Source organism: Parvibaculum indicum (assembly GCF_011762095.1).
Classification (GTDB): Bacteria; Pseudomonadota; Alphaproteobacteria; order Parvibaculales; family Parvibaculaceae; genus Parvibaculum; species Parvibaculum indicum.
In genome coordinates, this window is the sequence record NZ_JAASQO010000011.1 from 54,634 (window position 1) to 112,304 (window position 57,671).

The 57,671-nt window shown below is 62.8% G+C and carries 47 protein-coding genes (2 of these 47 only partly in view); 23 read left to right on the forward strand and 24 right to left on the reverse strand.

The window, feature by feature from the left end; all coding sequences use genetic code 11:
* Positions 1 to 557 carry the 3' portion of an MFS transporter gene (locus tag FHS78_RS13960; RefSeq protein ID WP_167094988.1) on the forward strand. 691 nt of this gene lie to the left of the window's left edge, so only the last 557 of its 1,248 coding nucleotides appear in the window; the start codon falls outside the window, past its left edge; its stop codon occupies positions 555 to 557.
* A 57-nt stretch (positions 558 to 614) separates the two neighbouring features.
* Here FHS78_RS13960 and FHS78_RS13965 read toward each other — a convergent pair whose 3' ends face one another.
* Positions 615 to 1,520 (reverse strand): crotonase/enoyl-CoA hydratase family protein, encoded by a 906-nt coding sequence (locus FHS78_RS13965; RefSeq protein ID WP_167094989.1) that lies wholly within the window; start codon positions 1,518 to 1,520, stop codon positions 615 to 617.
* A 260-nt stretch (positions 1,521 to 1,780) separates the two neighbouring features.
* Between FHS78_RS13965 and FHS78_RS13970 the strand changes: the two genes are divergently transcribed.
* The 5 genes from FHS78_RS13970 to FHS78_RS13990 all read left to right on the forward strand — a co-directional run bounded on the left by FHS78_RS13970 (position 1,781) and on the right by FHS78_RS13990 (position 7,173).
* Positions 1,781 to 3,343, forward strand: coding sequence for an AMP-binding protein (locus FHS78_RS13970; RefSeq protein WP_167094990.1), 1,563 nt, complete (start codon positions 1,781 to 1,783; stop codon positions 3,341 to 3,343).
* An 81-nt stretch (positions 3,344 to 3,424) separates the two neighbouring features.
* On the forward strand, positions 3,425 to 3,922 hold the full coding sequence (locus tag FHS78_RS13975; RefSeq protein ID WP_167094991.1) for an OmpA family protein: 498 nt from the start codon (positions 3,425 to 3,427) through the stop codon (positions 3,920 to 3,922).
* 123 nt (positions 3,923 to 4,045) lie between these two features.
* Positions 4,046 to 4,498 (forward strand): MaoC family dehydratase, encoded by a 453-nt coding sequence (locus tag FHS78_RS13980; protein WP_167094992.1) that lies wholly within the window; start codon positions 4,046 to 4,048, stop codon positions 4,496 to 4,498.
* Positions 4,499 to 4,628: 130 nt separating this feature from the next.
* Positions 4,629 to 5,030: a peptide-methionine (R)-S-oxide reductase MsrB gene (gene msrB / locus FHS78_RS13985; RefSeq protein WP_167094993.1), complete on the forward strand. Its 402-nt coding sequence runs from the start codon at positions 4,629 to 4,631 to the stop codon at positions 5,028 to 5,030.
* Between the two features lie 28 nt (positions 5,031 to 5,058).
* Positions 5,059 to 7,173 (forward strand): S9 family peptidase, encoded by a 2,115-nt coding sequence (locus FHS78_RS13990; protein ID WP_425500302.1) that lies wholly within the window; start codon positions 5,059 to 5,061, stop codon positions 7,171 to 7,173.
* A gap of 104 nt (positions 7,174 to 7,277) precedes the next feature.
* Here the strand turns inward: FHS78_RS13990 and FHS78_RS13995 are convergent, their stop codons facing one another.
* Complete coding sequence (locus tag FHS78_RS13995; protein WP_205305322.1) at positions 7,278 to 8,144, reverse strand: TauD/TfdA dioxygenase family protein; 867 nt, start codon at positions 8,142 to 8,144, stop codon at positions 7,278 to 7,280.
* A gap of 147 nt (positions 8,145 to 8,291) precedes the next feature.
* Here FHS78_RS13995 and FHS78_RS14000 point away from each other — a divergent pair, with 147 nt between their 5' ends.
* Positions 8,292 to 9,107, forward strand: coding sequence for a DNA-binding transcriptional regulator (locus FHS78_RS14000; protein WP_167095093.1), 816 nt, complete (start codon positions 8,292 to 8,294; stop codon positions 9,105 to 9,107).
* Here the strand turns inward: FHS78_RS14000 and FHS78_RS14005 are convergent.
* Positions 9,082 to 11,058: a glycoside hydrolase family 5 protein gene (locus FHS78_RS14005; protein ID WP_167094995.1), complete on the reverse strand. Its 1,977-nt coding sequence runs from the start codon at positions 11,056 to 11,058 to the stop codon at positions 9,082 to 9,084. The two genes, FHS78_RS14000 and FHS78_RS14005, sit on opposite strands and share 26 nt — an antisense overlap.
* Positions 11,059 to 11,206: 148 nt before the next feature.
* On the opposite strand from FHS78_RS14005, the gene FHS78_RS14010 reads away from it, so the two are divergent.
* The 4 genes from FHS78_RS14010 to FHS78_RS14025 are packed head-to-tail and all read left to right on the forward strand — an operon-like array spanning position 11,207 to position 14,783.
* Positions 11,207 to 12,256 carry a serine hydrolase domain-containing protein gene (locus FHS78_RS14010; RefSeq protein ID WP_246220513.1) on the forward strand — a complete coding sequence of 350 codons (1,050 nt, stop codon included), beginning with the start codon at positions 11,207 to 11,209 and terminating at the stop codon, positions 12,254 to 12,256.
* A 4-nt stretch (positions 12,257 to 12,260) separates the two neighbouring features.
* Entirely contained in the window at positions 12,261 to 12,539 is a 279-nt protein-coding gene (locus tag FHS78_RS14015; RefSeq protein WP_167094997.1) for a hypothetical protein, read from the forward strand.
* Between the two features lie 54 nt (positions 12,540 to 12,593).
* Positions 12,594 to 13,829, forward strand: coding sequence for a serine hydrolase domain-containing protein (locus tag FHS78_RS14020; RefSeq protein ID WP_167095094.1), 1,236 nt, complete (start codon positions 12,594 to 12,596; stop codon positions 13,827 to 13,829).
* A 48-nt stretch (positions 13,830 to 13,877) separates the two neighbouring features.
* Positions 13,878 to 14,783: an EamA family transporter gene (locus tag FHS78_RS14025; protein ID WP_167094998.1), complete on the forward strand. Its 906-nt coding sequence runs from the start codon at positions 13,878 to 13,880 to the stop codon at positions 14,781 to 14,783.
* A gap of 13 nt (positions 14,784 to 14,796) precedes the next feature.
* Here FHS78_RS14025 and FHS78_RS14030 read toward each other — a convergent pair whose 3' ends face one another.
* Positions 14,797 to 15,666 carry a TauD/TfdA dioxygenase family protein gene (locus FHS78_RS14030; RefSeq protein WP_167094999.1) on the reverse strand — a complete coding sequence of 290 codons (870 nt, stop codon included), beginning with the start codon at positions 15,664 to 15,666 and terminating at the stop codon, positions 14,797 to 14,799.
* 75 nt (positions 15,667 to 15,741) lie between these two features.
* Positions 15,742 to 16,584, reverse strand: coding sequence for a TauD/TfdA dioxygenase family protein (locus FHS78_RS14035; RefSeq protein ID WP_167095000.1), 843 nt, complete (start codon positions 16,582 to 16,584; stop codon positions 15,742 to 15,744).
* A 122-nt stretch (positions 16,585 to 16,706) separates the two neighbouring features.
* Between FHS78_RS14035 and FHS78_RS14040 the strand changes: the two genes are divergently transcribed.
* Positions 16,707 to 17,399 carry a Crp/Fnr family transcriptional regulator gene (locus FHS78_RS14040; RefSeq protein ID WP_167095001.1) on the forward strand — a complete coding sequence of 231 codons (693 nt, stop codon included), beginning with the start codon at positions 16,707 to 16,709 and terminating at the stop codon, positions 17,397 to 17,399.
* Positions 17,400 to 17,455: 56 nt separating this feature from the next.
* Here the strand turns inward: FHS78_RS14040 and FHS78_RS14045 are convergent, their stop codons facing one another.
* Positions 17,456 to 18,454, reverse strand: a complete 999-nt coding sequence (locus FHS78_RS14045) for a nitronate monooxygenase (protein WP_167095002.1) — start codon at positions 18,452 to 18,454, stop codon at positions 17,456 to 17,458.
* A 204-nt stretch (positions 18,455 to 18,658) separates the two neighbouring features.
* Here FHS78_RS14045 and FHS78_RS14050 point away from each other — a divergent pair, with 204 nt between their 5' ends.
* Together FHS78_RS14050 and FHS78_RS14055 are read left to right on the forward strand one after the other, a co-directional pair.
* The gene (locus tag FHS78_RS14050; RefSeq protein WP_167095003.1) at positions 18,659 to 19,564 is read left to right on the forward strand and encodes a LysR family transcriptional regulator; all 906 of its coding nucleotides are present in this window, start codon (positions 18,659 to 18,661) and stop codon (positions 19,562 to 19,564) included.
* 116 nt (positions 19,565 to 19,680) lie between these two features.
* The gene (locus FHS78_RS14055; protein ID WP_167095004.1) at positions 19,681 to 20,688 is read left to right on the forward strand and encodes an NAD(P)H-dependent flavin oxidoreductase; all 1,008 of its coding nucleotides are present in this window, start codon (positions 19,681 to 19,683) and stop codon (positions 20,686 to 20,688) included.
* 200 nt (positions 20,689 to 20,888) lie between these two features.
* Here the strand turns inward: FHS78_RS14055 and FHS78_RS14060 are convergent, their stop codons facing one another.
* Positions 20,889 to 21,914, reverse strand: a complete 1,026-nt coding sequence (locus FHS78_RS14060; protein WP_167095005.1) for an SDR family NAD(P)-dependent oxidoreductase — start codon at positions 21,912 to 21,914, stop codon at positions 20,889 to 20,891.
* Between the two features lie 92 nt (positions 21,915 to 22,006).
* Between FHS78_RS14060 and FHS78_RS14065 the strand changes: the two genes are divergently transcribed.
* The gene (locus FHS78_RS14065; RefSeq protein ID WP_167095006.1) at positions 22,007 to 22,912 is read left to right on the forward strand and encodes a LysR family transcriptional regulator; all 906 of its coding nucleotides are present in this window, start codon (positions 22,007 to 22,009) and stop codon (positions 22,910 to 22,912) included.
* Between the two features lie 99 nt (positions 22,913 to 23,011).
* Positions 23,012 to 24,247 (forward strand): acyl-CoA dehydrogenase, encoded by a 1,236-nt coding sequence (locus FHS78_RS14070; RefSeq protein ID WP_167095007.1) that lies wholly within the window; start codon positions 23,012 to 23,014, stop codon positions 24,245 to 24,247.
* A gap of 57 nt (positions 24,248 to 24,304) precedes the next feature.
* On the opposite strand, the gene FHS78_RS14075 is transcribed toward FHS78_RS14070, so the two are convergent.
* The 5 genes from FHS78_RS14075 to FHS78_RS14095 form a co-directional block, all read right to left on the reverse strand.
* Complete coding sequence (locus tag FHS78_RS14075) at positions 24,305 to 24,721, reverse strand: hypothetical protein (protein WP_167095008.1); 417 nt, start codon at positions 24,719 to 24,721, stop codon at positions 24,305 to 24,307.
* Positions 24,722 to 24,924: 203 nt separating this feature from the next.
* Positions 24,925 to 25,560 (reverse strand): peptidoglycan L,D-endopeptidase MepK, encoded by a 636-nt coding sequence (gene mepK, locus FHS78_RS14080; protein ID WP_205305323.1) that lies wholly within the window; start codon positions 25,558 to 25,560, stop codon positions 24,925 to 24,927.
* 101 nt (positions 25,561 to 25,661) lie between these two features.
* Positions 25,662 to 27,203 (reverse strand): L,D-transpeptidase family protein, encoded by a 1,542-nt coding sequence (locus tag FHS78_RS14085; RefSeq protein WP_167095009.1) that lies wholly within the window; start codon positions 27,201 to 27,203, stop codon positions 25,662 to 25,664.
* Positions 27,204 to 27,298: 95 nt separating this feature from the next.
* On the reverse strand, positions 27,299 to 27,976 hold the full coding sequence (locus FHS78_RS14090; RefSeq protein WP_167095010.1) for a class I SAM-dependent methyltransferase: 678 nt from the start codon (positions 27,974 to 27,976) through the stop codon (positions 27,299 to 27,301).
* Positions 27,977 to 27,979: 3 nt separating this feature from the next.
* Positions 27,980 to 29,221, reverse strand: coding sequence for a DUF3419 family protein (locus FHS78_RS14095; RefSeq protein WP_167095011.1), 1,242 nt, complete (start codon positions 29,219 to 29,221; stop codon positions 27,980 to 27,982).
* Between the two features lie 201 nt (positions 29,222 to 29,422).
* On the opposite strand from FHS78_RS14095, the gene FHS78_RS14100 reads away from it, so the two are divergent.
* Entirely contained in the window at positions 29,423 to 29,947 is a 525-nt protein-coding gene (locus FHS78_RS14100; RefSeq protein WP_167095012.1) for a DUF2147 domain-containing protein, read from the forward strand.
* 131 nt (positions 29,948 to 30,078) lie between these two features.
* Here FHS78_RS14100 and FHS78_RS14105 read toward each other — a convergent pair whose 3' ends face one another.
* The gene (locus tag FHS78_RS14105) at positions 30,079 to 31,440 is read right to left on the reverse strand and encodes a DUF1329 domain-containing protein (protein ID WP_167095013.1); all 1,362 of its coding nucleotides are present in this window, start codon (positions 31,438 to 31,440) and stop codon (positions 30,079 to 30,081) included.
* Between the two features lie 776 nt (positions 31,441 to 32,216).
* Here FHS78_RS14105 and FHS78_RS14110 point away from each other — a divergent pair.
* Genes FHS78_RS14110 through FHS78_RS14115 form a run of 3 tightly spaced genes read left to right on the forward strand, consistent with a single transcriptional unit; the run spans position 32,217 to position 35,825 of the window.
* Positions 32,217 to 33,824, forward strand: coding sequence for an ABC transporter ATP-binding protein (locus FHS78_RS14110; RefSeq protein ID WP_167095014.1), 1,608 nt, complete (start codon positions 32,217 to 32,219; stop codon positions 33,822 to 33,824).
* Complete coding sequence (locus tag FHS78_RS19610; protein WP_281356674.1) at positions 33,799 to 33,933, forward strand: hypothetical protein; 135 nt, start codon at positions 33,799 to 33,801, stop codon at positions 33,931 to 33,933. Before FHS78_RS14110 ends, FHS78_RS19610 begins: the two co-directional genes overlap by 26 nt.
* Positions 33,930 to 35,825 carry an ABC transporter ATP-binding protein gene (locus FHS78_RS14115; RefSeq protein WP_246220515.1) on the forward strand — a complete coding sequence of 632 codons (1,896 nt, stop codon included), beginning with the start codon at positions 33,930 to 33,932 and terminating at the stop codon, positions 35,823 to 35,825. Before FHS78_RS19610 ends, FHS78_RS14115 begins: the two co-directional genes overlap by 4 nt.
* Before the next feature lie 22 nt (positions 35,826 to 35,847).
* On the opposite strand, the gene FHS78_RS14120 is transcribed toward FHS78_RS14115, so the two are convergent.
* Positions 35,848 to 36,717: a hypothetical protein gene (locus tag FHS78_RS14120; RefSeq protein ID WP_167095015.1), complete on the reverse strand. Its 870-nt coding sequence runs from the start codon at positions 36,715 to 36,717 to the stop codon at positions 35,848 to 35,850.
* Between the two features lie 123 nt (positions 36,718 to 36,840).
* Positions 36,841 to 37,353 carry a MarR family transcriptional regulator gene (locus FHS78_RS19445; protein WP_167095016.1) on the reverse strand — a complete coding sequence of 171 codons (513 nt, stop codon included), beginning with the start codon at positions 37,351 to 37,353 and terminating at the stop codon, positions 36,841 to 36,843.
* A gap of 226 nt (positions 37,354 to 37,579) precedes the next feature.
* Here FHS78_RS19445 and FHS78_RS14130 point away from each other — a divergent pair, with 226 nt between their 5' ends.
* The 3 genes from FHS78_RS14130 (at position 37,580) to FHS78_RS14140 (ending at position 42,434) form a co-directional block, all read left to right on the forward strand.
* The gene (locus tag FHS78_RS14130) at positions 37,580 to 38,698 is read left to right on the forward strand and encodes an efflux RND transporter periplasmic adaptor subunit (RefSeq protein WP_167095017.1); all 1,119 of its coding nucleotides are present in this window, start codon (positions 37,580 to 37,582) and stop codon (positions 38,696 to 38,698) included.
* Complete coding sequence (locus tag FHS78_RS14135) at positions 38,695 to 41,844, forward strand: efflux RND transporter permease subunit (RefSeq protein ID WP_167095018.1); 3,150 nt, start codon at positions 38,695 to 38,697, stop codon at positions 41,842 to 41,844. The genes FHS78_RS14130 and FHS78_RS14135 overlap by 4 nt, the downstream gene beginning before the upstream one ends.
* A gap of 131 nt (positions 41,845 to 41,975) precedes the next feature.
* Positions 41,976 to 42,434, forward strand: coding sequence for a hypothetical protein (locus FHS78_RS14140; RefSeq protein ID WP_167095019.1), 459 nt, complete (start codon positions 41,976 to 41,978; stop codon positions 42,432 to 42,434).
* Positions 42,435 to 42,438: 4 nt separating this feature from the next.
* Here the strand turns inward: FHS78_RS14140 and FHS78_RS14145 are convergent, their stop codons facing one another.
* The 9 genes from FHS78_RS14145 to FHS78_RS14185 form a co-directional block, all read right to left on the reverse strand.
* Entirely contained in the window at positions 42,439 to 43,221 is a 783-nt protein-coding gene (locus FHS78_RS14145; protein WP_167095020.1) for a heme ABC transporter ATP-binding protein, read from the reverse strand.
* The gene (locus tag FHS78_RS14150) at positions 43,221 to 44,312 is read right to left on the reverse strand and encodes a FecCD family ABC transporter permease (RefSeq protein ID WP_167095021.1); all 1,092 of its coding nucleotides are present in this window, start codon (positions 44,310 to 44,312) and stop codon (positions 43,221 to 43,223) included. The genes FHS78_RS14145 and FHS78_RS14150 overlap by 1 nt, the downstream gene beginning before the upstream one ends.
* A 3-nt stretch (positions 44,313 to 44,315) precedes the next feature.
* Complete coding sequence (locus FHS78_RS14155) at positions 44,316 to 45,227, reverse strand: heme/hemin ABC transporter substrate-binding protein (protein WP_167095022.1); 912 nt, start codon at positions 45,225 to 45,227, stop codon at positions 44,316 to 44,318.
* Positions 45,224 to 46,306, reverse strand: coding sequence for a hemin-degrading factor (locus tag FHS78_RS14160; protein WP_246220516.1), 1,083 nt, complete (start codon positions 46,304 to 46,306; stop codon positions 45,224 to 45,226). Before FHS78_RS14160 ends, FHS78_RS14155 begins: the two co-directional genes overlap by 4 nt.
* 11 nt (positions 46,307 to 46,317) lie before the next feature.
* Positions 46,318 to 48,438 carry a TonB-dependent receptor domain-containing protein gene (locus tag FHS78_RS14165; RefSeq protein WP_167095023.1) on the reverse strand — a complete coding sequence of 707 codons (2,121 nt, stop codon included), beginning with the start codon at positions 48,436 to 48,438 and terminating at the stop codon, positions 46,318 to 46,320.
* Between the two features lie 137 nt (positions 48,439 to 48,575).
* The gene (gene hemP, locus FHS78_RS14170) at positions 48,576 to 48,746 is read right to left on the reverse strand and encodes a hemin uptake protein HemP (RefSeq protein ID WP_167095024.1); all 171 of its coding nucleotides are present in this window, start codon (positions 48,744 to 48,746) and stop codon (positions 48,576 to 48,578) included.
* A 292-nt stretch (positions 48,747 to 49,038) separates the two neighbouring features.
* Entirely contained in the window at positions 49,039 to 50,358 is a 1,320-nt protein-coding gene (locus FHS78_RS14175) for an HlyD family type I secretion periplasmic adaptor subunit (protein WP_167095025.1), read from the reverse strand.
* Positions 50,355 to 52,514 (reverse strand): type I secretion system permease/ATPase, encoded by a 2,160-nt coding sequence (locus tag FHS78_RS14180; RefSeq protein WP_167095026.1) that lies wholly within the window; start codon positions 52,512 to 52,514, stop codon positions 50,355 to 50,357. The genes FHS78_RS14175 and FHS78_RS14180 overlap by 4 nt, the downstream gene beginning before the upstream one ends.
* An 11-nt stretch (positions 52,515 to 52,525) precedes the next feature.
* On the reverse strand, positions 52,526 to 57,671 hold the 3' portion of the coding sequence (locus FHS78_RS14185) for an Ig-like domain-containing protein (RefSeq protein WP_167095027.1). It continues 3,974 nt past the right edge of the window; 5,146 of the gene's 9,120 nt are visible here — the last part of the coding sequence; its start codon lies beyond the right edge, outside the window; the stop codon is at positions 52,526 to 52,528.

Consider the following 57,671-nt stretch of genomic DNA (forward strand, 5'->3'; position numbering starts at 1 on the left):
TCGTCTTCATGTTCTTTTCGGGCATCCTGTTCATGGGCGTGTTTCTGGTGGTCTTTCCGATCCTCATTCGCGACGTCTATCAGGGCAGTTCGCGCGAGGTCGGTTTCGTGATGATGAGCTTCTTCGGCGGGATCGGGATTTCCTCGCTCTCGTTGAGCCAGATGCGTCCCATCCGGCGGCAGGGCCGCGCCATCATGATCGCCATGTGCACGGGCTCCACCGTGATGATCCTGATCCATTTTCACCCGCCTGTCTGGGGGGTCTATCTGCTGGCATTGGCCTGGGGTCTGGCGGCGGGCATCTCGATGAGCCAGTCGCGCGCCGTGGTGCAGGAGGCAGCATCTGACGCCATGCGCGCGCGCATGCTGGCCGGCTTCTCGCTGGGCACGATGGGCGGCGGGCCGCTCGGTTCGTTTCTGATGGGATATGTGATCGCCGCGATAGGACCGCTCGATGCCGTACTCGTGCCCGTCTCGCTGATGGTGCTGCTCTGGCTCTCGATCTTCTTCTTCACGCCGCTCTGGCAGATGGAGGCAGCCAGACCCGGGGATTACTGACGGGCGCGGCACATAAAAAAGGAGCGGGCAAAACCGCCCGCTCCCCTCGATCTTCGGTCAGCTGTATTTGCGCTCGTCCCACCAGGGGAAGAAGGACGGCATGTCCTCCGACACCTTGTTGGGATATTTCGCCGGGCGCTTTTCGAGGAAGGACATCACGCCTTCCTTCGCATCCTCCTGCGCCCCGCGCGCATAGATGGCGCGGCTGTCGACCTTGTGGGCTTCCATCGGATGATCGGCGCCGAGCATGCGCCACATCATCTGGCGCGTCAGCGCAATCGACACCGGGGCGGTGTTTTCCACGATCTCACGGGCCATCTCGTAAGCCGCCGGCAGCAGGTCGTCGGCCTTGTAGAGCTTTTTCACCAGACCGCCTTCGAGGGCTTCCTGCGCCGGGAAGACGCGGCCGGAATAGGTCCATTCCAGCGCCTGGCTGATGCCCACGAGACGCGGCAGGAACCAGCTCGAGCAGGCTTCCGGCACGATACCGCGGCGGGCGAAGACGAAGCCGAAACGGGCGTCTTCGGAGGCCAGGCGGACGTCCATGGCGAGCTGCATGGTGACGCCAATCCCGACCGCCGGGCCGTTGACCGCCGCGATCACGGGTTTCAGGCATTCGAAAATACGCAGCGTTACCCGACCGCCGCCATCGCGAACCGCGGGATTGCTCCAGTCGATGCTGCCGTCGGGACGGCGCGGGTCGCCCGCCTTGTCGGGACGGTCGTCGCGTTCGGCATAGTCGAAGGTCTTGGCACCCGCGGAAAGATCGGCACCGGCGCAGAAGGCGCGGCCCTCGCCCGTCACCACGATGGCGCGTACATCGTCATCGGCGTCCGCCCGGTCGAAGGCGTCGATGAGTTCCTGCATCATTTCGCCGGTAAACGCGTTCAGCTTATCGGGCCGGTTGAGAGTAATGGTGAGGATATTGTCCTTCACATCGTATTTGATCGTCTCGTAGGCCATTCATGGTCCTCCCTGTGTGTGGCTTTTGCCGAATTCTTTTTCTGGCGCGGGACCGGCGAGCAGGTAACCACCGTGCCGCAACGTCAACAGCGCGAAATACCGCGCCGGAAGTTGACGCAGGCTTCATCTTGCTGTGTCTTTCCCTGCAGCAATTGAAGCCATGTGAAAAACATGGCCACTTATAACAACGCATGGTCGCAAAAGCGACGGCAAGGCGGCTCGATTTATGACCGTCCGGCGCCCTTGGGAGACGATACCGAATGCACCCCTATATCCACGCCCAAAACAATCCCGACAAGCCCGCCTATATCATGGCCGGATCGGGGGAGACCGTTACCTACAAGCAGCTCGACGAGCGCTCCAACCAACTCGCCCATCTGATGCGCCGCGCCGGCCTGAAAACCGGCGACGCCATCGCGGTCTTCATGGAGAACAATGCGCGCTATTTCGAGATCTGCTGGGCGGCGCAGCGGGCCGGCCTCTACTTCACCTGCATCTCCTCTCGCCTGACGGCCAGTGAGGTCGCCTATATCATCAACGATTGCGGCGCCAAGCTCCTCTTCACCTCGAAGGAGAAGGAAACCGTCGCCAAGGAAGTGCTCGATGGCCAGATGGCGCCGAATGTCACGGGCTACTACATGGTGAACGGCACCGCGCCCGGTTTCGACAGCTGCGAAACCGCGGCCAAACAGATGCCGACGGACCCCATTCCGGACCAGACCTCCGGGACCGACATGCTCTATTCCTCGGGCACGACGGGGCGCCCGAAGGGCATTCGCGTACCGCTGCCCGGCACACCGATCGACGAGGCGAATTCGCTCATCGCACTGGTGCAGTTTCTCTACGGCTTCGACGAGAACATGATCTATCTCTCGCCGGCCCCGCTCTATCACGCCGCGCCGCTGCGCTATTGCATGGCGGTGAACCGTGTCGGCGGCACCATCATCGTGATGGAGCATTTCGATCCGGAAGAGGCGCTAAAGCTCATCGAGAAGCACAAGGCGACGCACAGCCAGTGGGTACCCACCATGTTCGTGCGGATGCTGAAAATGCCGGAAGAGGTGCGCAAGAAATACGATGTGTCGTCGTTGAAGGTCGCCATTCACGCAGCGGCGCCCTGCCCGATCCCGGTCAAGGAAGAGATGATCAACTGGTGGGGTCCGGTGATCTATGAATATTACGCGGGCTCGGAAGGCAACGGCTTCTGCGCGCTCAACTCCGAGGAATGGATGGCGCATAAGGGCTCCGTCGGCAAACCCCTGATGGGCAAGCTGCATATCTGCGACGAGAATGGCGAGGAAGTGCCGCCAGGCGAGCCCGGCACGATCTACTTCGCGCCCGAGGACGAGAACGGTCCGGTTTTCGAATATTATAACGATCCGGAGAAGACGAAGGACAGCCGTCATCCGACAAGGAACTGGACGACGCTGGGCGATGTCGGCCGGGTGGACGAGGACGGCTATCTCTACCTCACCGACCGCAAGGCCTTCATGATCATTTCGGGTGGCGTGAACATCTATCCGCAGGAAGCCGAGAACCTGCTCATCACCCATCCCAAGGTCGCCGATGTCGCGGTGATCGGCGTCCCGAACGAGGATTTCGGCGAAGAAGTGAAAGCTGTCGTCCAGCCCATGGAATGGAGCGACGCGGGGCCGGCGCTGGAAGCCGAACTCATCGATTTCTGCAAGGAGCATCTCTCGGCGATCAAATGCCCGCGTTCGGTCGATTTCGAGGAAGAACTCCCCCGCCATCCGACCGGCAAGCTCTACAAGCGCCTCATCCGCGACCGGTACTGGGGCAATCGCGATTCCAAGATCGTCTGACCCTGCCGCCCAACCAGCCCGGCCGGTGTGCTACGCTCCGGCCGGGAATCATGGTGGATACTCCGCGAGAAAGGTTGGGCAATGTCCGGGACGAAAACGGAACGAAAACATTTCGGTTTTTTGGCGGCCACGGCCCTCGGGGCCGCCCTTTTTGCCTTTGGCGGCGCGGTCTCGTCGGCGCATGCCAACGAGGTCACCTATTCCGGCACCAAATGCCGGAATCTCAACGGCGCCGGCGGCAAATTCAAGAAAGACTACTACGTCTATTTCGAGACCAATTCGAGCCGGGTGGACCCGAAATATCATGACGACCTCAAGCATATCTACGAGTTCGCCAAGGGCCAGCATGCGGGGCAGATCTGCCTTTTCGGCAAGTCCAGCAAGACGGGCGACGCCAAGGACAACGCCGCGCTGGGACGCAAACGCGCCCGCAACGTCGCCGTCATTTTCGAGAAATTCGGCTGGCCGCGGAAGGACATCACGGTCGAGACCGAAGGCGAGGCCTGGGGCTGGCTTCAGGAGACACTGACCTGGGATGCGCCGGAGGACCGCCGGGTCCGTATCCGCCTCTCCCGTTAGGTTCGCCGATAAGGATTTGGCACGCGCGGACCGCGCGGCTAAATTGCGCCCCGACATCCATTCAGGCCCGGACCCCAGCGTCGAGGCCCCAATCCAGATATTCACATCGCGGGAGAAATTCAGATGCGCGTTTTCGATACCGTCGCCGACTATGTGGCTGAAAAAGGCAATGAAATCGGCGTCAGCGACTGGGTGACGATCGACCAGGACCGGATCAACCTGTTCGCCGACGCCACGGGCGACCACCAGTGGATCCATATCGATCCGGAGCGGACCCAGAAAGAGCTGGGCATGCCGACCATTGCCCATGGCTACCTCACGCTTTCGCTGCTGCCCATGCTGATGGGCCAGATTTCCGGCGTGAAGAGCGCGACCCGCGGCGTCAACTACGGCTCCAACTCGGTGCGTTTCACCAACATGGTGCCGGTGAACTCGCGTGTGCGCGCCCGCGTGACGCTGAAGGACGCCACGCCGAAGGCCGGCGGTACGCAGATCATCAATGAAGTGACGATGGAGATCGAAGGCCAGGAGCGCCCGGCCATGATCGCCGAGACGATCTCGCTGATCTTCGAATAAGGCCCAAGGGCCCGGACGCCGCATTATTTGCCGGCGCGTTCTGCCTTCTCCCCTGCAAGGGGTGGAAGCCGCGGGGCGCGCCGCTTATCTTTTGAGCAGCCGATCCGTTTCACCAGGAAGGAACTGGCCCATGTCCGACAAGACTGAAAAAAGCGACGCCGACTGGAAGGCCGAGCTGACGCCCGAGCAGTATCATGTGACCCGCGAACAGGGTACGGAGCGCCCCTTCACCGGCCCCTGGTGGGACGAGAAACGGGCGGGCGCCTATTCCTGTATCTGCTGCGGCGCGCCTTTGTTCCGGTCCGAAACCAAATATGAAAGCGGCTCGGGCTGGCCCAGCTTCTACGCCCCTGCCGACGCGGACGCCGTCGGGATCACCGAGGACCGTTCGCATGGCATGGTCCGGACCGAGGCCCATTGCGCCAAATGCAAAGCGCATCTCGGGCATATCTTTCCCGACGGTCCCGCTCCCACGGGCTTGCGTTTCTGCATGAACGGCACCTCACTCGACTTCAAGCCCGACGACGAGTAATCCCTTCTCCCGCCAAGTGAGTTCCCAAGTGAATTCGATCAAACTGACGCCCCCCGCCGATGCACCCCGCGCGCGCAAGATTCCTGCGACCGACACCCATCACGGCATCACGCGCACGGATGACTACGCCTGGCTGCGCGATGAAAACTGGCGCGAGGTCATGCGCGACCCCGACGTGCTCGATGCGGAGATCCGTTCCTATCTGGAAGCCGAGAACGCCTATACGGACGAGGCGCTGGAACCGGTGGCGGATTTGCGTGAAACGCTCTTCAAGGAAATGAAGGGGCGCATCAAGGAGGATGACAGCTCCGTTCCCTCTCCCGACGGGCCTTACGCCTATTACACGCGCTATGAGGAAGGAGCCCAGCATCCGATCTTCTGCCGCCGTCCGCGCGATGCGGAGAACGACGAGGCGGAAGAAATCATTCTGAACGGCAATACGGAAGCGGAGGGCGAGGCCTATTTCAAGCTGGGCGATGTTGCCCATTCGCCGGTGCATCGACTGGTCGCATGGTCGGCGGACCGCAAGGGTTCGGAATATTTCACCATCCGCCTGCGGGACCTGGAAACCGGCAAGGACATTGCCGACGAGGTGCCGGATACATCGGGCGGCATCGTCTGGGATGCCGTCGGCACGAGCTTTTTCTATACCCAGGTCGATGACGAGCACCGCCCGCTGAAGGTGTTCCGGCATGTGGTGGGCACGCTCGCGGATGCCGACACGCTCGTTTATGAAGAAGAGGATCCGAGCTTTTTTGCTGGCGTCGGCGAGACGCAGAGCCGCAAATACATCGTCATCGACACACACGATCATCAGACGAGCGAACTCTATCTTATCCCCGCCGACCGGCCCGATCTTGCACCGCGCCTTGTCGCACCTCGCAAGGAAGGCGTCGAATACGATCTCGAACACGATGCGGAACGGCAGCGCTTTCTGATACTGACCAATGCCGAAGGCGCGGAAGACTTCAAGGTGATGGAAGCACCGGAAGCGACGCCTGAGCGAGAACACTGGACGGACTTTATCCCCCACAAGCCGGGCACGCTGCTGCTCGGTCATGTCGCGTTCCGCAACCATTATGCCCGCATGGAACGCCAGGGCGGCCTGCCGCGCATCGCCATCCGGCATCTGCGCGACGAAACGGAGCATGAAATCGCTTTCGCCGAAGAGGCTTACGACCTTTCGCTCGGCGCGGGCCATGAATACGACACGACGCGGATGCGTTTTTCCTATTCCTCCATGACAACGCCGGCGGAAGTCTTCGACTACGACATGGAAACGCGCGACCGCACGCTGAGGAAGCGCCAGCAAGTCCCTTCAGGCCACGATCCGGCCGATTATGTGACGCGGCGCATTTTCGCGACGGCACAGGACGGCACGGAAGTGCCGGTTTCCATCCTGCATCACAAGGATACCACCGTCGACGGCAGCGCGCCCTGCCTGCTCTATGGCTATGGCTCTTACGGCATATCCATCCCGGCGAGTTTTTCCATCGCAGCCCTGTCGCTCGTCGATCGCGGTTTCGTCTATGCCATCGCACATATTCGCGGCGGCAAGGACAAAGGCTATCGCTGGTACACGGACGGCAAGCTCTTCAACAAGAAGAACACCTTCACCGACTTCATCGCGGCGGGCGAGCATCTGGCGGCGGAGAACTTCACATCACGCGGGCAGATCGTCGCACAGGGCGGCAGCGCAGGCGGCATGCTGATGGGCGCCGTCGCCAATATGGCGCCCGACCTCTTCAAGGGCATCATCGCGGAAGTGCCGTTCGTCGACGTGCTGGCGACGATCCTCGATGCATCCCTGCCGCTGACCCCGCCGGAGTGGAACGAATGGGGCAATCCCATCGAAAGCAAGGAGGCCTATGAGTACATGGCGTCCTACAGCCCTTACGACAATGTGCGCGCACAGGCCTATCCGCATCTTTTCGCGCTGGGCGGCCTTACCGATCCGCGCGTCACCTATTGGGAACCGGCAAAATGGGTCGCGAAACTGCGTGAGCTGAAAACCGACGACAATGTGCTGATGCTCCACATCAACATGGATTCCGGCCATGGCGGCGCATCGGGACGTTTCGAGCGACTGAAAGAGGTCGCCCGGGTCTTCGCCTTCGCGCTCGCGGTGACGGATCGGGCCTGAATTAAAAGAGGCGGGCTCCTCCCCCTGAGCCCGCCTCATATGCGCCACTTCTTTTTTGTTCTTCTTCCGGGGCGCTTCCTCCGTTTCGTGTCAGCGCGTCTGCATCAACGCGGCCTGTCGCCGATGATCGTCACGCGCTCCATCCGACGCACGGCCGGCCAGTAATCCGATACGGCGTAATGCTGGCAGGCCCGATTGTCCCAGAATGCGATCGAATTCTTCTGCCAGCGGAACCGGCACTGATATTCCGGGATCGCGGCCTGCGCATAGAGATGCCGCAGCAGCGTATCGGATTCCTCGCGCTCCATGCCGACAATATACTGCGTGAAGGCGGTGTTGACGTAGAGCCCGCGGCTGCCGGTTTCCGGATGGGTCCGCACGACCGGATGCTCCACTTCCGGGTATTTGCGGTTCATCTCCTCGATCTCTTCCGTCGTTTTGCCGCGCTTGGCCATCAACTTGCGGAAATGCGCGAAATCATGCACCGCGACCTTGCCCTCGATTTTCTCCTTCACCTCGTCGGACAATCCCTCATAGGCCGCATAGGAATCGGAGAACAGCGTATCGCCGCCGACCGGCGGCACTTCGATGGCGCGCAGGATGGACCCCAGCGACGGGCATTCGCGCCAGGTTACGTCGCTGTGCCACTTGTTCTCGCGTCCCTTGCTGTCGCGGTCGTGAGTGATCGCGAGCACCTCCGGATGCCCCTCCTTGTGGGGCGCGAAGGGGTGCACTTCCAACTCGCCGAATTGCCGCGCAAAAGCCAGATGCTCTTCCGTCGAGATATCCTGATCGCGGAAAAACAGAACCTTGTACTCCAGCAAGGCTTCCCGTAATGCCGACAACGTCGCTTCGTCCGGAGCGGTGGAAAGGTCGATCCCCTGGACCTCCGCCCCGATTGTCGGTGTCAGAGGTTCCAGCGCGATGCTTTCCTCCACGCCCGGAACCGGCTTTTCCAGAGCTTCCGGCATATCTCTCCTCCGTATTCGGCCCCGTCGGGACCGCCCCCTCTTCATTCCCTCGGCCGGAAGGGTAAGCCCGCTGCGGACAAAAATGCTTCATCGGGTTTTTGAGATTTCGTGTAACGGAATTAGAATGGCGGCAGGAGGAACAAGGCCCTGACCGATAAAAATGCATCATCGGGCGTCCAGCCCGTCATCCGCAGCCTGCGCATATTGGAGGCGCTGAACCGCCGCGGTTCCGCCTCGCTCGCCGTCCTGCACGAGGCGACGGGGCTGCCCAAACCCACTCTCGTACGCCTGCTCGATACGCTGATCGAAGGCGGCTATGTGGTGCGCCTGCCGCGACGAGGCGGCTATCAGGTGGCCGAGCGCGTGTTGCGGCTTTCGGGCGGGTTCCGCCATCGCGAGCGCGTGGTGGATGCGGCACGTCCCTTTCTTTCCGCGCTGACGGCGCAGTACAAATGGTCCTTCGGCATCGCGACGCTCGATCGCAATGCCATGCGCATGCGTTATTCGACGCGGCAGCAAAGCCCTTTCGACACAGATCCGGACTATACGAACCGCCGGCTGCCCATGCTGATTTCCGCATTGGGACGCGCCTATATCTCTTTCTGCCCGGAGGAAGAGCGCGAGATGCTGCTCGGCATGCTGCGAGCGAGCAAGAGCCCGGCCAATGCGCCGGCGCGCGACGAGGCGCATGTCGCCGACATCATCAAGAAGACGCGGCAAAAAGGCTATGCGTCCACGGCGCCGCTTCCCGGCGACCCGGCCATGGGCATGTCGGTGCCGGTGATGAACGGCGACAATGTGATGGCCTGCATCACCATGCGCTACATCAACTCCGCCATCGGTGAGCAGGAAGCGGTGAAGCGCTATCTACCCGCCCTGCAACGGGCATCGCGCGCCATTGCCGCGGCGCTGGCCGACGAAGAACCGGACCTGCCGCCTATGAGGCTTTCGACCGGAGTGTAAGCGCGGCGTGCCCGCCGCCGGTTGCGCGCAGCCTTACGAGCTGGGCGGCTTCGTCGATCTCGGCCTCGCAGGCTTCGGTTTCGATATCGAAACCGTTCGGGAACTGGAGCTTCGGCACGAAAACTTCCGCACGCCCCTCTCCCTCCGGATCGTAAACGAACCGAAAGCGGCCCTTGTGGCGCCGGAATTCGGTCTTCAGCGGACGGCCTTCCACGCAGCGGGCATAAGGCCGCACAAACCCCTTCAGGGCACGCCCTCCGCTATCGACATCGCTTTCGTCCACGCGCTGGTCGACGCTGTAAATGGACAGGTCTTCCTGGTTCCAGCCGTCGCCGATCGCCTGGTCGTTGCGGTTGGAGGCGGTGTAGTTCCATTGCGTGGAATTGATGAGCAGCGTGTCGATGGCGTTGTACATGAGATCGAGCGCCGTCACATGCTTCTCCCAGGGCGCGTCGGTCCGGTCGCCTGTTTCCCACGCCTTGTAGGCCGCCGCCGCGTCGAGGTCGTAGGGGATGCCGAACTCGCCCAGCAGGAAGGGCGCTCCCGTACCGCCATTCAAGGTTTCGGACGCCTTTTTCAGCCGGCCGAGCTGGCGCGTATAGGCCCCCTCGATCTCTTCCGGCCCGTCGAGTTCGCGGCCCGTAAACGGGTTCACCCAGACCGGGTAGTTGAATGTCTTTGTGCTGAGCGTCACGACATCGTACCAGTGGCTTGCATTTACCGTTCGGTCAGGCGTGTCGTCGGGGAAGCCGTGCTTTGCGCCGCCTGCCGGATCGAGTTCGGCAAAAAGCAGCCAGTCGTCGTTGACGGCGCGCATCGCCTGCGCGACCCGGGCAAAGAACGGCCCCATGAAATCGCGATCCATGTTCCAGTTGCGCCCATGATGGGCCGCGAAGAAATTTTCGTTGAGCACGGCGGCGTTGCCGCCTTCAAGGCGATAGGCGCCTGCCGCCTCGAAGGGACAAAGCGCATCCGGCCGCCAGATCGATACCCCGTCGGGGTTCACCAGCCGGTCGGCTTGCTTGACCGTTTTGCGCTGCTCCCAGTCGACGCCCATATCGGGGATCGTGCGGGGCACCCCCCGCGCGACCGCCAGCCCGTCTATGACCGACCACGCAAGGCCGGGCCGGGCGGGCGCCGGGTTCTGCTGGCTCGGCCCCGTGTGGCGATAGCTCATCAGTTGGCCCACCCAACCCGAGCCCGGTTCGTTCAGCGTGTCGAAGCCGATGACATTGGGCAGGTCCCTCACCCGGGCGGCGACGGCTTCCATCGCGCCGATATAGTGGCCCTGCAGATACTCGTCCGCGCTCTGGCCGTCGATTTCGAAGTCGGGGCAGAAGGTGGCGCCTGCGAAGAAGAGCGTCCACATGATCGCGTTGGCGGGATAACGGTAGTTACTCGACCATGTCATGGTCGGGTAGTTTTCCTCCTGCCGCCCGCCCTTCGCGAAATCATATTTATGCTGCATCACATGCGCGGCACCGGCTGCGTGGAATTTCGAGAAATCGAGCCCCACCGCCTCGAAGGTCCAGCCCGGTGCGCCGTCGCCGCCCGTCATGCGGCTCCACACATCCTGGTGGAAATCGACGAAAACATAGAGGCCGTACTCGTCGGCCATACGGCAAAGCGTGGCGAAATAATCGAGATAGGCCTCGTCATATCTGCCGGGGCCTTCATGCTCGACGGCTTCCCAGGTCGTGAGCAGCCTCAGGCAGTTGAAGCCCCATGCTTTCAACCGCGAGAAATGCTCTTCCGCCTCGCTCAAGGGGAAGGGGCGGCCGACAAATGAGACGGTGCGGTGGTCGGAAAAGTCCGTCGGGATATGGGTGCGCTGGTCCGGCGCATAAGGGACCTTGCAGTCCCCGCCCAGATTGACACCGCGCAGGATATGCCGCCGCCCCTGCGTATCCCGGAACCATTCGCCCTCGATCGACAGTCGCGGCAAAGCCATTGCATCCTCCCTCAGACATGTTCTCCCCTTTCAGCATAACCTTCCTTTTGCGGCTCTGCCCAGAACAGACGCCATGGAGAGCCAAGACATTTGCAACCGCGCGCCTGTCGGGGCACGATCTCGCATCCTTGGAGACCGAAAGAAGAAGATGACCGATCGAGCGCTTCCCGCCCTGCCCCTTCAGAGCCCCGACACGCCATGGCCGACCGAGGCATGGCCGGAGGGCGAGCTGCCCAAAGGGCTCGACAGAGGGCGGTTCGACGCGCTGATGGAGCATGCCTTCCAGGCAGAGGCCCCGGCGGATCTGGGCGAAACCCACGCCGCCGTCATTATCCAGCACGGCCGCCTCATTCATGAGCGCTACTGGACCGGTTTCGACAAGGACAGGACCTGCCCTTCATGGTCGATGGCCAAAAGCATCACCCAGGCGCTGGTCGGCATCCTCGCCGCCGATGGCCGGATCGACATTCACAAACCGGCCTGGGCGCCGGAATGGACGGGCGACGACCCGCGCCGCGCAATCACGCTCGATCTGCTGCTGCGCATGTCGAGCGGGCTGCGCTTCCGTGAGGATTACGAGCCGGACAACCCCTCAGATGTGATCGAGATGCTCTGGGGCGAAGGCAAGGAAGATGTCGGACATTTCGCGGCCTCCTTCCCGCTCGAACATGAGCCGGGCGGTTTCTGGTCCTATTCCAGCGGCACGACGAATATCGTGGCCCGCGCCGCCGCCCATGCGGCGGATGCATGGGGCGGGGATTTCGAGCATTTCATGCGCGAGCGCCTTTTCGATCCGCTCGGCATGCGCAGCGCAGCCCCGAAATTCGACAAGAAGGGCACCTTTATCGGGTCGTCCTTCTGCTTCTGCACGCCGCGCGATTTTGCACGTTTCGGTCTGCTCTATCTTCGCGACGGCTTGTGGGAGGGAAAACGTATCCTGCCGCCGGGCTGGGTGGACTATGCCCGCACCAAAACCTGGCAGCAGCCCAATGACGAAGGCCCCTATGGCGCGCATTGGTGGCTCGATATGGCGGGACCGGGAAGCTTCTCGGCCAATGGCTATGAAGGGCAATATACGGTCGTGGTGCCGGAGCTCGACATGGTGGTGGTGCGCAACGGCAAGACCCCGGGCGAACAGAAGCTCGGGCCCCGCCGATGGATTGCCGACATCGTCGATTGCTTCAGGCAGGCGGAGTAGTTCCATGGGCGAAGTCGTCAGGTTTCCGGGCGATCTCATCACCGAACACGACAAGCGCCGCCTGATGGATGCCGCCGACGCCAGCCCTTTCGATATTTCCTTCCGGAACAATGAGAAAGACGAGCCGGTACCCTATCTCACGCGCTGCGGCGAGATGCGCCCCTTTTGGCGGCTGCGCAAGGGAGGCTGCGGCTGGGAGGCGGTGATACTGACAGGTGACGAGGCTGGTCAGGTGGGAGGCCGCGGCAGGACCGTGGATGAATTGATGCGCGCGCTCATATAGCCGCGCATTCAGGACTGAGAACAGAAAGACGGGGGAGGAAACCCAATGGACAGCATGCAGCAACTGACGGCGCGACCGGTCGATGTCGGCCTCGACCCGGATCGGCTTTCCGCCATCCCGAACTTTTTCGGCTCCTATGTCGATCGCGGCAAGCTCGCAGGCGTTTCCACCCTTGTCGCACGCGACGGCAAGCTCGTTCATTTCGAAACCGTCGGCATGCGCGACACCGCGCGCGGACTGCCGCTCGAAAAAGATACGATCTTCCGCATCTATTCCATGACCAAGCCGGTCACCTCGCTTGCGCTGATGATGCTCTATGAGGAAGGTCGCTTTCAGCTCGGCCATGAGGTGTCGCGCTACATTCCCGAATTCAAGGAATTGCGGGTCTGGGACGGCGGTACGCCCGAAAGCTACGAGACCAGGCCGCTGGCGCGGGAAATGACGATCCGCGACCTGCTCACCCATACCTCCGGCCTCACCTACGATTTCATGCATGCCCATCCGGTGGATTCGATGTACCGCAAGGCCGGTATCGGCGGTGCGCGAACGCAGGGCCTCACGCTGAAGGGGATGGTGGAAAGGCTGGCGGAAATCCCGCTGCTCTTTTCGCCCGGCGAGCACTGGAACTATTCCGTTTCGACCGATGTCTGCGGTTATCTCATCGAAGTCCTGTCGGGACAGTCCCTCGATCAGTTTCTCGCCTCGCGCATCTTCGCGCCGTTGGGCATGGACGATACGGGCTTCAGCGTCCCGGTGGAGAAGGCGCATCGCCTCGCCACCAATTACGAGAAGGACCCGAAAACGCGCGAGGTCCGCGTCTGCGACATGGGGGACGAGACGAGCACCTATGTGCAGCCGAATTCCTTCCTGTCGGGCGGCGGCGGGCTTGTCTCCACGCAGATGGATTATTTCCGCTTCTGCCGCATGCTGTTCAATGGCGGCGAACTGGACGGGACGCGGCTTGTCAGCCGCAAGACCCTGGAGCTCATGACCATGAACCACCTGCCCGACGACAAGACCATGAAGGACATGGACAATTCCGCCTTCTCCGAAACGGGCGTGGACGGACAGGGTTTCGGTCTCGGGTTTTCGATCCTGCTCGATCAGGCCGCCGCGCAAACCATCGGCTCGCCCGGCATCTATAGCTGGGGCGGTGCAGCCTCGACCTATTTCTGGATCGACCCGGCGGAAGGCCTGATCGCGATTTTGATGACGCAGCTCATGCCGAGCCGCGCCTATCCGCTGCGGCCTCAATTCCAGCAACTCGTCTATGGTGCCGTCTCCGACTGAACCGCGGGCCGGGACAAAGACTTTCCGTTGATGTAAGAGATCGGGATCATGCCGCTCTGGATCCCGATCACCATCGCCGCCGCCTTTCTGCAGAACATGCGCTCGACGCTGCAAAAGCAGTTGTCCGGCGCCATGTCCGCCTATGGCGCAACCTATGTGCGTTTTTCCTTCGGTCTGCCGGTGGCAGCGCTTTATCTGGCAGGCGTCCTGACGTTCACCGGCGCGCCCCTGCCCTCGCCCAACATGGCGACGATGGTTTATGCGGTTGTCGGCGGCCTGGCGCAGATCGTGGCGACCGTGCTGCTGGTCGCGCTTTTTGCCTATCGCAATTTCGCGGTAGGGACCGCCTACTCCAAGACCGAGACCGTGCAGACAGCGATCTTCGGCATCGTGGTGCTGGGCGATCATCTGACATGGGGCGCGGTACTTGCCATTCTGGTGAGCCTTGCCGGCGTGCTGATGATCTCCATGGCGAAAAGCGACCTGCCGCTCAGGCGTTTCTGGCGCTCGCTCGGCGAAAAACCCGCGCTGATGGGGATAGCGTCGGGCGCGCTATACGGCATCTCAGCGGTATCCTACCGCGCGGGCGCGCTGTCGCTGGGGCTTGAGGGTTTCGTGCTGCCGGCAGCCTTCATGCTTTTCGTGGTGCTGGCCGTTCAAACGGTCACGATGACGGGCTGGCTCTGGCTCTATCGGAGGGACGACCTCAAGGCCGCCTTCCGCCTCTGGCCGCAAAGCGCCGCCGTCGGGCTTATCGGCGCGCTCGGGTCCATCGGCTGGTTCAGCGCGATGACGCTGCAAAACGCGGCCTATGTGCGGGCGCTCGGCCAGATCGAGCTTGTCTTCACCTTCATCACCTCGCATCTCGTCTTCCGCGAAAAGACCTCGCGGCTCGAATTTCTCGGCATCGTGCTGGTGGTCGGCGGCTTGCTGCTGCTCGTACTGGGACGTTAGACGCCCGCCCCCCCTAGACCGGCCGATCGCCGGCAAAAGTCGTGCGATACATCAGACGTCGATAGCCGTCATACCCGCCTTCTGCAAAATGCTGCACGCAGCGATTGTCCCACATGAGCAACATGTCGGGCTGCCAGGCATGGCGGTACAGGAACTCTTCCTGAATGCAGCGCGCACATAGCGTTCCCAGAAGTTTCTTTCCCTCCTCCTCCGGCAGCGCGTCGAGGCCGATGGTATAGACCGGATTGACGAAGAGCGACTTGCGGCCGGTTTCCGGATGCGTGCGCACCACGGGATGAAGCTGACGCTCCATCGCCTCGTCGGACGGGACGATATTCAGGCTGCGCTTTTCCTTCTCATTGGCATAGAAGCCATGCTTCGAGTAAGGCAGCTCCGCGCTGTGCACGCCCATCAGCCCTGCAACACGCTCTTTCATGTCGTCATCGAGACTGTCATAGGCGCGACGGCAATCGGCAAAGAAGGTGCGCCCGCCCCTGGGCGGCACTTCGCGCGACAGGAGGATGGTGCCCGCCGGCGGTGCGACCTGAAACGAATAGTCGGAATGCCAACCCGCGCCGAAATTGGACGAGGTTTCATCCGCTTCGCGCAGCAGCTCCAGAATATTGGGATGGCCCTTCACCGGCTCGATGAAATCGGTCTTTCCCCAATCGCCCATGTAGAGCGTAAAGCGCTCCAGCTCTTCCAGGCTCAGCGGCTGGCCGGGAAACCAGACCACGGCATGGTTCAGCCAGGCTTCGCGAATGTCGCGAATGGTTTCGGCGTCGAGAGGCCGGCGCAGATCGATCCCGGTAATCTCAGCGCCGAATCCATCCGGGTTCGGACGAACGACGATATGGCTGGTCAGCTTCGCCTGTTGCGACATGGGTTCCTCCCTCTCCCTTTGCGCATATCTGCGCTTGGGCGAAGTCTGCCATGCCGCGTTTAGAGACGAAAGAAATCAGTTGAGTGCGCTGCCACCGATCGTGATGCGGTGCATCAAACGCTTCTGCCCGTGATAATCGTTCACGGCATAGTGCCAGGTGCAGCGATTGTCCCAGAAGGCAATGGAACCGGGCCTCCATTCGAAACGGCAGGTATATTCGGGCCGCGTCGCATGGCGATAGAGATAGGCCAGAAGGCCTTCGCTTTCCTCCGCCGTCCAGCCCTCGAAATGCATGGTGAAACCCGGATTGACATAGAGCGCCTTGCGGCCTGTTTCCGGATGCGCCAGCACCACGGGATGGACGGCGCTGCCGACGAGATCCTCGCCCTTGAAGCCGGCCCCTTGGTCGGTGTTCTTGTAGAAGCCGGCCGCGCCGAACGCCATTTCGTTGGAGTGGACCGCCCGCAGGCCTTCCAGCGTCTTCTTCATGCCGTCGGAAAGTCCCTCATAGGCGGCATACATATTGGCAAAGAGCGTATCGCCGCCATCCGTCGGCAGCTCGCGCGCCACGAGTATGGAGCCCATGGCGGGCACCTGGTCGTAGGAGTGATCCGTGTGCCAGCCACCGCCGATATTGGTCTTCTGCTCCTTCTCCTTCCGCACTTCGGCGATCTCCGGATATTTGCCGTTGGCGGGGAAGAACTTGTTGATGTCGATCTCGCCCCAGCGCTGCGCGAAGGCGATGTGCTCCTCCGGGGTGATGTCCTGATCGCGGAAAAAGATCACGCCATGCTCGAAATAGAGGCGGCGGATATCCTCCATCTCGCTGTTGGAGAGGCGGGCGATATCCACGCCGTGGATTTCCAGCCCGCAGCCTGCCGAGACCTTCTTCGCTTCGAGGGTCGCACTCGTCGTCATGTTTTCCTCCCGCGGCCCGTTTGCCGCTCCTGCCGGATTCCCGGCTTTTTCCCATTGCATCGATGATATGCGCCTGAAAAGAAGGTATTGTTACAAAGGTAACAATACGGATTTCCGCACAAATGCCCCTTTCCAGGACCGACATCTCGAAAATCCTCGCCCCCGATCCCTGGTTCTCGCGCCAGCCGGAAAACCTGCAGGCGGCATTGGTCGCGGAAGCGCAGGAGGTACAGGCCGGCGCAGGCCGCTGGATCTACGATGCAGGAGAAAGCGCGAGCGGGCTCTACGGCACGCTGTCGGGATCCATCGCCATGCATATCGGCATCGAGAACGAGGAGCCCGCGCTGGTCAGCATTATCGGGCCCGGTCATATTTTCGGCTATACGGGCCGTTTTCTGGGCGGACGGCGTATTGCCACGGCGGTGGCGCGCGAACCGACCACGCTGCTCTACCTGCCCGAACGCGGCCTTGAAGCCATTGCGCAACGCCTACCCGACCTCTGGGTCAGGCTTGCCGAACTCTCCAGCATTCATGTGGTCGCGGGCTTCCGGCTTGCCATTGCCAATACGCGGCCCGCGACCCAACGCCTCGCCATCCACCTGCAATTGCTGGCCACGCAATTCAGCCCGTCGCCCCATCTGCCGGTCACGCAGGACGAGCTTTCCGAAATGACCGGCCTTTCCCGCAAGACGGTGAACCGCGTGCTGGCGGGTTTCGAGAAGGACGGCCTTCTTTCGACCGGCTACAGGAGCCTGGAAATCCTCGATCCCGCCCGGCTAAGGGCCACAGGGCGACGTAAAGGCGACCGGGACTGACACAAAAAAGGCGCGTTCCGGAGAACGCGCCTTCGTCCTGTTTTCTCGTCCGGGCCTTACTCGGCGGCCTGCGCGGCCGAAAGGCCCGCCATGCGGTTGAGGCGGGTGCGGATGATGTCTTCGGCTTCCGAGACCATGCGCGACACCAGATCCTGACAGGACGGGATGTCGTGAATGAGGCCCTGCACCATGCCGGCCGACCAGATGCCGTAATCGGGATCGCCTTCTTCATAGACGACGCGACCGCGCGCACCGGCGACAAGATGCGCGATATCCTCGATCTTGGCGCCACCCTTCTTCTCGATCTCCACCACTTCCTGGCTCACGGCGTTCTTGGCCACGCGGGCAGTGTTATGGAGCGTGCGGAAAATCAGATCAGTCTGGCGCTCGTCATTGGCGACGATCTGTTCCTTCACCTTCTGGTGGATGGCGCTTTCCTTGGTGCACATGAAGCGCGTACCCATATTGACGCCTTCCGCGCCCAGCGCGAGGGCCGCCACGAGGCCGCGCGCATCGCCGAAGCCACCCGAGGCGATCATCGGAATCTTCACCTTGTCGGCAGCCGCCGGGATGAGGATCAGGCCCGGAATATCGTCCTCGCCGGGATGGCCCGCGCATTCGAACCCGTCGATCGAGATCGCGTCGACGCCCATGCGTTCGGCGGAAAGCGCGTGACGGACGGCCGTGCATTTATGGATGACCTTGATGCCGTGTTCCTTGAAATGGTCCACATGCTCCTGCGGCTTGTAGCCCGCCGTCTCCACGATCTTCACGCCGGATTCGATGATCGCCTGGCGATATTCCGCGTAAGGCGGCGGTGTCAGCGCCGGCAGAATGGTCAGGTTCACGCCGAAGGGCTTGTCGGTGAGCGACTTGCACTTCTCGATCTCCTTGCGCAGATCGTCGGGCGTGGGCTGGGTCAGCGCGGTGATGAAGCCGAGCGCGCCGGCATTGGCGACAGCCGCCACCAGTTCCGCGCGACCGACCCATTGCATACCGCCCTGCACGATCGGCGCTTCGACGCCGAACGTCTCGGTGAATCTTGTCTTGATCACGTGTCTCTCCCTGAAGGACTGATCGTTTTTTGAGCCACTCTCCCGGGGCTCGAATTTTCGATCCCCCTGTCTAGCAGAAAACGGTCCCGATTTGCAGATGTCAAATCTCGGAAAACCCAATGGGCTCAAGCCTCTAAGACATTGAAAACGCGAGGGAAAGGTACCGGGTTGCCTATTCGGGATTAATCGGTGATATGTTCAGGCATGAACAACGAAGCCAGCTGGGACGCCTATCGCATCTTTCTGGCCGTGGCGGAAACGCAAAGCCTTTCCGCCGCCGGTCGGCGTTTGCGCCTCAGCCATGCCACTGTGGGCCGCCATATCTCGGCGCTCGAAACGCAGCTCGGCACGAAGCTTTTCGTGCGCGAACAGACCGGCTATGCGCTGACCGGCGCGGGCGAGCGCCTGCGCGCGGAAGTGGAGCCGATGGCGCTGGCCGCCGAGCGCGCCCTTCATGCCGCCAACAGCGCGGATGGCGAGGCGCAAGGGCTCGTCCGGGTCGCCATGCCGCACAGCCTCGCCTGCTACTGGTTCATGCCCTATCTCGGCGAACTCGCCGAGCGGCATCCCGGCGTCGAAATCGAACTGGTGAACGAGATCTCCCAGGTATCGGTCAAGCGGCGCGACGCCGATGTCGTCATCCGTCCCTATGGGCCGGGCCGCGAGAATGTGGTCGGGCGCAAGATCGGCCGCATCGGTGTCGGTTTTTATGCCAGCAAAGCCTATGCGGAGACGCATGGCCTGCCCTCGCGCCGGGAGGAATGGAAGGACCACCGCATCGTGTCCTTCGGCGGCGTCGCGGCGGAGGTGGAGCTTGCCAAATGGCTCGCCCATGTCACCGAGGGGGGAACGACCGCGCTGCGCTGCGTGGCCGATGCCGATCTCGTGCAGGCGGTACGCGCCGGCATCGGCATATCGACGCTCGTCTGCATCACCGGCGATCATTATGACGACCTCATACGCATCGCCCCGCACAAGCTCGCCAACGGCACCGACATGTGGCTGCTTGCCCATCCGGATTTGCGCGACACCGCGCCGGTCCGCGCCGTGCTCGACTTCATCGCGGAAAAGGCCAAGGCCGACAGAGACCGCCTCTCGGGCAAAAGCTGACGCTGCGGCAGCTCCATCTGTTCAAAATCTGACCGACAGCTCTTCACCTGAGAACAAGCGCGAGACGGAAATCCGGTCCATAGTCTCCGCCAACAAATTCACACGCGGAGGAAAACATGGCCCTGCCCGATACGCTCAAAGGCCGGCTGGAACTGCCGGTCATCGGTTCGCCGCTCTTTATCGTTTCCGGCCCGGAACTCGTCATCGCCCAGTGCAAGGCGGGGATCGTGGGCTCGTTCCCGGCGCTCAATGCGCGCCCGGCCCATGTGCTGGAAGAGTGGCTTATCCGTATCAAGAACGAACTGGCGGAATACCAGGCCGCCAATCCGGACAAGAAGGTGGCCCCCTTCGCGGTGAACCAGATCTGCCATGCCTCGAACGATCGCCTCGAACACGACATGGAAATGTGCGTGAAGCATGAAGTGCCGATCATCATCACCTCGCTCCGCCCGCCGGAAGAGGTGGTGAAAGGCGCGCATTCCTATGGCGGCAAGGTCTTTCATGACGTCATCAACGTGAAACATGCCCGAAAGGCCGCCGAACAGGGCGTGGACGGTCTTATTCTCGTCTGTGCGGGCGCGGGCGGTCATGCGGGCACGCTTTCGCCCTTCGCGCTGGTGCGCGAGGTGAAGCAGTGGTTCGACGGCACGGTGATCCTGTCGGGCGCGATGTCCGACGGCTGGAGCATCGCCGGTGCGCTCGCCATGGGCGCGGACCTTGCCTATCTCGGCACGCGCTTCGTCGCCACGCAGGAAGCGAACGCAGAGGCCGCCTACAAGCAGAACCTCATCGAACACAGCGCCGAGGACATCGTCTATTCGAACCTCTTTACGGGCGTGCATGGCAACTACCTTGCCCCTTCCATTGCCGCGGCCGGTCTCGATCCCAACAACCTGCCCGAGGCCGACAAGTCGAAGATGAATTTCGGCTCCGGCGGCAACATGAAGCAGAAGGCCTGGAAGGATATCTGGGGCTCCGGCCAGGGTATCGGCCAGATCAAGGACGCGCCGCCTGTGGGCGAGCTGGTCGACCGGCTGAAAAGCGAATATGTGCAGGCCTGCCGCGAATTCGCCGAGCGCATGCCGGCGGAAGCGCTTCAGGGCCTGAAGGCCGCGGCGGAGTAACACCCTCGCAAAAACATGTCGTCCCGGAAATTGCATCCGGGACGACATTTATTTCCCGTCACGCCAGATAGGGGCCGACGCCGAATATGGCGAGCGTGAAGACATAGGTCCAGAAGACCGCGACGGCCATCAGATAGACGATCTCTTCGGCTTTCCTGAAGGGGTTCATTTCCTTCTCTCCATAGCGATGAATTGAACGGCTACGCAGTGGCCGCGTTTTTTCGCGAGGCGGCGATCGCTTTGACTGTCGGGGGCTTCATGCAACCGAGTTCGATCAGACAATCGCGCAATGCGATCTCGACAGGCGTGCGGGGTTCCTCGCCGAGGAATGCGACGAGCTTTGCGTTGTCGAGATGGAGAGGCTTCCGCCAGAGGTAGTGCATCTCCAGCATCTCGCGGAAGGTCTCCACGAAAGGCGACGCCAGGCGGATCAGCCACCAGGGGAAGCGGCGGATCGGCAGCTTTTCATTGCCCGCGGCACGGCACGTTGCTTCGGCGAGTTCGATGCCGCGCCGAAACCAGTAACCTTCGAAATGAAACCGCTCGAAGGCGCCCAACTCGTCCCTCCGCTCGACAAGCTGCGCGAAGGTGTCGGCAAGGTCGGGCAGATACGCCCAGTCATGACCGACCTGCGGAACGCCCGGATAGACGACGCGGCGGAGCTTCCGGCCCGGCTTCACGATGGCGGCCGCGAACCAGTTATTAGCCGAGAGCCCGCCGAGGAAGTCGCCCGCACGAAGGATCAAAACCTGCGTGCCTTCTTGCGCGGTTTCACGCAGCCGGTTCTCCATCTCGACGCGGATGCCGCCCTTTCGGGTTTTCGGGTTCTGCGGCGCCTCCTCATTCACGAAGACGCCGGCATCCGGACCGAAATTATAGACGGTGCCGGGAAAGGCGATCATCGCCCCGCTGGCTTTCGCCGCCGCGATGGTGCTTTCGAGCATGGGGAGCGCCAGCCCCTTCCAGTTGCGATAGCCGGGCGGGTTCGCGCCGTGAAAGATGAGGCTCACGCCCTCCGCCGCCCTGATGACGTCGGCAGGGTTCATGGCATCGCCCTTCACCCATTCGACGGGCCCGAGCGCGGCATGGGTCCTGGCGGCGGCTTCCGGCTTGCGGTTGAGGGCGCGGATCGTCCAGCCGCGCGCGGCCAGCGCCCTCGTAACGGCACCGCCGATACCGCCTGTGGCACCGATGATGAGAACTGTCTTCCGAGATTTGTCGGTCATTGGGATCACCTCCGTTATCGATGAGGTGAAGGTGATCTATTCACTGACGAATATAAATTGCCTGAATTTCTCTATCTGATATTCATTTATGTATGAACAAGACGGAACCGGGCTGGGAATTCTATCGCTCCTTCCTCGCAGTGATGCGGGAGGGAAGCCTGTCGGGCGCCGCGCGCCTGTTGGGGCTGACCCAACCGACGGTGGGCCGCCATATCGACGCGCTCGAAGACGAGCTGGGCGTCAGTCTTTTCACCCGCTCGCAAAACGGGCTCTCCCCGACCGACAGCGCACTCTCGCTGATGCCTCATGCAGAGGCCATGGCAAGCGCCGCTGACGCGCTGCGGCGCGCGGCCACGGGGGCGGCGGATGAGGATCGCGGCACGGTGCGCCTCACTGCCAGCGAGATCATCGGCACCGAGGTGCTGCCCCCCATGCTCACCTCGTTCAGGGAAAAGCACCCGATGATCGCTGTCGAAATGGTGATCTCCAACCGGAATACCGACCTTCTCAGGCGCGAGGCCGATATCGCGATCCGCATGGCCCAGCCGACGCAAAGCGCGCTGGTGGCCAGGAAGGTGGGCACGGTTCACCTCGGCTTTCATGCCCACCCCGCCTATATCGAAAAACACGGCCTCCCCTCCACCATGGAGGAGCTGAGCGAGCACCCGGTGATCGGCTATGACCGGAATGCCTCCATCCGGCGGCTCGACCAGGTGAGTGTCGAACTGACGCGGGATTTCTTCACCTATAGATGCGACAGCGATGTCGCCCAATACGGCATGCTGAAAGCCGGTTTCGGCATCGGTGTCTGCCAATACCCGCTCGGCAAGCGGGACGGGCTCGTCTCCTTCATGCCGGAAGCCTTCGATTTCCCGCTCGATATCTGGATCGTCATGCATGAGGATCTGCGCGGAAACCGCCGGATGCGGCTGATGTTCGACCATCTGGCCGAGACATTGGGCTCCTATGCCCGGTCCGCCGGACACCCGGTGGCCTGACGCAACGTCTTCCTTTTCTTCCTCCGGCCTCGCCCTCGCCGCCTCCGGCTGCTATATCACTGCCAAATCTCTCGAATTTCAGCTTGAGGACCCTGTTCCATGTCGCAAGCCGCCAAGAGCGCTTCCGCGCCCGCCGGAAACCCCAATCCCCCGCTCGCTTCCTTCAACTGGGAGGATCCGCTGCTGCTCGATGAGCAGCTCACCGAGGAAGAGCGAATGGTGCGCGACAGCGCGCGCGCTTATGCGGACGAAAAGCTGATGACCCGCGTGAAGGAGGCCAACCGCAACGAGGTCTTCCATCGCGAGATCATGAACGAGATGGGCGCGCAGGGCATGCTGGGCTGCACCCTGCCGGAAGATTATGGCTGCGCCGGTCTTTCCTATGTCTGCTACGGGCTCGTCGCCCGCGAAGTCGAGCGCGTCGACAGCGGCTATCGCTCGGCGATGAGCGTGCAGTCTTCCCTCGTCATGCACCCGATCAACGCCTATGGCACGGAAGAGCAGAAGCAGAAATTCCTGCCCAAGCTCGCGAGCGGCGAATATGTCGGCTGCTTCGGCCTCACCGAGCCCGACCACGGCTCCGATCCCGGCTCCATGAAGACCCGCGCGAAGAAGGTCGATGGCGGCTACATCCTCAACGGCGCGAAGATGTGGATCACCAATTCGCCCATCGCGGATATCGCGGTCGTCTGGGCAAAGCTCGAGGAAGACGGCAAGGACAATATTCGCGGCTTCATCGTGGAGCGTGGCATGAAGGGGTTCGAGACGCCGAAGATCGAGGGCAAGTTCTCGCTCCGCGCCTCCATTACCGGCGAGATTTCGCTATCGGACGTGTTCGTGCCGGACGAGAACTTCCTGCCGCATGTACGCGGGCTCGCCGGTCCCTTCGGCTGCCTCAACCGGGCGCGCTACGGCATTGCCTGGGGCGCAATGGGCGCGGCGGAATTCTGCTGGCATGCGGCGCGGCAGTACACGCTCGACCGGACCCAGTTCGGCCGTCCGCTGGCCGCGAACCAGCTCGTCCAGAAGAAGCTGGCCGACATGCAGACCGAAATCACGCTGGGCCTCCAGGGCTGCCTGCAGCTCGGTCGTCTCTTCGACGAGAACAAGGCGGCACCCGCCGCCATCTCGCTCATGAAGCGGAACAATTGCGGCAAGGCGCTCGACATCGCCCGCGTCGCGCGCGACATGCATGGCGGCAATGGCGTCTCCGACGAATATCACGTCATCCGCCACGTCATGAATCTCGAAGCGGTGAACACCTATGAGGGCACGCATGACGTTCATACGCTGATCCTCGGCCGCGAGCAGACGGGTATCCAGGCGTTCGCATGACCTGCAAACCGCGACCGCCATGCAGGCGGTCGCGGTTCGCTCATCGGCAAGAGGCCTCTAGCGAGGCTCGCCTTCGCCCATCATGGCGCCGGTCGTGGCGTCCATGGTTACCGATACATCCTGGCCGTCGGGACCTGTCGCGTTGAAGACGATTTCGTCTTCATTCTCCGTATCGACCCGTTCGATGTCGGTATAGCCCTTGGCGGCCAGGCGTTCCTCCATCCCGGCAATGGTGGTCATGCCGTCCTGCATCGGCTTCGACGCATCGGGCGTTTCTTCCGGCACGGCGGCATCGGAAGGACCGCCATTCATCGGGGTTTCAGCACCCGATTCCATGCCGGAATCGGCCGTCACGCCTCCCGAGGCATCCACACCCGAACCCTCGGGCGTAGTGCTGACCGGGTCGGCAAGAGCGGGCGCCGACACCAGAGCCAACGCCGTACCGGCGACAAGAATTTTCCTGAGCGAACGCATATCGACTCTCCTCATGATCGTTTCTGCGTTTCCTGCGGAAGCGCTTGAGACCAGAAGGTGGTTGTCGATCGGGACGAAAATCCGGCGAGGATCGGGCAATGCCGCGACGATTTGATGCCCGCGCCCCCGTAACTTTTTCCGAAATACAGACCGGGCGGTGCATGTCGCGCGGCGTCGGCTTTCCGGTCGTCCTGCCCTAAAGGTCAGACGTGGCGCGCCGCGCCCCAGCGCCGTACCGGTCCGATATCGATATGCACGAAATCGGACCGCGGATAATAGCCGACGCCGCCGACGCGCAAATCCATGGCCGCGTCGTAGACCTTGCCCACATTGCGGTTCGGCACGCGGATATCCACCGCCATGCCTTTCATATGGTAGGAGCGCTTCGCGACGCCGTTGCTCTTGGCGCGCAGTGCCGCATTCGTCCGCGGCGAGCGGTACCCCGAAATGATGTTGAGTTCCTCGCTGGTGTCGAGCTTCAGCTGCATCGCATACATCAGATCCAGCAGGTCCGGCGCCATCCGGTAGGCTTCATCGGCACGATGGTCCCGCAGGATATGATCGATCGCCGCCATCGCCTCCGGCTCGTATTTGCCTTCGGCCCAATAGGTGATCTTGGCGTGCTCGCCGGTATGCGTATTGAAGAGACGAAGTGTGCGCGCATCGCCGGCCGCGGCAAGCAGATCGGCTTCGGGTGCCGGTTTCGGCGACGACGCTCCCAGACCGGACGGCCGCGCCATCGGCAGACGCAACGCAGCGCTTGCCGGTTCCACCGCCGCCATGGTCGACAACGCAGCTATACCGCCTAGAAGCCCGCGGCGGGAAATCTGTACTGACACTTCTGACCTCTCGACTGATTGCCCCCAGCCGCGATCAATCTACCCTGTCCCGAGGTTTTGCCAATATGATTTGGATCATAAGGTCGCCGGACACCGAAGGCCTACATACCGCATGCTTCCACGGGCAGAACGGTCATGTCCGAACCGCCGGCACCCCGGAGCGCGGCTTTCAGCCGGTCATCCCGTCCGTAGACGTCATTACGGAAATTCATTTCCCCGTCTTCGCCGACGAAGGCCGTCCAGTAGACGACTGCGACAGGCAGTTGCTCCGCGACGGGCACACGCACCGTCTCTTCCTCGTCGATCAACCGGTCGATCTCCGCCCGGGCGTCGCCGCCCCCCAGGAGCACGGCTGCCAGTTCCCGCGGTTTCTGAAGGCGGATACAGCCATGGCTGAGCCAGCGATAGTCGCGAGCGAAGAGCGAGCGCGCATTGGTGTCGTGCATATAGACGGCATAGCGGCTCGGGAAATCGATCTTCAGCCGCCCCAGGGAATTATGCTCTCCGGGCGACTGGACGATGCGGCCGTCCACCCATTCCATATGCTTGCGATCCATATAGGTGTCGTCCCTGGCGATCTTCGGCAGAAGCTCGTTCTTCGTGATGGAGGACGGCACGTTCCAGGGCGGATTGGCGATAACCGCCTGAGCCCGGCTGACGATGATCGGGGTCCGGGTTTTCTTCGCGCCGACGATCGCGCGCATGGAAAGTTCCGTCCGCCCCTCCCGGATCAGGCTTAACTGCGCCGCCGCCGCATTGACCTCGATACGGGTGGGCGGCAATGCGTGTGCAAGCACGCGCCAACGCTCCAGATTGAGGGCGATCTGCTCGACACGCCGGGCAGGCGGGGTGTTGAGCTGGGCCAGCGTATTGCGTCCCACCACGCCATCGACCTCCAGCCCGTGCCGTGCCTGATAATGGCGCACCGCGGCTTCTATTTCCGGAGTGTAAAGCGTACCGGCGGGCAGACCATCGGCATCTCCGGCCGATGCAAGCCGGGCGGCCAGCCGCGGCACCACGGGAGAACGGTCGCCCGGATGCAGCGCCCGCACCCCCTCCAGCGACAGCGGATGGAATAGGTCCGAGGCCTTTGCTCGATAGGCTTCATAGGCGAAGCGCAGCCGGTTATAGGCCGGGTCGCGCGGCGGCAGTTTTTCGAGCCATGACGCAAAGTCCGGCGTATGGAGCCCCGCGGCCAACGCCCCCGCCGCATCCATTTTCACAGGCGATATCGATACTTCTTCCGCCAGCGCGCCGGGCGGTACGCGACCCGCCGTCATCACGCGCACATAGCGCAGCGCGGCATCGCTCAGCAGCAGTTCCGACGTGTCGCCGCCGGGCGTGAGCTGTTCCAGGGTGTCCAGATGAAACAATGAAGGCGACAGGCCATGGCTCCACACCCGACCGAGTGCCTCCAGCAGGATATTCCGCCGGGATATGCCCCAGACGCAATCGCCATTCTCGAGCGCATAGAAATCCCGCACCCGAAGGAAATCGATCTCGACGCCCTCCGGCAGGCGAGCGGCGACTTCCTCGATACGCTCCGGCGTCATGACGCAGCGGCTTCCCGCGGCGTGAAGCTCTCCCGCCCCTGCCAGCCACACAATGAAAAGTGCACCGAAAATCGTGCCTTGCCGGATCATCAGCCTGCTTCCAAGGTTGCCGTTCACCGACACTTAGCACAAGCAAGCCGGGTTTCGCTGGCGCAAACCGTCGCGCCACACACTACGAGGAACGCTCAGTCGCGGGCGAAGTCCAGAACGGCGTACCACGCATAGCCCCGGTGCAGCCGCTCGAAGCGCAGCGTGGCGCCATGCCACGCGGCGATATCGCCCAGATACATCTCCAGTTCGGCACGCGGGCTCACATGAAAGGCCGAGAGCCAGCGGTGCAGCCCCGCCCGGAAGACGCGCGGCAGGCGCTCCTGCTGGCCGAAATCGACAATGTGGAGCCGGCCGCCCGGTGCCACCAGCGTCGCGGCATGGGCAATCGCGTCTTCCCAGACCGGGATCATGGAGATGGTGTAGGACATGAACACCCGGTCGAATTGCGGTACCCCGAAAGCCCCGCGGGGATCGAAGTCGGCCGCATCGCCCTGCGCGAATGTCAGATCGCCACCAGGCCCGGCGCGGCGAGCGGAGTGACGGGCCTGGTCCAGCATCTCGCTCGAAATATCGAAACCGTAATACCGCGCCTGCGGGTGCGCGTCCCGCGCCAGAATGAGATTGCGGCCCGTTCCACACCCTACTTCGAGCACGGAACCGCCCCGGGGCGGCGCAAGGTCTGCAATCAGCCGGTCGCGCCCGAGAAGATAGTAGCGCCGGGTGGCGTCGTAGAAATGCCGCTGACGCCGATAGACGCTGTCCATCAGGGCGTCATGCGGCACGCCTCCATCGTGAAGCGACAGGCCGGCCATGGTTCAGCTCTCCAGCTCGTAAAGATGGAACCCGCCATAGATCGAGGACCGGTCCTGCCGCGTGAAACGGGCCGACTCCGCCTCGCGGTAGTTCCAGCGGGACAGAATGTCGTCGGCAACGCGGCCCGGCAGCAGCGTCGGTTCGGCGGCGGTACGGAAAATCACGCGCGCGCCCGGTCGGGCGGTGCGCGTAATCTGTTCCCAGAGATCGTTGAGTTGCTCGTCGGTCATCCAGTCCTGCGCATCCAGCAGCACATAGCGGTCGGCGCTGGCATCCGGTTCGGCGCGAAGGAACTCGGTGAAGGACTTGTTCAGGACCTCCACGCGCTCGGCGCGCGCCTGCAGGGCGGAGAAATTTTCCCGCTTGAGGTAAGGCGGCAGGGAACCGGCGCTATCGGGACCGTAGTGCCGCGCGAAAGCCTGCCAGGCAAAATAATTGTCGGCGATGGGGAAATCGCAGGTAAGCGTTTCAAGGCGCTCGCGAAGGACCTCGCGCATTTCGCGCCCGCCGGCCAATGCCTCATATTGCGAGGGCGGAATGCCGAGACCGTAAAGCGAGGCGGGCTTGGAGGTGATCCAGGCGACGAGCTTGCGGTCGAAAAGCGGCGCGAGCTTTTCGTCGAAATAGCGGCGCTGCTCTTCCATCGACTTCAGGTCGAGGATTTCGGCAAGTTTGACGCCGTAGAATTTCGCGGCGAGGTGGGCGGCGCCGATAAAGGAGCCCAGAAGCCCGTGCCGGTAGAACCCGCGTGCAAAAAGCGAAATCCGGCGGCGGCCCGAGATCGAGCGTTTTTCCCAATAACGCCTCGTCTCCGGATCGAGATTGTCGCGCAGGAAGGTTTCGTAGAACTCGATATTCTGCGCGCTGTCGGCATCGCCGAAAAAGCGGCGGAAATGCTCATAGCTCGGCAGGCGCCGCGCGGCCTCGCGTTTCAACTTGTTGAGCGCGATATGGGCCGGATTGAGGTCGAGCGCGGTGATGCGCCCGGGATCCGCCGCCAGATAGGACATCACATTGCAGCCCCCCGACGCGATCGCGACGACATGCTGGCCGGGTTCGATCGCCATCGCTTCCATGTCCACTTCCGGGTCTTCCCAGATCTGGGGATAGACCAGTCCAGTGAAGAGAAGCGTGAAGAGCCGTTCGGTCAAACCTTCGCGCGACACGGGCTTGTGGCGATGCACGGCATGGCCCAGCCGTTCTTTGGGATTGCGGTATTCGACGACGACAGCAGGATCTGACACGGCAGCCGGTTCCTTTCGGACTGTGGAATCAGGTGAGTGCACCTTTCCTGCTAGTACCGGCAAACGATGAAAGTGATGTGACGCTTCAGCGACGGCAAAGTCCCGCCACTTTTTCCGTTCATCCTCCAAAACCGGTCGTGACGATCGGTAGTTCGCGGTTGCGACAGGGGCACGGGGCGAACGAACCCAGGGAGGAACCCCATGAGACCCGAAACGATCCCCATCCGCTCACGGCAAAAATTTTTATGGCGCAGTGCCGTCACCGTTTCTTTGGTCAGCGCCTTTCTCTGCACGGCGGCACTGGCCGCGATCGACGCCAGGGGGCCGGTCGGTAAATGGCGAACGATAGACGACGACAGCGGCAAGCCCCGCGCTATCGTCGAAATCGACAGCTCGGATGGAGAGTTGCACGGCAAGATCGTGAAACTTCTCAATCAGCCTGCGGATGCTCCGCCCCCCGTCTGCGATGAATGCGAAGGGCCAAGGCATGGCAAGCCGGTCCTTGGCATGACCGTATTATGGGGTCTTGCCAAAGACGGCGACGAATGGACCGACGGCAAGATTCTCGATCCGGAATCGGGCGACGTCTACGATGCGTCGATCCAGCTCAGTGAGGACGGACAGACATTGAAGGTCCGCGGCTATCTGGGCATCAGCCTGCTGGGCCGCACGCAGACATGGCAGCGCGTATCCACAACGCAAGGGGAAGACGAGCGGCAAGGCTGAGGCGGCGCATTCCCGTTTTGCCGAACCAAATCGGCCCCGGCGCGATCATACATACGCGCCGGGGCCTCGTTTCCGGTGCCGGTGGAGGTCCCGCCGGAGCGGGCGGCCCGGATAGCGTTTTCCGGAACTGCCTAGCGCGAGCCCATCCGGCGAATGGCGCTTGGCGTATACTCATCCGCCCTCAATTCGTCGGCGAAGAAGTTGATCGCCGGCTCCTCATTGTTGAGCGCCTGGGCCAGGTAGCGGCTGCCTTTGAGGTCGTAGTCCATCTGGGCGACATAGCCGCATAGCGGCACGTTATAGGCCGTTACGCCCTGCAACTCCTCGACACGCCAGAGATCGCCGCGGCCGTCATACATTTCGGCCGACGCGATCTGCCAGGAATCCTCGTCGATATGGAAGACGCGGCGTTGATAGACATGACGCGTGTCGGATTTCAGATCCGCCTGAATCTCCCAGAGACGGCGCTTTTCATAGCGCAGGAAGTCCTGATTGAGATGGCGCGCCTGAATGAGGTTTTCATATTTGGCGAGCCCCATCGCGTAGTTGTTCCCGGCGGCGAAACGCTCGTTCTTGCCGAGCACGGTCCAGGTATAGCGTTCCAGCGACCCGTTGAAGCCGTCGAAACTGTCTGCGGTGGAAAGACCGTCCGTGTTTACGCCCGGATTGTCGAAAGCGATATTCGGCGCGCGGCGCACACGGCGGGTGCCCGGGCTGTACTGCCATGCCTGGCGCGGCTTCTTCGCGGAGTTCATTGCTTCGTGAACCAGCACGATATTGCCGGCTGCGCGGGCCGGCGCAAGCGTGCGGGCGATATAGTAGATGGACGTGTTATCCAGCTCCTCCGCGCTCCGCTTCGAGGGGTCGGACCACCATAGAATAGCCTGGTCCTGCACGATGATCGGCGTATAGCTGCCACCGCTGGTCACCGGCATGGCCGCGAACTGACGGATCAGTTTGAAAGAGCGATAGCGCAGTGTGTGGTTCCAGATAATCTCATAGGCATTGTTCGGTATGGGAAACGGGAAGCCCATGATCCCCTTGGCGACACCATTCCCGTTGCCGACCAGCTGAGACACCTTGGCGTTGCGCTTTGTCGCGGCATACACATTGTCCGGCACCGCGCAGGTGCGGCGGGATTTATAGACCTTCAGCTTGTAGTCGTCGTACTGCTTCAGCATCGCCGCCTGACCGGGCGTAAGATACTCCTTGTACTGACCCATGTTCTGGCCGGTGACGGTGTAAAGCACCTTGTCGTCCGGGAACGGGTTCTTCAGATGATCGCCATCCTTGTAGTCGACATTGGACGGAATGGTCTGAAGGCCGCCGGTCCAGGCCGGTATGTCTCCGCCATTACCTGCCTTTTCGGCGCCGACCGGCGTCAGATCGCCGCCAAGCCGGTCTACCTGGGCCTGCGGAACATCGGCATGAGCCACGGCAACGCCTAACGACAACGCGATAACCGACGCGACTGCGCCGTTGAGATACTTCATTACGGGACCTCCCCTTACTGTTTTTCGATCCTCCGCCCGCCACATGCAGGCGCCACCGGCATGCGTCATGTCATAAGGCCGCCTCCCGCAGCCTCATCCCCCCGGTCGCCATGACGCGTTCCAATTCAGGATCCCTGTCTTGGACCTTAGGCAGTGCAGTGAGGAGGTGAAGATGAAATGCCCGTTCGATTACAAAGCTCTTTCACGTCAACTCACCCTTCCCGTAACCTTCCTGCATTCGGGTTACATTGCTCGACATTCGGCAACTCAGAACGCTTAATCCGTAGCCAGACTACGCAATCGCCCAGGCCCGGGCGTCGCGCCATGCGTATTTTATTCTGTCTACTGACGACCGACCCCGGAATGAAAGACTGCGACCGGGAGGTCGCCGTCTCCCGCCCGCCCTCTCATCTCCCGTCCCGACGGCGGAATATCGGCTTTCCCCCGGCCTGCGTCCGATGCGCCCCTATCTTCCGAATCACACAAAGCCCCCCTAGAGTGAGGCCGACGCTGCGGGAAGGGAGGAGGAGGCACCTTCCGGCAGGCGGACCGTTTCCCGTCTTCCCGGCTTCTGCCGGGGCCCCGGTGCCGACCGGGGGCGGGGTTTTCCGTGCCTTCCCAGCCGAACCCGGTCCGTATTCATGGCCTTATCCGCGACATCCAAAGACCCCGAAAAAGCGGCCGCGCCGGCGCCGGAAGAAACGGCACCGGGCACGCACCCTCTCCGGCGGCTTATCCCCTTTGTGCAGCGCCACAAATGGCGCTTCTGGGGCGGCATGTCCCTTATCAATACGGGCCGGCTTCTCGAAGCCTTCATGCCGCTCTTCCTGAAGGAGGGGATCGACCGGATCGCGGCGGGGAGCTATGCCCTCGCCCTGCCCGCGCTCGCGATATTGGGGCTGATGGTGCTTCGCTATATCGCGTTCAGCTTCGGACGGCGTTTCGTGCGGGAGGTCGGGGTCGAGGTCGCCTATGAGCTGCGCCAGCGGCTTTACTGGCATCTGGAACTTCAGGGACCGCGCTTCTTCTCGCGTTTCACCACGGGCGACCTGATGGCTCGGGCCATCAACGACATCACCCTCATTCGGCAGATGGTGGGGCTCGGCACCCGGCTTCTCTTCGTGCTGGGTTTTTCCGGGATCATCGCCTTTGCCTTCATGTTCCACCAGTCGGCCATGCTGACGCTGCTGATGGTGCCGGCGCTGCCCGTTTTCGGCATAGCGGGCTGGTTGATCGCGCGGCGGATCTTCAATCAGTCCATGCTGGTCCAGGAAGGCTTCTCCATCCTCTCCGCCCAGGTGCAGGAGAATCTGAACGGCATCCGCACCATCCAGACCCACGCCCAGGAAGACCGCGAGATCGACCGTTTCGAGAAGACGTCGGATGCCTATGCGCGGGATTACTACCGGTTGATGTTCCTCAACTCCGCGCTCACCTCGACCATGCTTATCGCCACCGGCTTCACCACGCTGGCCGTGGTCGGCTATGGCGGCTATCTGGTCACCTCGGGCGGCATCAGCATCGGCACCTTCACCGCCTTCATCTTCTACCTCGCCATGATGCTGGCGCCGATCAAGGAAGGCGGCATCATGGTCACGCTCTTCCAGCGCGGCGGATCGGCGGCCGCCCGGATTTTCGAGGTGCTCGACCATCGCCCGGAAATCCGCGACGAGCCCGATGCGGCACCGCTCGACCGGATCGGGGGAAGCCTCACCGTCAAGGGGCTTTCCTACCGGCACCCCTCGTCTTCGAGCGAAGCGCCGGAGGGCTGGCCCGCGCTCAACGATGTCTCTCTCGACATCGAGGCGGGCGAGATGATCGCGATACTGGGACGCGTGGGATCGGGCAAGTCCACCCTGCTGCGCTGTCTCGTTCGTCTGCTCGACCCGCCGCCCGGCACGATCTACCTCGACGGGCGCGATATCCGCATGTTGCCGCTGACCCAGTTGCGCAGCCAGATCGCGCTTGTGCCGCAGGACCCGTTCCTCTTCGCCGCGCATCTGCAGCAGAACATTTCCTACGACAATCCCTCGCGCGAGGCGGAAGCGGTATGGGGCGCGGCAGAGGCGGCGGACCTCGAAACCACGATCAAGCGGTTCCCCGAGCGGCTCGAAACCATGGTCGGCGAGCGCGGCGTCACGCTGTCCGGCGGACAAAAGCAACGCGCGAGCCTGGCCCGCGGCCTGATCCGCGAAACGCCGGTACTGCTGCTCGACGATTGCTTCTCCTCGGTGGATACCGAGACGGAAGAGTTCATCCTGTCCCGCCTGAAGACGCTCAGAAAGGGCCGCACCACGCTGATGGTGTCGCACCGCGTTTCCACCGCGCGGCATGCGGACCGGATCGTCGTGCTGGAGGATGGTCGCGGAGACCGGCACGCATAGCGAACTTCTGGCCCGCAACGGTCTTTATGCCGCGCTCGAACGCGCGCAGGGGCAACGCGCCTCGCTGGAAGACGATCTGGGTCGTCAGGAAGGGGAGGAACCGGCATGAGTACGGCCGAGCGGATGACGCCGGAACAGGAAAAGCCGAAGCGCGACTATTCCGTTTTCGAAGACGACATCGAAACGACCGGTGTCGACTTCGCGCTGCTGGGACGGCTTTTCAGCTGGATGAAGCCCTATAAGAGGCAAGGCTTCATCGCTATCGGGCTGGTGCTGCTGTCGGCAAGCGCTGCGGTGCTGGCGCCCGTCGTCATCAGCCGTGTCGTGGTGGACGGTATCCTGCTGCCGGAATCCGGCACGGTCGCCCCCGATTTCGGCCAGAAGGCGTTGAACGGATTCCTCGCTTCATCGCTCTCCCTGCACCCGCTCATAACCGCCTGCCTGCTCTTTGCCTTGTGGACGGTCTGCTGGGCGGCGTTCAGCCATGGCTTCCGGATCATGCTGGCGCGTACCGTGCTCCACGCGCTGCGCGACCTTCGGCGCGATCTTTTCGCGCATCTGGAGCGGCTACCCTCGAGCTTCTACGACCGCGTCGCCGTGGGACGGGTGATGACCCGCCTGACCAACGACATCGAAACCCTTTTCGAATTGCTGGCGGGGTTCGGCGTGCTTCTGGGCGAATTCGTGCCCTTCTTCGTCGCCGTCACGGTCATGCTCGCGCTCGATCCGGTACTCACCGGCGAATTGATGGTACTGCTGCCCATTGCCGCCATCGCCACCTATATCTTCCGGGTTGCGTCGCGACGGGTCTACCGGGCGATCCGCAGCTCGCTCTCGCGCCTCAACGAAAACCTTCAGGAAAACCTTTCCGGTATCGAAGTCGTACAGCTCTACGGGCGCGAGCGGCTCAACTACGATCACTATACGTCCATCAACCGCGACAACCGGGCGCAGGAAAACCGCGCCATCCTGATCGAGAGCTTCTACGGCCCCACCATGGACAGCATGGCCTTTCTCGCCATGTCGATGATCGTCTGGTTCGGCGGCCATCACGTGCTGGGCGGCGCGGCCACGCTGGGCAGCGTCGTCCTCTTCGCGCAATTTGCCGACATGATGTTCCGTCCCATCGTCGCCATGGGCGAACAATGGAACGTACTCTTCCGGGCCATGGCAAGTTCGGAGCGTATCTTTCAGGCGCTGGACTGGGACGAGGCGCTGGCCGAGCCCGCCCGGCCGATACCTCTGCCGGAAAAGCTCGAAGGGCGCGTCACCTTCGATCGCCTCACTTTCGGATATTCGCCGGGCAATACGATCCTGCGCAATGTCAGCTTCACCATCGAGCCGGGCGAAAAGGTTGCGATCGTCGGTCCCACGGGCTCCGGCAAGACGAGCCTCATCCGGCTTCTCTGCCGTTTCTACGACGTGCCCCCGGGATCGATCCTGATCGACGGGGTCGACATCATGCAGGTTCTGCCCGCCGAAATTCGCACGCGGATCGGCGTCGTATTGCAGGATTTCCACATCTTCTCCGGTAGCGTCTACGAGAATATCGCGCTCGGAAATCCGGCCATTACGCGGGACGCAGCGGAGCGCGCGGCGCGTATGGTCCATGCCGATCCCTTCATTCGCGCATTGCCGCAAGGCTATGACACGGTACTAACGGAGCGCGGGCGCAATCTCAGCCATGGACAGCGTCAGCTTCTGGCTTTCGCGCGCGTCCTGGCGATGAACCCCGAAATCCTGATCCTCGACGAAGCAACCGCCAGCATCGACACGGAAACCGAAATCGTCATTCAGGATGCATTGCGCGAACTCACGCGCGGGCGTACCTCCATCATTATCGCGCATCGCCTGCAGACGATCCGGGAGGCCGACAAGATTGTCGTGCTGACGCATGGCGAAGTGCGCGAGATCGGCAGCCATGAAGACCTCATGGCGCTCGGCGGCCTTTACAAGACGCTATACGAACTTCAGGTACAGGATGTCAGCGGCGAAGCATGAGATAGAAGAACGGCGCCGCGGTTCAGAACGCACCCTTTTCGATGCGCATGACATCCGGGCTCTGCGGGTCGAGAACGTATGAAAGCCGCAGAATATATGCCTTCTTCCCTCCGCCCTGTTTGCCGGCGCCATTGCCGATCATTGCCGGTTCGCCGGTTTCGTCTTCCCCGCTTCCCGCAGCCGATCCGGCATCGCCCTTCTTGCCATCGTCTGCGCCCGGGCGGTTTTTGATATCCGCTTCTCGATAGACGACTTGCACCAGGCGGTTCTCCGCGTCGGACGCGCGGAACACCAGAACGCCGCCATTGCGCAGACGGCGGTCGGCCACCTTCCGCTCGGGATCGAAGCCGAGTTTCGAGAAATAGGATTTCAGCATCACCGCGGTTCGGGCGACCTGCACGCCGGTCGTCTCGCCGGAAACGGGCGTTCCCCAGACGATATTCACCTGGGTGAGCCCTTTGGACTTATAGCCGATAATGTAGCCGATCCGGGCCGCGCCGGTATCCGGCATCAGGTTTTCGGTGCGGACCACAAGCGCTCTTGTGCCGGTGGCGAGGTTGTCCCGCACGGCGATCCCGTCCTTGCCGATCCCGAAATCTTTCTCGATTGCAGCCCGGATCGCCTTCTCGTCATCGCCGAATTCAGCGGAGCGAAAGCCATAGACGGTTGCGGTTGGCGCGGACCGTGCCTGCTGCCCTTTTCCCGCCGCCGCCGTCATCGCGAAAGCGTTGCCACGGCCGGGCACCTGCCGGTCGTCGGCCGAATTGTATCCAACGAACGCCGCCGCACCGACCACCGCGACCGCAGCCAGCGCAACGATACCGATCAACTTCGGCTTCACACGTCCGGATTTCTTCCGCTGGCGGATCGTTTTGGGTTTTGTGTCTTGCACCTGTCAAGCCGCTCCCGTCGCCCTGGTTCCTCTATCGCGACAGGTCTATCATGCAGGCCTTCGCCCGCTCATGCGGAATGTGCCGTTATGGGGCGGGAAATTGATCCGGAACCGATGAAATCGTCACCCATCCGAAGATTCCATTTTGGACAGCATGGACCTCAATGCGTCGTCCAGCTTCCTGATCTGCTTTTCGCCCGCACCGGCCTGCTCCCACAGCTTGCCCTGACTCTCCAGGACCGCGTGGATCAGGTCCTCGCTCATTGCCTTGCCTTTTTCCGTCAGACGGATGTTCTTGCTTCGCTTGTCCTCGACATCCGGCATGAGCTGGATCAACCCTTTTTCCGAAAGGGATTTGAGGGCCCGCGTCATGCCGCCCGACGTGACCAGAAGGTGACGAGACAAAACGGACGGCCGAATTGGCTCGTCCGGGGACATCTTGCGCAATGTCACCAGCGCGTCGACCTCGACGCCGGAAAGGTCGAACTTGCGAATCTGGGTATTGGCAGCCTGCCGCATCAGGCCTTGCAGCCTCAAAAGCCGGATCACCAGCCTGTGCGCCGGCGTGTCGACTTCGGGCCAGTTCAAGGCCTGCTGCCCCAGCAGGGTTTCCGTATCTTCTTTTTTTTCTTTCACGCCCCCTCTTGCACTCCTTCTCATCTCACTTAAATTTCACTTGCAAGAAAGCTTTCTTGCAAGCATTTTTAGGCCGAATTGAGGACAGGCAAAAGCCCTCTCTAACCGGCCATTCGCCGCACCCCCAGTTTCTGCGGCTTCCAGCCTGCGGGCGCGCCTGTCCGCCGTTCTGCATTGAGGCGGAATTCGGTCCGCCCAAGCAGCGCCCTGAGCCAAGGAAAACTATATGCGTCACTTCCCCACCGCTGCACTCATCCTCTGCGCCGTAGGGGTTGCCGTCGCGTCACCCGCGCTTTCCCAGCAGATGCCGGGCGGTGGTCCGCCCGCCGTCGAGGTCGTCTCGGTGCAACAACACAGTGTGCGGAACCAGCAAAAATTCAATGGCCGAATCGAAGCAACCGAAAAAGTCGATATTCGCGCCCGCGTGGAAGGCTATCTCGGCCCGCTTCAGTATGAAGAGGGCAACCGGGTCAAGCAGGGCGATCTGCTCTTCGTGATCGAGAAGGATCGCTATCAGGCCGACCTGAAAGAAGCCGAAGCCAACCTTGCCAGCGCCAAGGCGGAAGCACGGCTCGCCACGACGAGTTACGAGCGCGCGCGCAAACTCGTGGCCCGCAAGGCGGTGGCGCAATCGCAGCTCGACGATGCGACGGCCAATCTGCAAAAGGCGAAAGCCGCCGTTCAGGCGCAGGAGGCCGCCGTCTCGCTTGCCCAGCTCAATCTCGACTATACGGACATCAAGGCGCCCATAGACGGCCGCATCGGCAAGGCCTCCTTTTCCAAGGGTGCCTATATCAGCCCCTCTTCCGGATCGCTGGCGCTTCTCGTCGCGCAGGATCCGATCGACGTCACCTGGCCCGTTCCCTCGCGCCTCTATACGGAGATGGTGAAGGGCGGCGCGAAGAAAGAGAATGTCACGGTAAAGCTCCTGCTGCCGGACGGTTCGGCGTACGGGCCTGAGGGCACCATTCTCTATACCGAGCCCAGCGCAAATGAATCCACCAACACCATCACGGTGCGCGCCGCCTTCCCCAATCCCGATCTGCTCCTCGTCGATCAGCAGCTCGTGACGGTCGTCATCGAGAGCCGCAAAGGCGAGCCGCGCATCACCGTGCCGCAAGCCTCGTTGCAGATCGACCAGCAGGGCGCCTATGTGCTGGTGGTCGACAAGGACAGCAAGGCCGAAATCCGCAGGATCGAAACGGGCGAGCAGACCGGCAAGGACATCGTTGTGGTCAAGGGTCTTGCCGAAGGCGACCGGGTGATCACGGTCGGCCAGCAGAAGGTGCAGCCCGGCATGACGGTCTCCGCCCATGAAGCCAATGAGGCGGAGGCGCAGCAGTGATCTACGACCTCTTCATCAGGCGTCCGCGCCTTGCCATGGTGATTTCCATCGTGGTGACGCTGGCGGGCATTCTCTCGCTGCAGGTATTGCCCGTCTCGCAATATCCCGACATCGCCCCGCCCACCGTTTCCGTCAGCGCGAGCTATCCCGGCGCCGATGCGCAAGTGGTGGAAGAGAGCGTCGCCCAGCCGGTGGAAGATGCGATCAACGGCGTCGACAACATGATCTACATGAAGTCGGCCTCCAACGCGGACGGTTCCTACTCGCTTACCGTTTCCTTCGCTGTCGGAACCGATCCCGACCTTGCGACCATGAATACCCAGACGCGCGCCGCACAGGCGGAAGCGAGCCTTCCGGAAGATGTGCAGCGGACCGGCGTCACCGTCAGGAAGCAGTCCGGCGACATCCTGCAGCTCTATGGTTTCTATACGACCGACGACAAGTTCGACCGGCTGTTCCTGTCCAACTATCTGACGCTGAACGTGCTGAACGAGCTGAAGCGCGTCGACGGCGTGGGCAATGCGCAGATTTTCGGCGCCGCCGATTATTCGATGCGTATATGGATCGACAATCCGCAATTGCTCGCCAATCTGGGGCTCACCAACCGGGATCTCATCAGGGCAATCCAGAACCAGAACGTCCAGGCGCCCGCGGGTACGCTGGGCGCCGCGCCGCTTTTCGACGACCAGTCGCTTCAGTTGACGGTGCGGACCAAGGGACGCCTCAAGACGGCGGAGGAATTCGGCAATATCGTCGTCCGGGCCGAGCCCGACGGTTCGTTCGTCAGGCTCAAGGACGTCGCGCGCGTCGAACTCAGCTCCAAGTCTTTCGGCGAGAACGCAACCCTCGACGGCAAGCCCTCGGCGGCGCTCGCCGTCAATCTGGCGCCCGGCGCCAATGCCGTGACGACGGCCGAGGCCGTGCAGGCGCGGCTGGAAGAACTTGCCCAGCGCTTCCCGGAAGGCCTCGGCTACACGAAAATGATCGACGGCGCCGACTTCGTGAACGAGATGATCGCCAAGGTCGCCGAGACGCTTCTGGAAGCCTTTGCGCTTGTCGCCATTGTGGTCTTCGTCTTTCTGGGCCGGTTCCGCCCCACCGTCATCCCGCTGCTCGCAGTGCCCGTCGCGATCATCGGCGCCTTTACCGTTCTTCTCGTCTTCGGATATTCGGCGAATACGATTTCGCTGCTTGCACTGGTGCTCGCCATCGGCATCGTCGTCGACGATGCGATCATCGTGGTGGAAAATGTCGAGCGCGTAATGGAGGAGGAACCGGACCTCACGCCCTCCCAGGCGGCGCACAAGGCGATGGGCGAAATTGCCGGCTCCATCATTGCGATCACGCTTGTGCTGCTTGCCGTGTTCGTCCCTGTGGCCGTGCTGCCGGGCTCGTCGGGTGTGCTCTTCCGTCAGTTCGCCGTCGCGATTTCAGCCGCCATGGTGATCTCGGGCATCAATGCGCTGACGCTCACGCCTGCGCTCTGCGCGATGTTCCTGCGGCCCGGCGAACCGGCGGGCTTCATGCGTCCGATCTCCTCTTTCATCCACAATGCCGCGGGAAAATACGCCGCCTTTATCGGCCGTTTCGTCCGCGTGGCGATCGCCTCGCTCGGCGCCGTGGTCGTGGTCGCGATCGTCGCCTTCCTGGCCATCCGCTACACACCGGCCGGTTTCGTGCCCGACGAGGACAAGGGTTATGTCATCGCCATCTATCAGCTTCCGGCAGGCGCATCGCTCAACCGCACCATAGCCATCGGCGACAAGGCCGTTGAGGTTATCCGCAAGGACGAAGCGGTCGACAATGTGGTGCGCGTGGCGGGGATCGACATTCTGGGCGGCGGTTCCGCACCCAATGCCGGCGTCATGTTCGTCAAGCTGAAGGATTATGCGGAACGCCGCTCGGCCGATCTCTATGCGCCGGCCGTTCTCCGCCGCCTGACGCCGCAACTCATGGCCATTCCCGGCGCGAATTTCATCCCGCTGAACCCGCCGGCCATCAACGGCCTGGGCCGGGCCGGCGGCTTCGAGTACATTCTGGAAGCGCTCCAGGGTCAGGCTCCGACGGACATGGCCGCCGTCTCCCGTGCTCTCATGGTCGCCGGCAACCAGCAGCCCAAGATCGGGGCGCTCTTCTCCACATATGACGCCTCCACACCGCAGGTGCGCCTCGATATCGACCGCGACAAGGCGCAAACCCTCGGCATCACCATCAGCGATGTCTTCACCGAACTGCAGTCGCAGCTGGGCGGGTACTACGTCAACGACTTCAACCTGTTCGGCCGCACCTGGACGGTCTATCTGCAGGCCGCAAAGGAATACCGGTCTCGGATCGACGACATCTACGCCATCCAGGTACGCAACGGCGAGGGCCAGATGGTGCCGATATCGAGTTTCGCCACGGCGCATCTCGATTCCGGTCCGCGTCAGATCACGCGCTACAACAACTACCGCGCGGTCTCACTGAACGGCTCCGCAGCACCGGGATACGGTCTCGGCGAAGCCATGAATGCAATGGAGGAGATCAGCCCCGAGACGCTGCCTTCCGGCTATGCCTATGAATGGACGGGCCTTGCCAAGCAGCAGCAGGAAGCAGCCGGCCAGACGGGCCTGGTGTTGGGTCTCGCCTTCGTTTTCGCCTATCTCTTCCTCGTCGCCCTTTACGAAAGCTGGGTGGTTCCTGCCGCCGTGCTGTCGTCGGTGGTGGTCGCAGTCCTCGGTGCCATGTTCGGCATCTGGATCGCCGGGCTCAGCTTCGATCTCTACGCCCAGATCGGCATCGTGGTGCTGGTGGCGCTGGCGGCGAAGAACGCCATTCTCGTCAACACCTTCGCGCTGGAGCAGCGATCGTCCGGCGCCGATCTCGACCATGCGACCACGCATGGCGCAGAGATGCGATTCCGCCCGGTGATGATGACGAGCTTCGCTTTCATCATGGGGCTTGTGCCGCTTGCCACCGCATCCGGGCCCGGCGCGGGCGCCATGGTGGCGGTCGGCGTGCCGGTTCTCTTCGGCATGCTCTTCGCGTCGAGCTTCGGCATGCTTCTCATCCCGCTTCTCTTCCACACTTTCCAGCAATGGCGCGAGAAATTCGGCGGCTGGAAGCCCGGAATGGAAACGGTGCCGGGTGCCGAACCCGATATCTGAATTGCTCCGCTCCCTCGCGGGGCATGAGCGGACGGATCCCCCCTCTCCCCCTTTTGCGGGGTCCGTCCGCTCGATCCCTTCCATCGCTCCTCTCCCAGCGCCATACTGGCGACGAGGGGAAGGAGCGACGCATGACAAGAATGACGGGCCGCGCCGCGGCCGTGCTGATCGCGGCCCTTGCGATATTTTCCTCTCCCGCCCATGCCGAAAAGCCCGGCGTTCCCGTCACGCTGAGCGGCTATAGCGCCATCGACGGCGACGATCTCGTCATCGGCGGTGAAACATCGGCCCCGGACGGAACGTGGCTCATCTTCGCAACCTATTCGGTCGAGACGCCACGCATCCGCAAGAGAAGCTACATGCTCGTGAAGAACGGACGCTTTTCCGCGCGGGTGAACGTTTACGGCTGGCCGTCCGGGGAGATCGAAACCGACATCCATTTCCAGACCATGCTGCCCGAGCGCGAGCAGCCGGCCATCGTATTCCGGAAATACGGCGCCAAGGGGGAGCGGATGACCGGCAAGACCGTTGTGCAGCAAGGCGAGTCCTACCGGGCCGCCGTCATAGAACTACGCACCCGTAAACCCTGATACGTCAGGCCACGAAGATTTGCGGACAGCCGCGCTCGGGATGCTCGACCACGCGCAGATCGATGCCGTAAAGCGAGCTGAGCCTGGCTTCCGTCAGCACCTCATGCGGCTTTCCCTCCGCGACGAGACGCCCCCGGTCCAGGATCGCGACGCGATCGGCGTAAAAAGCCGCGAGGTTGGGCTCGTGTAAAATGGCGAAGACCGACGTCCCCTCCGCATTCATGGTCTTGGCGCGGGCAAGAATGTGGTGTTGATGCGTGAGATCTAGATTGTTCGTCGGCTCGTCCAACAACAGATAACGGGTTTGCCCGCCGCCCTGGGCCGACCAGATCTGCGCCAGCACCCGGGCAAGCTGCACGCGCTGCCTCTCGCCGCCGGAGAGCGTCGTATATTGCCGGTCGCGCAGATGCTCGATCCCGGCGGCTATCAGGGCCTCATGCGCGATATGGGCGTCTTCTTCCCTGTCCGTGATGCCGAAATGGGGGCTCCGCCCCATCAGCACGACATCCATCACGTCGAAACCGAATGTCAGTTCCGATTGCTGCGGCAGGACGGCGCGGCGGCGCGCGAGAGCCGTGGCGTCATGCGCGGCAATCGGCACATCGTCGAGCAGGACCTCGCCCCGGTCGGGCGACAGCGTGCCGGCGAGCGCGGAGATCAATGTAGATTTACCCGCGCCGTTCGGTCCGATCACGGCCAGGAACTCGCCCGGACGCATGGCGATCGACACATCGTCGAGAATGGTCTTGCCGCCCCGCCTCACCGACAGGTCACGAGCTTCCAGCATCAGAGTCCTCCCCTGCCCTGCTGGCGCAGCAAGAGCCAGATGAAGAAGGGGCCACCGATGGCGCTGGTAATGACGCCGATGGGAAGTTCAGCCGGCAGGACGACAAGCCGGGCGGCAAGGTCTGCCACCAGCAGCAGCGACGCGCCGCACAGCGCGGCAAGCGGCAGGAGCTGGCGATTATCGGGGCCGAGCGTCAGCCGGATCATGTGCGGCACGACGAGACCCACAAAGGCAATGATCCCCGTAAAGGCGACGGTACCGCCCGTGGCGAGCGCGGCGCAGACCAGGATGAACCGTTTGGCACGTTCGACATCGAAGCCCAGATGCTTCGCTTCGGCTTCGCCGAGCAGCAGCGCATTGAGGCTGCGCGCGAGAACGAGGAAGACGAGGGTCGGCGCGATGACGCAGGGCGCGGCGAACAGCACGGCCTCCCATGTTGCCGAGGCGAGGCTCCCCAACATCCAGAAATTAAGGTCGCGCAGCTGCTCGTCGCTGGCGACGAAAACGGAAAGTCCGATGGCCGCACCCGCCATCGCATTAATGGCGATGCCTGCGAGGAGCATCGTCACCACATTGATCCGTCCACCCACGGCCCCGATCCTGTATACGAGCAGAACCGTCACCGCAGCGCCGGCAAAGGCAGCAATCGGCACGAGCCAGGCCATGAGAAAATGCGGCAACACGGCGCCGAGTGCCGAGGCAAAGAGGATCACGCCGATGACGCCTATGGCCGCGCCGCTGGACACGCCGATCAGACCGGGATCGGCCAGCGGGTTGCGGAAGAGGCCTTGAAGGGCGGCGCCGGACATGGCCAGCGCCGCACCGCTCAGCACGGTAAGGATGGCGCGCGGCAGGCGGATCGCCAGAAAGACGCTCGCTTCCGTCGGCGTGACATCGACGAGCCCCGGCAGCCCGACCGCATGGAGCAGGATGGTGACGATCTTGAGCGGTCCGAGAGGAACCGCCCCCTGTCCCGCCGCGATGAGAAATGTCGCGACGAGCAGCACCGTACAGAGGATGAGAGAGAAGCGTTGTCGCCGTTTCCTCCCCTCCAGCCAGTCTCCGATATGCGCTGCCGCCGCGAGTGCCATGCCTCAGTGCTCCATCAGGGGCGAAAGTTCGGGAATATCCCGGTCCGGATGGAGAAGGGCGGCCAGTTTCGCGGCCGCCTCCGGCGTGCGCGGGCCGAATCCCAGGAGCAGGAGGGAATCCATGGTCAGCACATGCCCGTTCTTCACCGCCGGCGTTTCCGCAAAGCCCGGCATGGAGACCAGCCCCTCCGCACCGCCCATCGCCTCGGCGACATGGCTCGGCAGAATGATGAAATCGGGCGCGGCCTGCACCACCGCCTCCGGCGATACGGGCTTGTAGCCTGTGTATGTGGTCATCACGTTCTCACCGCCCGACATGGCGACAATGGCGTCGCCCGCCGTTTCGCGGCCGGCCGCCATGGGTGCGCCGCGACCGGCGGAGAGGAGAAGCATGACGCGCGGTCGGTCGATACCTTCGAGCGCCTTGTCGAGCTGACCGAAATCCGCCTCCATCTTCCCGATAAGCTCATCGCCGCGCTCTTCGCGGCCCAGCGCCCCGGCAACGACGCGGACCTTGTCCACCACGCCTTCCGCGGAATGGGTTTCGGGCACATGGACGACTTTCACGCCCGTGCTTCGGATCTGCTCGAGCGCCGTGTCCGGCCCCGCGCCGTCCGCCGCCAGAATGAGATCGGGGGTCATCGCAATGATGGGCTCCGCCGACAATTGTCTGTAATAGCCGACGCTTGGCAGATCCTTGCCCGCGGGCAGCGGCTTGCTCGTCAGATCGACCGCCACCAGCTTGTCCGCGGCGCCGAGCGCGGCGACCGTTTCAGTTACCGCGCCGCCCAGCGACAGGATACGCTCCGGTTCGGCGGCCCGGGCCGCCTGAAAGGCCAGAAGGCTCGCCAGCACCGCGGTCAGGATAGCCGTGCCGGCCAACCTCGCATCGAAGGAAAGACGCCCCGCCCTCATGATGCCCTCGCAGCATTACCGGAGAGCGACAGGGCGAGTTCGCGCCATTCTTCGAGTTCCGGTTTGCCGGGTTTGCGCTCGCCGAACATCCAGGCGATCTGGTTGCCGTCCGCGTCGAAGATTTCGAGCGCCGTGACCGGCCCGTCCTCGGTGGGCTTGGTCACGACCCAGCTTTCCGCAATCGCGTCCATGCGCAGATGCAGGTTGAAACGGGGATCGAGTACGTTGAACCAGGGGCCCATCTCCTTCAGGCTTTCCACCGGACCGGTATGGATCTGGATGACGCCGGGATTGGGCACGAAGACCATGATCGGCAGTTTCGCCGCCGCGGCCTTTTCCAGTCCCGTCTTGAAGGCATCGACCGGTGCGCGTTCGGTCCATGTCCCTTCTGCCAGCCTCAGCGCCTGAAGGCGGCCACTCTTCAATGCCTTGAGCATGGGGAAGAAGTCATGCGTGTCCTTCAGGGCGCCCCAGCGTTCCAGCAATCCGTCACGGTCGATTTCCTCGTCGGGAAGATCCGCCGCTTTCGGTTCGGTCGGACGCAGCGCCAGGTCGGGCGACTGCTCGTCCGCGCGATATTTTTCGATCAATGCGTTGAAGGCGTCCATATCGGTCGCCTCCACCGCATAGACCTTGTGCGTCGCGGTTCCGTCCGTGTCGAAAATCTGGATCGAGTGACGAAGCCCCGAGCGGACCTCTTCGCTCACGGCAAAAGCGACATGCCAATGCGCGAAGAAGATCCGCAGGTCGATATCGGGGCCGAGTACGACGCCCCCCTTCTCCGACAGATGAATGCCTTCGAAGGTTCCCTTGCGCTCATGTACGCAATGTTCGTTGCGGGTGAGGCACATCACGTCGCCCACGCCGGCCAGATCTTCCACCAGCTGTTTCGGGCGAAGATCGAGGCGGGTCACGCCGTCTCCCAGCCGGGCGGCCAGAAGTTCAGCTTCTGAGACCCCCAGGGTCGTCGCCGCATCGCGCGCACGCATATTGGGCGAGTTCTCCTTGAGGGCCGCCAGACGCCGGGCGATTTCCGCCGGGCTTCTCGCGCCGTCCTCACCTGCAACGTTCATGGACATCGCTTTTCTCCTTACCAGTTCACCGTGTAACGGATACCGCCCTTGAAGTTGCGGCCCGTTTCGTAAGAGGACGCGTAAGCACGCGCATAAGCCTTGTCGAAAATATTGTCGACACCGAGGTCGAGACGGAAGCCGTCCAACGGACCTTCGCTTGCCGTCCAGGCGAAATAGACGCCATGCACGACATAACCGTCCCGTTCATCCGCCGCGCTGTCAACTTTGTCGAAATTGTCGGCCGCCATTACGCGCCACCCGATTATCGAGTGGGTTTCGGGCAGCTTGATCGCCGCGTCGAGTGTGCCCATAGCCGGCGTCAGCACACCGAGCTTTTCACCTGTCGCCTTGTTTCTGCCATCGACATTGGAGAAGCCGACCTTCACGCGAATACGGTCATTTTCGTAATGGGCTTCGGCTTCGACACCGTCAAGCTCGGCATCGGCAATGTTGACGCTGCTCGTGGTGCCATCGCAAGCGCCCGGCACGAAGGGACTGCAATCCGCATAAGGCGCAGGCTGGTTCACCTGCAGGTCGATGAAGTTCTCTCCCTGGGTGAAATAACGGGACGCCTTCACCTGAAGGCTGTCGTTCGGCTCGAACAAATCGTCGAAATTGATACCCGCGCCGAATTCAAACGTGTCTGTCTTCTGGGCTTTCAGATTCGGGTTCGGCGTAAAACGGTTGGTATGGCCGGCCGACCCCGGGCCAAGATCTCCCGGAGCGAACGCAAAGTGCACACCCGAGCTGTAGAGCTCATCCATCGTCGGCGCCCGGAAAGCCTCCGAATAACTGCCGAAGAGGTTCAGCCATTTGACGGGCATGTAGCTCCCGCCGATGCGCGGCGACCAGGCGCTGTCCTGATTGTCCACGCCTGCCTGAGAGGATTCGCTCTCGAAGGCGTCATAGCGAAGGCCCGGGATGACATAGAGGTCGCCCGGCAGCACACCGAAAGGTTTTGCCCAGTTGAACTCGGCCTGCACGAACCCGCCGATGAAGCTGTCTTCCGCATCGGGCACACCGCCGCGCGTGCCGCCACCCGCGGCGCCTTCCTGCTCGTCGCGGTATCCTTCAGCACCGATTGTCAGTGTCGTGAAGATATCCTCGGTGAGAGAGAAGCGGCTGCGATTGTCGATACGGAATCCGTAAGTGTCGACATCGCGCTTCAGCAGCTCGCCCGCGGGGCCCACGCCATTATTGTCGAGACGCAATTCGTCGGCCGTGAAGCTCTGATAGTAAGCGATCGACTTCAGGTCCACCCAGGTACTGGCCGGATTGAAGTCGTATCCCAGGCGATACGTATCCGAGACGAGATTCTTGTCGACATAGTCGTTACCGGGAGCCTGGCCGTTATTCGGCTCGATGGCGTCATTGTCGAAACGCAGGAAACTTGCCGTGAACTTGTGCCCGCCGCCCGCGTCGTATGAGCCCTTGAGAAAGCCGGACAGGATGTCGTCATCCGATTCGAGTTCCGAGCCGCTGCCGAGTTCGATGGAACCGGACTCACGCTTCGTCAGGCTACCGACAACGCCCAGACCGTCCAGAGGACGCGAAATGGCGGTTGCCGTGGCATGATATTCCCGGTTGGCAGTCTGTCCCCCTAGGCCGACCGTGGTTTGCGTCTCACCCGTGGCGAGCGCCTCCAGAGGATCGATTGTCCGGAATTCGATCACGCCGCCCATGCCGCCGCTGCCATAGAGCGACGACGACGGACCGCGCAGCACTTCGGCGCTGTTCACCACGGAGGGATCGATGAAGAAGCGGCCGTCATGTCCGGAACTGAAGTTCTGGCGCACGCCGTCGATCAGGATCACCACATCGGCGCCTGAGAAGCCGCGAATGGACGGCACTTCGCCGGTGCGGCGCGGGCCGCCGGTGAACATCACGCCCGGTACGTCGCGCAGAATGTCGTCCGGCGTGGAGGCCTGTTTGAGGTCGATCTCTTCCTTGTCGATGACCGTCACCATGCCCGGATATTCATAGGCCGTGATGCCGCTGCCCGTCGCCGTCACGGTGATCGGCGCGGTGATGGCGTCCTCCGCCATGGCGGGCGCGGCGAGCCCCATCGCCGCGACGCTGCAAAGCGCTGTGCTTGCTGCAAGTTTCTTCAGAAATTCTGCCGGACTGCTGCCAGACATGGATTGCCCCCTTCACTGGTGGAAAGGTCCTGGCTGGCTAAGCACATCTGTCGCATGAGGCGACCGGCAGTGGCTGGCTCGGACGAGATACTGTCGATTGATGAAGCGCCATCCGGAACACGGAAGGCGCCGGTTCCTTATTTGGTCAGGATGAGTTTGCCCTTGGATGTTTCACGCAAGAGATAGCGCTCGCCGCGATGTTCGATCACGGCTTCCTTGCGCGCCGAAAGCAGGGTTTCGGAGCGGATGACGGGCGTTGCCATCCGGTCTTGCCGGTCCACCGGTCCTGCTCCTTCAGTCTTGTCCATCAGCCCCTGCACTATTCGCGTGGATCCCGGAATCCGGAAATCGGCCCAATCCCCGACGACTTCGCAATTGCCGATCTTGTATCGTTACTGCGAGTCATTTGCAATAGCATCTTCAATGTAGGGGATCCGCTCGTGCAAGGCCATGGGCAGGCCGCTTTCGGAGCGGTGAAATGGATGTTCAGGTCGATGGATACAGTCCGCGCCGCAGGCCCGGAAAACCGCCGATTAGCGGCAATTTGAGCCTTCTTGCGGCCCATCCGGGTGTGCCTCGGGTAAGAACGCTTCTAAGTTTTCAGCGTTCCGTCAGCGACCCGTCCTTCAGCTTGAGGACCGGTTTCAGCAGATAGTCGAGCACCGTCCTGTCGCCTGTTATGACGCTCACTTCCGAGATCATGCCCGGAATGATGGGCAGGTTCGCCTGACGGCCTTCCAGGGCCGCATGGTCGACACTGACGGTCACGGGGAAGTAATGCGCGCCTTCCTGGGTCACCAGCGTATCCGCGCCGACGCGCTCCACGACGCCGGGCAGCGCCCCGTATATCGAGAAATCATAGGCGGTGATCCGGACCTTGGCCTCCTGCCCCGGATGCACGAAGGCTATGTCCGAAGGTTTCATGCGTGCTTCGATGAAGAGCGTATCGTCGAGAGGCACGATCTCCATGATCGTGCCGCCCGGCTCGATGACCGCCCCCTCCGTCAAGGTCGCAACACGCTTCACGATGCCGTTCGCGGGCGCGCGCACCTCGCGACGGCCGATACGATCCCGGTGGGCGACGAGACGCGCGGAGAGAGCGGCCAGCTCCGCGCTGGATTTGCTCAGTTCCTGACGTGTGTCGCTGACAAAGGTCGACCGACGCTCGTCGATCCGGGAAGCGAGTTCATCCAGTTCTATTTCCGAGGCCCGTATATCGGCGCGTGCCATGGAGAGCGCCTCGTCGGTTTCGGCGAGCATGCGCTCCAGCTTCAGCTTTTCGACCACGGACATGAGCCCGTCGCGCACCTGGCGCGAAACGAGACCGTGTTCGGCGGCGAGCGAGCGGCGCTTGTCTTCCAGATGGCCGATCCGTTCCTTCGCCTCGGAAATCGTCTGGCGGGCCTGCTCCTCCTGACGCCCGAAAACGGCGACGGCATCGGAAAGGCCGCGCGCGCGGCTCTCATAGAGCGCCGTCTCGGCGGCTATCAGCGCCGGGCCTTCATCCGAAGCGCCGAGGTCGGCGGGAAAATCCAGCGGTTTGCCCGATGCCTCGGCGGAGAGGCGCGCCGTCGTCGCCTGCAATGCGCGATAGGTGCTGAGATCTTCACGGTAGGAAGAGAGCGCGCCGGTATTGTCAATCTGTGCGACGACATCGCCCTTGTTCACACGATCGCCCTCACGCACCAGCACCTTGCGCAATATGCCGCCTTCCAGATTCTGCACGACCTGGATGTGGCTCGACGGCACGACGGACCCTTCGCCTTTCGCCGTCACGTCGATATGGGCGAAGGCCGACCAGACGATCAGAAAGAAAAGAATGCCCGAGACGAGCGAAAGCAGAACGATCACGCCGCGCTCCGGCCCCCGGACGGGATCGAGAATGGCGGGGCCGGCATTCATGAGGATGCGCGTGTTCATTCCTTCACGCCTCCCGTGACCACATTGAGCGCACCGCGCGGCTCCTTGCCCGTCAATGCCGCGAGCACCTTGTCGCGCGGGCCGTCCATCGCGACGCGACCGCGGTCCAGCACGACCACGCGCGAGACGAGAGGAAGCAGCGCCGGCTTGTGCGTGACGATGACGGTGGTAAGCCCCGCGCGTTCCCGCGCCAGCCCGGCGATCACGCGTTGTTCGGTGGTGTTGTCCATCGCCGAAGTCGGTTCGTCGAGCAAAAGCACGGGCGGACGCCCGGCAATCGCCCTTGCAAGGGACACTGCCTGACGCTCCCCTCCCGAAAGCCTTGCACCGCCCTCGCCCACCTGCGTTTGCACGCCGAGGACGGAGCGCGACAAAAGCGCGTCGAGGCCCGCTGCGTGGACGACTTCGAGGAGGCGTTCGTCATCGAGACCCGGATGAGCGGCAAGAATGTTGTCGCGGATCGTGCCGTGAAAAAGCACCGCCTCCTGTCCCGCATAGCCGATGGCCGTGCGAAGCGCGGCCGGGTGGATCTGGCGAACATCCACCCCGTCCAGCAGCACATGCCCCCCATCCGGTGCGTTGAGATTGAGAGCCAGGCGAAGCGCGGTGCTCTTGCCGGAGCCGACCCGGCCCAGAATGGCGACGGAGGTACCGGGTTCGATATGAATGTCGATACCGTCAAGCGCTGTGACGGGCGGGATGTCTTCCGCCGTCGAGGGATAGGAGAAGCGTACCTCCCGAAAGGTGAGCGCGCCTTTCGCCTGTACCTTCTGTATCTGGCCCGGCATTTCTTCCACCGGGGCCTGCATGAAACGGTCGAGGCCCGAAACGGCGAGTTTCGTCTGCTGCCAGCGTGCCATCAGGTTCGCCACCTGCGCGAAGGGCGAGACAGCACGGCTCGACAGAATGACGGAGGCGATGAGCGCGCCGGAGGTGATATCGCCCGCGCCGACGAGGAGCGCGCCGAACACCACGATGAAGATGGTGACGAAGCTCGCCGTCCCCGCCGTGAGGGAGCTTGAAAGGCTCGACCATTGTCGGGAGGCGATAGCGGTTTCCGCGTTCTGCGCGATCATCGCCTCCCAGTGGCGGCGCGCCCAGGCCTGCGCGTTCACGGCTTTCAGCGTGTCGATCCCGGCCATGGTTTCGTGCAGAAAGGCCGATTTATGCGCGGCCTCGCGATGCGCGCGCGAGACGGCCCGCGAGATCGGTTTCTGAAGCAGAAGGCCCGTGCCCACGACAAGCGCGATACCGCCTAGCGGCACGAGAACGAGAATGCCGCCGACCCACCAGATGATGGCAAGGAATATGACAACGAAGGGAAGATCGCCGAGACCGACCAGCGTCGCGGAGGTGAAGAAGTCGCGCACCGTTTCGAATTCGCGGACCGTGTTTGCGAGCGTGCCTGCGCTTTGCGGCCGCGCCGTCCCGCGCAGGGCGAGGAGCTGGCGGAAAATCCGCGCGCCGACCGAGACATCGAAACGCCTTCCCGCGCTGTCCACGAGATAACCGCGAACGATGCGCATGAAGACGTCGACCAGCACCACCACGCCGATACCGATGGCGAGTGCCGCGAGACTCGCCGTTGCATTGTTCGGGATCACGCGGTCATAGACCGACATCGTGAAAAGCGAAATGGCGATCGCCGCGAGATTGACGAAGAGGCCCGCAAGGATGGCAAATCCATAGAGCCGCCGGTTCGCCAGGAGAGCGCCCTTGAACCAGTCTTTCTCCGGCTCGATATCGAGCAGATTGCTGCGCTGGTCGAAATAGAAGGCGGGGCGGAGCTGCCAGATCGCCGTTCCCGCTTCGAGTTCGTGATCCGGCACCCATACGGGCTCGCCATCTCCCTGCGCCGCCATGAAGCCCGAGCCGCGGCGCATGAGGAGCGCAACCGGTCCCTCCACGACCGAAACCGCGAGCGCGGGCATTTCGGTGCGGGTGAGGTCGCCGGCGGGCTTCGTCGCCGCGACGGCGATGATTTCGGCGCGGGAGGCCGCTTCCACAACATGATCCGCGCCGAGGCATCCGTTCTTCAGGGGAAGCCCGGCAAGCAGCGCCTCCCGGTCCATGCGCTTGCCGAAATAGCGCAGCGCCGCCTCAAGCGCGGGGAGATAGTCGGTGTCTTCCGCCTCCGATGTCTGCGCAGCATCCATCTCCGCGCTCCTCAGGCGACCGCCGGCAGGGAGCCGTTATCGCTGGCCGGGTCCTGCACCAACAGATGCTGCGTGCCGTTGTCGAAGTAAGGGAAAGCCGCGCCGTCTCCGACACCGGCAACAGCGCCGGTTCCGGTATCTCCGTTGTCGGAAAGACCCGGAATCTCACCCGACATATCGAGGACGCTTGCAGCATCGGGCATCACGCTCATGGACATCGCGGAGAAGGCGGAAACCTCGTCGCGCCCTGCGACTTCGATGTGGACAGTGGCGCTCTCCCCACCGTCAATCGTGTAGGTAAAGCTGTCTGTCGCCGTTTGTCCGTCACCGAGTGCCTGTATGGAGCTGGCGGCGGTCGGATCATAGGTGACCTCGCCGGTGCCTGAATTGTAGGTCAGGCTTGCACCCATCGTACTTGTCGCCGAGACGGAGGAAATTGCTGCACCATCGCCATCGTTCTGCAAAAGGATACTGCTGGAGAAGGTGTAGGGCGCGTCCTCGTTCACATTGTCCGCGTAGTTCTGACCATTGCCGCCGATCTCGGCCACCGTACGGGCAGTGGAATAGGTGTCATAGGAGAATGAATCGTTCCACTGCGCACTGGAATTTCGGATCAGGTAATCTTCATCCCCGCCATACGGATCAACGCCGCTCGGCTGACCGGTCGCCCAATTGGTATAGGCACCGTCGACCGCACTACCCGTGTAGTCGCCTACCCAGAATGTCGTGCCCGACTCGGGACCGCCTTGCCAGACCCAGTTGCCCTCCGAGGCAACGTCCGTGGCATTCAGCCATAAACGACCGGAATTGATTGTCGTGGCGAAATCGTTTTCTTCCGCGCTTGTAATGGTGAGGAGATAGCTGTCTCCAGGCAGTGCCGACGCAGCCGCGCTCTGGGCATAGGTCCAGTAATTGTCGGCCCCGATCAGGGAATAGGCATGGCCGTTCCCCTCGAAAACCGACCAGCCGTCCGGCACGGAGCTTATCGTATCGTCCAGTGCCGCAATGGGCGGCACTGTCTGTACGGTGATGTCGAGGGCGCTGGAGGCTGCGCTTTCATTGCCCGCGCCGTCGAGCGCCACCACGGTGAAGCTGTGGTCGCCATCCGGCAGGACGCTCGTGGTGTAGCTCCATGAGGTTCCCGTCATCGGCACTGTCCCAAGCAGGACGCCATTGTCGTAGATATTGACGAGGGTCGCCCCGGGCCGGGTGCCCGTGAGCGTAATGGTGTCGTCATCCGTAATACCGTCGCCGACCGTGCCCGTGTCCGTGCTCCAGCTGTCGATGGTTGCCGCCGCGGGCGGTGTCGTATCGACCCAGACAACCTGAATGCCCGACGCGTCGCCCTGGTTGCCCGCCTCGTCCACGGCCCTCGCCGTCAGATAGTGATAGCCTTCCGGCAGGGTGGATGTCGTGACCGACCAGTCGCCATTGCCGTCCGCCGTCGTCACCGCGATCTGGCTGCCCTGGAAGAAGATCCGGACTTCTTCGCCCGCCCCCGCCGTGCCGGTAAGCGTCGGCGTGGTGTCGGAGGTCTGACCGTTGGCAATGCCGGTGTCGTCGACAAAGCCGGTGATGACGGGCGTGGCGGGGCCGATATTGTCGAGCGTGATCGTGCTCGTCGCCGCCGAAGACTGGTTGCCCGCGCTGTCCACCGCATAGGCGCTGACAGTGATGTCCCCGTTCTCCAGACCGGAGATATTCGCGCCCGAGAGCATCCAGGACGATCCGTTCGCCACCGCTGTTCCGCTGACCGTGGCGCCCAGACTGTCCGTGAAGGTGACATGGACGGACTGGGCTCCGCCCGCAACGGTGCCGGACACATTGAAGTAGTTGTCTTCGTTGCCGTTCACGATGTTGTCGGTCGCAATCGGCGCAGAGAGAGAGACGGTCGGCGCGGAGGTATCGATGTTCACGAGACGCGTCGGGCTCCCGGTGCTCTGGTTGCCGGCCTCATCGACCTGCCGCGCAGTGAAGTAGTGGTAGCCGTCCGAGAGTGCGCCGGTGGTAAAGGACCAGTTTCCGGCTCCATCCGCCGTGGCCTCCCCCAGATAGCCTCCGCCATCATAGATGCGAACGGTGGCGTCCGCTTCCGCCGTGCCGCTGAGCGTCGGCGTCGTGTCGCTCGTCTGGTTGTCCGAGCCGGAGCTGCCCGTGTCGTCCGACAGGCCGGTGATGCTCGGCGCCGCGGGCGCGACATTGTCCAGCGTGATGGTGCTTGTCACCGGGGAAGACTGGTTGCCCGCGCCGTCGACCGCATAAGCGCTGACGGTGATCTCGCCATTCTCGAGGCCGGAGATATTAGCGCCCGAGAGCATCCAGGACGATCCGTTCACCGTTGCCGTCCCGCCGGCGGTGGCGCCCAGGCTGTCCGTAAAGGTGACATGGACCGTCTGGGCAGCGCCCGAAACGGTGCCGGACACATTGAAGTAATTGTCTTCGTTGCCGTTCACGATGTCGTCGCTCGCGATCGGCGTCGAGATGGCGACGGTCGGCGCCGTCGTATCGATGCGCACGATATGCGTCGCGCTGTCCGCGCTCCGGTTGCCCGCGGCATCGGCCTGCCGGGCGGTGAGATAGTGATAGGCGTCGGAGAGCGCGCCTGTCGTGAAGCTCCAGTTCCCGGCCCCGTCCGCCGTGGTCTGTCCGATAAGACCGCCGCCGTCATAGATGTAAACGGTGGCGTCCGCATCGGCCGTGCCGGTGAGGGTCGGCGTATTGTCGCTCGTGTAATTGTCGGACGAAGAGCTGCCGGTATCGTCCGACATGCCGGTGATTGCAGGCGTCCCCGGAGGCGTCGTGTCGATCGTCACGTCAAGAGCGGCTGATGGATCGCTCGCCGAGGCCCCGCCCTGCGCCGTCGCAACGGCCGTGAATTCGTGATCGCCCTCTGCCAGCGTTCCGGTAGCGAAGCTCCAGTTGCCCGAGCCGTTCGCCCAGGTCACGCCGAGCGAAACCCCGCCATCGAATATCTCGATAGCGGCATAGGCAACCGCCGTCCCGGTGATCGTGAGCGTCGTATCGCTCGTAGCGCCGTCGCCGGCAACACCCGTGTCGCCTGAATAGGAGGAAATCACCGGCGCCGCCGTTTCGAGCGGCGGCGCGCTGCCGATGACGATGTCGAGCGCGGTCGATTCATCGCTGACATTCCCGGCACTGTCCGTTGCCTTCGCCGTAAAGCTGTAGCTCGCCTCGGAAAGTTCGGCGGTCGTAAAGCTCCAGTTTCCTGATCCGTTTGCCGTCACCGTGCCGAGCGAGAGCCCGTTTGCGAAAATCTCGACGCTGCTGTTCGCTTCCGCCGTCCCCGAGAGCGTCGGCGTCGTATCGCTCGTATAGCCGTCTCCCGTGGGCGGGCTGTCGTCGCTGAAGCCCGTGATGACCGGCGCATTGGGCGCCGTCGTATCGATAACGACGAATTGCACGTCGCCATAGGCGCTGTCCCGGCCTGCCAGATCGGTCGCCTTGACCGTGATCGTGTGGACGCCTTCGGAGAACGTGCCCGTCGTATAGGACCAGTTGCCGTCGCTATCCGCGAGCGCCGTGCCGAGTACGGTTGCGCCGTCGCGGATCGTGACGGTCGCGTTCGCTTCGGCCGTGCCCGAAAGCGTCGGCGTCGTATCCGAGGTGCGGAAGTCGCCCGTCGCGCCGGTATCGTCCGACAGGCCGGTGAGCGTGGGAATGGCCGGCGGCGTCTGGTCGACGGTGAACAGGACCGCGTCGCTCTCGCCGCTCTCATTGCCGACATAGTCGCGCCCCGCGGCGGTGAACTCATGCGTGCCCTGCGGAAGCGCGGAGACGAGCAGCGTCCAGCTCCCGCCGCTGACATAGGCCGTGCCGACCTCGACGCCGCCGTCATAGACGACGACCTGTGTCGTGCCCGCCGCGGCCGTGCCCGAAAGCTGCGTCCAGTTGTAGGAGCTGATGCCGTCATCCGGCGCCGTACCGTTATCGTTGGTGAAGCCGGTGATCTCGGGCGCATCCGGCGGGGTCGTGTCGATATTGACGGTGACGTTGCCGGTCTGTGCGGAGCGGTTCCCCGCCGCATCGACCGCGCGCGCATAGAAATAGGTCCAGCCGTCCGGCATGGTTCCGGTCGACGCGGTCCAGTTACCGTCGCCATCCGCGACGCCGGTCGCGACGATATTGACGCCGACATAGATGTTGACCGTCGCATTCGCCTCGGCCGTGCCGGTGAAGATCAGCGTATTGTCGGTGGTCTGGTTGTCGGCATTGCCGGTATCGTCGGAAAAGCCCGTGATGACGGGGACCGCGGGTGCCGTCGCATCGATGGTGAGGTCGAGGGAAGCGGTTTCGCCGCTTTCATTGCCGGCCCCGTCGCGCGCCACCGCCGTGAAGCTGTGATCGCCGCCGCCGAGAGTGCCCGTCGTAAAGGACCAGGTCCCGCCGCCCGTGACATAGGTCGTGCCGATCTCGACGCCGCCATCCATGATGACGACAATCGAGCCCGCCTGCCCCGTGCCCGTCAGCGTCGGGGTCCTGTCGTTGGTCAGGCCGTCGCCGGCCGCCCCGCTATCGCTCGAGAAGCCGGTAATCGCCGGCATGGCGGGCGCGGTCGTGTCGACGTTGATCACGACCGGGTCGGACCAGCCGCTGCTGTTCCCGGCCTCGTCGGTCGCACGGGCCTCGAATGCCGCGTAGCCTTCCCCGATTTCGCCCGTCGTCATGGTCCAGTTGCCCGCGCCGTCGGCCGTCGTCGTGGCGACGAGCCCGCCGCCCCGGAAAATCTGCACCGTCGCATTGGCTTCCGCCGTGCCGGTGAAGGTAAGCGTCGTGTCCGACGTCGAGCCGTCGGCAGCGCCCGTATCGTCGGACCAGTCGGTGATGACGGGTTTCGCGGACGCGGTTCCGTCGAACTCGAAATCATGCGTTGCCGTCAACGAGCGGTTGCCCGCCGCGTCCGTCGTATAGGCTTCGACGGTGATCGTCCCCTCGGCAAGACCGGAAATATCGGTGCCCGTCAGTACCCAATTGCCGACGCCGTCGATTGCCGCGCTGCCCGTAACGGTTGCGTTCAGGCCGTCGCGGAACGTGATCTCGACGATCTGGCCCTCCGTCGCCGTCCCGGATACATCGAGAGCCGCCGCGCCTGTCATGCCGACGAGATCGTCGCCGTCGACGGGATCTGCGATCGTGACC

Excerpts from the sequence above, each read along its gene's own strand:
- FHS78_RS13965 (WP_167094989.1), bottom strand. The coding sequence starts at position 1,520 with ATGGCCTACGAGACGATCAAATACGATGTGAAGGACAATATCCTCACC.
- FHS78_RS13970 (WP_167094990.1), top strand. The coding sequence starts at position 1,781 with ATGCACCCCTATATCCACGCCCAAAACAATCCCGACAAGCCCGCCTAT.
- FHS78_RS13975 (WP_167094991.1), top strand. The coding sequence starts at position 3,425 with ATGTCCGGGACGAAAACGGAACGAAAACATTTCGGTTTTTTGGCGGCC.
- FHS78_RS13980 (WP_167094992.1), top strand. The coding sequence starts at position 4,046 with ATGCGCGTTTTCGATACCGTCGCCGACTATGTGGCTGAAAAAGGCAAT.
- msrB (WP_167094993.1), top strand. The coding sequence starts at position 4,629 with ATGTCCGACAAGACTGAAAAAAGCGACGCCGACTGGAAGGCCGAGCTG.
- FHS78_RS13995 (WP_205305322.1), bottom strand. The coding sequence starts at position 8,144 with ATGCCGGAAGCTCTGGAAAAGCCGGTTCCGGGCGTGGAGGAAAGCATC.
- FHS78_RS14005 (WP_167094995.1), bottom strand. The coding sequence starts at position 11,058 with ATGGCTTTGCCGCGACTGTCGATCGAGGGCGAATGGTTCCGGGATACG.
- FHS78_RS14010 (WP_246220513.1), top strand. The coding sequence starts at position 11,207 with ATGACCGATCGAGCGCTTCCCGCCCTGCCCCTTCAGAGCCCCGACACG.
- FHS78_RS14015 (WP_167094997.1), top strand. The coding sequence starts at position 12,261 with ATGGGCGAAGTCGTCAGGTTTCCGGGCGATCTCATCACCGAACACGAC.
- FHS78_RS14020 (WP_167095094.1), top strand. The coding sequence starts at position 12,594 with ATGCAGCAACTGACGGCGCGACCGGTCGATGTCGGCCTCGACCCGGAT.
- FHS78_RS14025 (WP_167094998.1), top strand. The coding sequence starts at position 13,878 with ATGCCGCTCTGGATCCCGATCACCATCGCCGCCGCCTTTCTGCAGAAC.
- FHS78_RS14030 (WP_167094999.1), bottom strand. The coding sequence starts at position 15,666 with ATGTCGCAACAGGCGAAGCTGACCAGCCATATCGTCGTTCGTCCGAAC.
- FHS78_RS14035 (WP_167095000.1), bottom strand. The coding sequence starts at position 16,584 with ATGACGACGAGTGCGACCCTCGAAGCGAAGAAGGTCTCGGCAGGCTGC.
- FHS78_RS14040 (WP_167095001.1), top strand. The coding sequence starts at position 16,707 with ATGCCCCTTTCCAGGACCGACATCTCGAAAATCCTCGCCCCCGATCCC.
- FHS78_RS14050 (WP_167095003.1), top strand. The coding sequence starts at position 18,659 with ATGAACAACGAAGCCAGCTGGGACGCCTATCGCATCTTTCTGGCCGTG.
- FHS78_RS14055 (WP_167095004.1), top strand. The coding sequence starts at position 19,681 with ATGGCCCTGCCCGATACGCTCAAAGGCCGGCTGGAACTGCCGGTCATC.
- FHS78_RS14060 (WP_167095005.1), bottom strand. The coding sequence starts at position 21,914 with ATGACCGACAAATCTCGGAAGACAGTTCTCATCATCGGTGCCACAGGC.
- FHS78_RS14065 (WP_167095006.1), top strand. The coding sequence starts at position 22,007 with ATGAACAAGACGGAACCGGGCTGGGAATTCTATCGCTCCTTCCTCGCA.
- FHS78_RS14070 (WP_167095007.1), top strand. The coding sequence starts at position 23,012 with ATGTCGCAAGCCGCCAAGAGCGCTTCCGCGCCCGCCGGAAACCCCAAT.
- FHS78_RS14075 (WP_167095008.1), bottom strand. The coding sequence starts at position 24,721 with ATGCGTTCGCTCAGGAAAATTCTTGTCGCCGGTACGGCGTTGGCTCTG.
- FHS78_RS14085 (WP_167095009.1), bottom strand. The coding sequence starts at position 27,203 with ATGATCCGGCAAGGCACGATTTTCGGTGCACTTTTCATTGTGTGGCTG.
- FHS78_RS14090 (WP_167095010.1), bottom strand. The coding sequence starts at position 27,976 with ATGGCCGGCCTGTCGCTTCACGATGGAGGCGTGCCGCATGACGCCCTG.
- FHS78_RS14100 (WP_167095012.1), top strand. The coding sequence starts at position 29,423 with ATGAGACCCGAAACGATCCCCATCCGCTCACGGCAAAAATTTTTATGG.
- FHS78_RS14105 (WP_167095013.1), bottom strand. The coding sequence starts at position 31,440 with ATGAAGTATCTCAACGGCGCAGTCGCGTCGGTTATCGCGTTGTCGTTA.
- FHS78_RS14110 (WP_167095014.1), top strand. The coding sequence starts at position 32,217 with ATGTCCCTTATCAATACGGGCCGGCTTCTCGAAGCCTTCATGCCGCTC.
- FHS78_RS19610 (WP_281356674.1), top strand. The coding sequence starts at position 33,799 with ATGGTCGCGGAGACCGGCACGCATAGCGAACTTCTGGCCCGCAACGGT.
- FHS78_RS14115 (WP_246220515.1), top strand. The coding sequence starts at position 33,930 with ATGAGTACGGCCGAGCGGATGACGCCGGAACAGGAAAAGCCGAAGCGC.
- FHS78_RS14130 (WP_167095017.1), top strand. The coding sequence starts at position 37,580 with ATGCGTCACTTCCCCACCGCTGCACTCATCCTCTGCGCCGTAGGGGTT.
- FHS78_RS14140 (WP_167095019.1), top strand. The coding sequence starts at position 41,976 with ATGACAAGAATGACGGGCCGCGCCGCGGCCGTGCTGATCGCGGCCCTT.
- FHS78_RS14145 (WP_167095020.1), bottom strand. The coding sequence starts at position 43,221 with ATGCTGGAAGCTCGTGACCTGTCGGTGAGGCGGGGCGGCAAGACCATT.
- FHS78_RS14150 (WP_167095021.1), bottom strand. The coding sequence starts at position 44,312 with ATGGCACTCGCGGCGGCAGCGCATATCGGAGACTGGCTGGAGGGGAGG.
- FHS78_RS14155 (WP_167095022.1), bottom strand. The coding sequence starts at position 45,227 with ATGAGGGCGGGGCGTCTTTCCTTCGATGCGAGGTTGGCCGGCACGGCT.
- FHS78_RS14160 (WP_246220516.1), bottom strand. The coding sequence starts at position 46,306 with ATGTCCATGAACGTTGCAGGTGAGGACGGCGCGAGAAGCCCGGCGGAA.
- FHS78_RS14165 (WP_167095023.1), bottom strand. The coding sequence starts at position 48,438 with ATGTCTGGCAGCAGTCCGGCAGAATTTCTGAAGAAACTTGCAGCAAGC.
- hemP (WP_167095024.1), bottom strand. The coding sequence starts at position 48,746 with ATGGACAAGACTGAAGGAGCAGGACCGGTGGACCGGCAAGACCGGATG.
- FHS78_RS14175 (WP_167095025.1), bottom strand. The coding sequence starts at position 50,358 with ATGAACACGCGCATCCTCATGAATGCCGGCCCCGCCATTCTCGATCCC.
- FHS78_RS14180 (WP_167095026.1), bottom strand. The coding sequence starts at position 52,514 with ATGGATGCTGCGCAGACATCGGAGGCGGAAGACACCGACTATCTCCCC.